Genomic DNA, 55,255 nt, shown 5'->3' with positions numbered 1-55,255 from the left:
GGGAACATCCTCGGGGCGGTAGCCGGCGTCCTCCAACGCCTGCCACGCGTGCTGCAACAGCAAGCGCGCCTGTGGGTCCATGAACTCGGCGTCGCGGGGGGAGATGTCGAAGAACGCCGCGTCGAACTCCGCCCTGCCGTCCACGACCGACCGCTGCGGCACGTATCCGGGCCGGGTGATCATCTCCTCCGGCACTCCGAGCGTACGCAGTTCCTCGACCGACCATGACGTACCGCCGCTGTGTCCTTCCACGAGCGCGGACCAGAACGCGCGGTGGTCCATGGCTCCCGGGAACCGGCAGGAGATGCCGATCACCGCGATCGCATCACCGAGCGAGGTGTCGTCGGCCGTCGGAATGGCAGGGCGTGGACCAGGGTGCTGCTCGGGCTCGACCGGCTGCGCCGCAGGTGTCCGCCCGGCAGGTGCCTGCCCAGCGGGCAGCAGCCCCGTCAGGTGTCGAGCCATCGCCGCGACGGACGGGTGGGCGAAAACGCTGGTGGGTCGCAACGAGCTGCCGAACTCGCGGTTGATCTGCTCCACCGCTTCGATGGCCGCGAACGAGTCTCCCCCGATGTCGAAGAAGCCTGCGGCACGATCGATGTCACGCGAGCCGAGCACCCCTTCGAAGATCCCGCGCACGGTCCGCTCGATGTCGAGCGCGGCCACCGGGCTGTCGGCGGCCGGGAGCGGCACCGTCCCGGCGGCCTCGGTCAGCTTCGCCCGGTCGACCTTGCCGTGCGCCGTGAGCGGGAAGGCGTCCAGGGCGACGAATGCGGCGGGCAGCATGTAGGCGGGCAGGGTCTTGGCGAGTTCCGCGCGCAGCAGCGCGGCGTCGACCGGCGCGTCCCCGTTCCCGGTGTAGTAGGCCGTGAGCCTGTCCGACAGTCCGGCATGCTCAAGCAGGACGACGCTTCGGCCGACCTCCGGGCGGGCTTCGAGCACCGCCTCGATCTCACCGGGTTCGATGCGATGGCCGCGCAGTTTGACCTGGTTGTCCATCCGGCCCAGGACGACGATCTCGCCATTGGGCAGTCGGCGCGCGCGGTCGCCGGTCCGGTACAGCCGTCCGGGCGCGAACGGGTTGTCCAGGAAGCGCTCGGCCGTCAACTCCGGCTTCCGGTGGTAGCCCAGGGCGACCCCGTCGCCCGCGATGTGAAGCTCGCCGGTTACGCCGACGGGCAGGGGACTCAGGTTCTGGTCGAGGACGTACAGCTGGGTGTTCGCGATGGGGCTGCCGATGGTCACCGGCTCCTCACGGCGCAGCCGCTTGGCCGCTGACCAGATGGTCGTCTCCGTGGGCCCGTACAGGTTCCAGGCCTCGCCGCGCGCCACCAGTTGGTCCTTCAGTCCCTCGGGCAGCGCCTCGCCGCCGCACAACACCTTGACGCCCTCGGTGTTCTGCCACCCGACGCGCACCAGCATGGCCCAGGTCGCCGGAGTGGCCTGCATGATGGTGGGCCGCCAGTCGGCGACCTTCTCGGCCAGCAACGTGGCATCGGCGGCCGTGGCCGATTCACCGATGCAGACCTGCCCGCCGGTGATCAGCGGGAGGTAGAGCTCCAGGGCGGCGATGTCGAAGCTGTGCGTGGTGAGGGCCAGCAGCCGATCGTTGGACGCCACTCCCAGCGTGTGCGCCATGGCCAGCAGGAAATTGGTCAGCGCCGCGTGCGGAACTACGACGCCCTTGGGCTTCCCCGTGCTGCCGGAGGTGTAGATGACGTAGGCGGCTCGCGGTGTCGAGTCCGGAGCATCGGCGGTCGTCTCCCCCGCCGTTGCCCATGCCTGGTGGACCTGGCCATCCTGGCGGTCTGTCGGGTACAGCCTCGTCTTCGGCGTCGCCACGGCGGCCAGCCTGTCCATCACCGCCGTATGGCAGATGACGAGTTGGGCGCCGCTGTCCTCGACCATGTAGGAGAGGCGTTCGGCCGGCAGCCGGTCGTCCAGGGGCAGGTACACCGCGCCGAGCCTCATGACGGCGAGGAGGGCCGCGACGAGGTCGAGTGACCGTTCGTAGCAGACCCCTACGACGTCCCCGGGGCCGACGCCTTGACGCGTCAGCGCCTGTGCCAGCGCCGAGCTGCGGTCCGCGAGTTCGCGATAGGTGAGAGTCCGCTCCCCGCAGGTGGCCGCCGGGGCATCCGGGTTCGCCTCTGCCTGCTCCGCGAAGAGATCCCAGCACGTCCGATGCGCGGGGAAGTCGACCTCGGTCCGGTTCCATTCCTCGATGACGAGGCGCCGTTCCTCGTCGCCGAGCAGGTTCAACCTGCCTATCGGCGACTGCCCGTCCGAGTCGAGGATGCTGTCCACCAGGGTGGCGAAGTGTTCTGCCATGCCCGCGACGGCGTCGGCCGAGAAGGCGTCGGGGTGGTATTTCCAGTTCACCAGGAACCCGTCACCGGGGGCCACGTCCACCGTGAGGTCGTACTCACCCAGCTGGTACAGCCCGTCGACGAGCTCGAAGTCCGTCTCGCCGGTGGCGCGGGCCCGCTCGCCCAGGTATCCGGAGAGAGCGGAATCCTGATAGTTGTACACGATCTGATAGAGAGGCGACCGTGGATTCGCGCCCCGAGCACCGAGATCGCCCACGATCCGGTGGAACGGGTAGGTCCCGTGCTCAAGTACGTCGAGCACCGTGGACTGCACGCGCCGGGCGAACGACGCGAACTCCTCGGAGGCGTCCGGCCTGCTCCGGACGGGTAACGTGTTGACGAAGCAGCCGACGATCGGGTCGAAGTGTTCCGCCGGGCGCCCGGCCACCGGCATCCCGATGACGAGGTCCTCGCTTCCGGTGTACCGGTGCAGCAGAGTCAGGAAGGCCGCCAGGAAGAAGGTCCCCGGGCTGATCTCATGTGAAGCGGTGAAGGCCGCGATGGCGGCGGCCTGCTCTTCCGGCAGCCGACGGGTGTGCACCTCGCCCACATGAGGCGCGTCCGGCAGCAGAGCCACCTGCGAGGGTAACCCTGTGAGGACGTCCGCGCCGGCGAGCTCGCGCACCCAGAACTCGCGGTCCTCCTCAGCGCCTTCGCCGGTGAGTGCGTCCCGCTCCCACGCGACGAACTCACCGAACGAGGCGGAGCCCACCTCGATCGGCACGTCCCGCCCCTCGACCCGCGCCCGGTACGAACTGAACAGCGTGTCGATGACGAGACGCCCCGAAACTCCATCGATCACGAGGTGATGAACGACCAGCAGAACGTACGCCTCGGACGCGGATCGACGCAGGACAGCCAGCCTGGTCAAGGGATCACCTGCCAGGTCGAACGGCCGCCTCGCCCTTTCCTTCAAAAAGTCCGGCACTCCACCGGACGGCACATCGGAGATGTCCACATAATCGACTGAGAAACCGTCCGCATCTCCGTGGGACAGACGCGGCCCGTCTTCCGTCTCACGCACCACGGCGGAGAGAAGCGGATGCCGGGACAGCGTGTCGCGGAATGCGGCCTGAAGCGCCGCAATATCCACGTCCGCACACGAGAAGCACACGGGAACGTTGTACGCGTACGTCTCCGGCTCCATCTTGGCGAGTGCCCACAGGCCGCGCTGTCCCTCGGACAAGGGAATGTCCGCGTGTCTGTCGAGCTCGGCCAGTACCCCTGTCGTCGATATCTCGCCGTCGGCATACATGCGGGCGATCGCGCGAAGGCTCATGACGGACTCCTTCCTGCCACGCCACCCAGGCATGACGCTGCGGCAGAAGATCGCGAGCGAGCGGAAGGACTCTGGCCGGGCCCGCGCGGAGCGGGCTTCCCGTTGTCCTCCCGCCCCCACTCGCGTACCCCGCCGACTACGACCGTTCCCTGGTCGTGGTCGGACATCGCTCCCCTGTGCCAGGCCACGTCCCGGAGCGGCTCCCGTGGAGGCACCGGCTCCGGACTCCACGTGCCGAAGATCGATTGGTGTGGTGATTCGACATACAGCACCTCGGCCTGATCCCACGCGTAGGTGTCGAACGACTCGGGACGGTCTGACCGCTTCGGCACGTTCACCAGCGCGTCGGCCAGGTCGTGGGACCAGCCGTGGTGGGTACAGGTGCGATTGCGGATCGAGCCAAATCCGGCGCGGCACACCAGGGTGCCGCGGTGAGGGCACAAGCAGCGGGCGCCCACGGATGTGCCGTCGGTGTCATGGCAGTCAGTATGTCCCGCAGACCGTTGCGCGTTCACACGTTTGTTCCACTGTGGGGTACATCACTTATATGTTTCGGCCAGCGTGGAGTACGTGATGCGTGCCGCCGCCGTCAGTCACCGCCTGACCGATCCACCTCGACAAGGTCACACGGCTCTCGCAGGGCTCATCGCCATGGCTTGCCGGACCGAACTCCGCGAGCCGGATTCAGGAGCCACCTGCAACCGCGGCTCTTCAGGAGAGCTTGAGCTCTTCAAGGACAGCGGTGCCAAACGTCAGGAGGCCCGGGACGCCAGGGAGGTCTCTTCTTCCTTGCCGGCCTTCTCGGTATCGGCGAGGAACGCGCCCAGCGAGGCCAGGACGCCGGGTGCGGGGCGGTAGTACACCCAGGTGCCGCGCCGCTCGGAGGTGAGCAGGCCCGCTTCCCGGAGCTTCTTCAGATGGTGGCTGACCGTGGGCTGGGAGACGCCCACGTCGGCTATGTCGCAGACACATGCCTCACCGTTGGGGTGTGAGGCCACTCTGGACAGGAGGCGGAGCCGGACGGGGTCGGCCAGCGCCTTGAACATCGCCGCCATGATCTCCGCGTCCCCTTCGGACAGCGCGGCGGTCACGATCGGCGGGCAGCAGGCAGTGGCGGCCGCACCGGATACGTGCGGGGTCGACTCAATCACGGGGCCGGTCCTCACGTCGAGGCCGCGGGACGACCCATGACGGCGTCGGCAGCACTGGGGAAGCAAGCCACGCAGGCCACGTTGATGGAGTAGAGCATCGAGGTCCCCTGGCGCTCGCGCAGGACGAACCGCACGTCCGCGAGCAGCTTCAGGTGGTGGGACACCGTCGACTGCCCGACGCCCATCCGGTCCACGATCTCTCCGACACTCATCGGCCCGGTCGCCAGCGCGAGGAGATTGAGGATCTGCACGCGGGTGGGGTCGGAGAGGGCCTTGAACCAGGTTGCGTAGGACTCGGCCGTGCTTCGGTCGATCAGCTGGGCATTCATCGCACCGCTCATGATTCATCGATGTTATTCGATGACCACCCGCGACGGCAAGGTTCATTCCGCACAGAGGGGACCCGTGGAGGCTCGTCGGCGCCTCATGCACGCCGGAAACCGCTGGCACGAGCGACTGTACAGACACCACACGGAAGGTGGCCGCATCGGTGCAACCTGGAAACAAGCTCCGCTCCCCGGCTGCCGCCACCGAAAGTGCGAGACGGACCCCTTCGGCACGACGAGGGGCATCGGATCCTCGCTGCCGGACATCTCTTTAATCGTCTATCATCGATCTTAGATAAAGGGAATGCGGATCGCGCCTCCCCGCGCGGCTCGCCACGTCCCCCGTATCCACCTTCACGGCGCCGCTCTCCTCATGTGTCTCCGTCTCAGAGAGGTTCACCCGTGGACGAATTGCGGGCCCTTGGCCTGTTCATCCTGTTCGAGGCGCTGCACTATCTCCCGTGGTTCCTGGTCGCCATCGTCCTGGGAATCGCCGTCCAGCGTCTGTCGATCGACGTCGTCGCGCGCCGCAGCTTCGCGCACGGGCGCAAGGGCGTCCTGGGCATCGCCGTCGTCACGGCCGTCGGAGCGTTCAGCCCGTTCTGCTCCTTCACCGTGATCCCGCTGATCCGTCGCTTCCTGATAGCCGGCGTCCCGCTCTCGGCCGTGATGGCGTTCTGGATCGCCTCTCCCTCCATGGACCCGGAGATCTACGCGCTCTCCGCCGCCCAGCTCGGGTTCCCCATCGCCACCACGCGTCTCATCGGCGCCCTGGTGCTGAGCTTCGGCGCGGGTCTCATCGTTCTCGCGCTCGAACGGCGCGGACGGTTCGCGGACCCGCTGATCGCCTCCGCCGAGGAGAAGGCACCCGCGAAGAGCTGCTCTCAGGAGGCGGTGACCGTGCCGGAGGGCGCGTGCTCGGCGGCGAAGGCGACCGTGCCCGAGACGGTGGCCGTCGGAGGCGGAAGCGGCGGCAGCGGTGGCAGTGCTGCTGGTGGGTACGGCGGTGCCGCTCAGGAGACCGAGCCCGCTCCTGCGGCCGGCGGCTGCTCCACCGCCGCGCGGAACGACGCGGACGACGACGGCACCCCGTGGCGCGTACTCGTGCGGCGCGACATCAAGAACCTCCACGCCGGCGAGATCCTGAAGGAGATCGTCAGCGACTCGTTGATCCTGGGCAAGTGGCTGCTCCTGGCGATCGTCCTTGAGGCCCTGATCGTCCGATACGTACCGACGGATGTCGTCTCGGGCATCCTCGGCACGGACGGCGCCCTCTCCGTGCTGGTCGCCGGACTCATCAGCGTTCCCCTCTACCTCAACGGCGTCGGTGCCATCCCGGTCGTCGAGGGCCTCCTGGACCAGGGGATGGTCGCGGCGGCCGGCGTCACCTTCGTCCTCGGCGGTGCCATCACGACGATCCCGGCCATGGTGGCCGTCAAGAGCGTCGTCAAGACGAAGGTCTTCGCCTTCTACCTCGGCGTGGGCCTCCTCGGAAGCATGGGTACCGGCCTCGTCGCGCTGCCCCTGCTCTGACCCAGTACTCCTCCCCCGCGCACGCTCCTGCGGCGGCCCCCGACGCCGCAGGAGCGTCGCCGTACCCGCTGGCGAACACCGTGCGTACCCTGTCCGGCGGGAGCGCACCGAGGCAAGGAGCACGCATGACCACACCCCCGCGCCCGGACGTCACCCTGGTCCCGATGACGGACGACCACGCGCCGGCCGTCATGGCGATCTACCAGCAGGGCATCGACGAGGGCAACGCCACGTTCGAGACCACCGCGCCGCCGTGGAGCGCGTTCGACACCGCCAAGCTCGCGGCGCACCGGCTCGTGGCGCTGGGTCAGCGGGGGCGGGTGGTGGGCTGGACAGCGGTGTCGCATGTCTCGACCCGGCCCGCGTACGCGGGGGTCGTCGAGCACTCCGTGTACGTCAGTCCCACGGCGCGCGGAACCGGCGTGGGGCGCACGCTTCTGGAGGCGTTGATCGTCTCTACGGAGAAGGCGGGGATCTGGACGATCCAGGCGGGCGTCTTTCCCGAGAACAGCGCGAGCCTCGCCCTGCACGAGTCCACCGGGTTCCGTGTCCTCGGTCGTCGGGAACGCGTGGCCCGCCATCACGGAGTCTGGCGCGACGTCCTGCTGGTGGAGCGCCGTAGCCCGGTCGTGGAATGACGATGCCGGTCACCGTGGTGACCGGCATCGGGCCGCAGGTTCGTGGTCGGTGCGGACCGTGCCCGCGCCGACCGCGGTGTCAGGGCAGCTCGAAGGGCAGATCCATGCCGTCGAGCGCCGCCGCACATCCGCAGCGCCTCTCCCGGTCCAGGACGGAGACCGTATGCAGGACCAGGTCCTTCAGACGTTCCACGTTCGCGCCGAAGACCCGGAAGACCTCGCCCTGGGAGACGCCCTCCCCTCGCCCCACGCCGGCGTCGTAGTCGGTGACGAGTGCGATGGAGGTGTAGCAGAGGGCGAGTTCGCGCGCGAGGACGGCTTCCGGGTGTCCGGTCATGTTGATCAATGACCAGCCGGCCGACGCGTACCACTGGGACTCCGCCCGGGTGGAGAACCGGGGCCCCTCGACGACCACCGTCACGCCGCCGTCGTGGACGTCGGCTCCGGCCTCACCCGCGGCCTTGAGCACGGCCGATCGCCTGCCGGCGCAGTACGGGTCGGCGAAGGAGACGTGCGCCGCGCCGTGGTCGACGTAGGTCTGGACACGGCCCGCGGTGCGGTCGACGAGCTGGTCGGGAAGGATGACGCTGCCAGGACCGAGGGAGCGGCGCAGCGAGCCGACGGCGCAGGGCGCGAGGACCTGCCGTACCCCCAGCGAGCGCAGGGCCCACATGTTGGCGCGGTAGTTGATGCGGTGCGGGGGGAGTTCGTGGTGGCTGGCAAGGGGTTCGGCGAGTCCGGCGGCGGCGCACTTGAGGGCGCCGACCTCGCCACGAGCGATCGGCTCTCGACGACGCGGGCCCGGCATCTCGTTCGAGGACGTCACCGTGAACCGCGCGTACTTCGAGGAATTCCGCACTTGCGAGGGAGCCACATGCCAACTCTATTACCAGGGTTCTTAGTTGGCCTCAGCTTGCCAAGCCATCGCGCGACCCCGTCGCAGTGGGCAGCCATGCCTCGTACCGACAGGTGGTGGAGCCTATGGCGGAGTCGAAGGTCAGTGCGCTGCCGGTACTCGCGGGCGAAGGACGTGTCGTCGGAGTGGTCTCGGAAGCGGATCTGCTTCCCAAGGAAACGTTTCGCGAGGGTGGTCCGCCTGCCGCCGCGCAACTCGACGAAGCTTTCCAGGCCGCTGCGGTGCTGGTGGAGGACCTCATGTCCGGCCCGGCCGTCACCGTGCATTCGGACCCGCCTATCGCCGAGGCAGCCCGCATCATGGCGCGCAAGCGCGTCAAACGTCTCCCCGTGGTCAACTCCGAAGGCCTGCTGGAAGGAGTTGTCAGCCGAGGCGATTGGCTCAAGGTCTTCCTCAGACCGGATGAGGACCTCCTCGCCGAGATCAGAAGTGAGGCACTCGAACCGATCTCACCACCGTCGGCTCTCGACGCCACGGTGAAGGAAGGCGTGGTCACTCCGAGGGGCTCTCTGGCGGACCGTTCCATGGTGCCGATCCTGGCCAACGCCGTTCGGGCGGTCGAAGGAGTGGTGGACGTACGCATGGATCTTGGGTAGCCGCATTCCCCGCTCGGCTGTATGACCTCGAAGGGCCGGTCCACCACATGCACCCGGACCGACACTCCTGGGACAATGCCCAGGAGGGGCGCAGCAGACGCATCCGATAGCAAGGACCGCAGATGGGCGATACACCGACTGCCACCGACACCGCCGTGACGCGCATTTTTCTGCTGGACGACCACGAGGTCGTTCGCCGCGGGATACGGGACCTGCTGGAGGCCGAGCAGGATCTCGTCGTCGTCGGCGAGGCATCGACGGCTGATCAAGCCCTGGCCCGCGGGCCGGCGCTGCGACCCGACGTAGCGGTGCTCGACGTCAGGCTGCCCGACGGGAACGGCATCACTGTCTGCCGGGAACTGCGGTCACGCATGCCCGACCTCGCGTGCCTGATACTCACCTCGTTCGACGACGAGGACGCCCTTCTCGACGCCATCATGGCGGGCGCGGCCGGATACGTGCTCAAGCAGATCAACGGTTCGGACCTGGTATCGGCCGTACGTACCGTGGCATCGGGTCGGTCGATGCTCGACCCGTCGACCACGGCCAGGCTCATGCGGTCCCTGCGCGAGGCCGAGGCAGATTCGCCGCCGGAGGACGAGAGCCTCGCCGTCCTCTCCGAGCGCGAGCGTTCCGTTCTCGATCTCATCGGCGAGGGACTGACCAACCGGCAGATCGCCAAGCGGCTCTATCTGTCGGAGAAGACAGTAAAGAACCACATTTCCCGCCTGCTCGGGAAACTCGGGGTCGAACGCCGGGTGCAGGCAGCCGTCATTGCGGCCGAGGTCCGGGAGCATCAGCAGCACGAGCGGTGAGTGCGCTCACTTCGAAATCCGGTCAGGTGCGGCCGGGGCAACAGGTACCCGCCATTCCAGCACTGTGCCTCTGCGCGGATGCGGCTTCGCGCGGAGGGACAGAGTGCCTCCCAGCCGCTCGGCCCGTTCTGTGAGGTTGCGCATGCCGCCGCGCCTACCGCCTTCGGACGCACGCAGACCGACCCCGTCATCGCTCGTCGTCACGGTGAGAACGCCGTCGTCGGCGATGACCGAGACCTCGGCCCGACAGGCCCGTGCGTGTCGGGCGACATTACTGAGAGCCTCGCCGACAACCGCGACCGCGTGATCGGCCACCACCCGGGGGACATCGGTGTCGATCAACCCCTCCATGCGGAGGGCGGGCGTGAATCCGAGCGCGGGCGTGGCAGCGTCCACCGCCTGGACTACTCGGGAACGGAGTTTCGGCCCCTGGCTCGGTGTCTCGTGCTCCCTGAGGCCGAAAATGGTGGTACGGATGATCTTGATGGTGGTGTCCAGATCGTCGATGGCACGGCCCAGCCGCTCGGCCGCTTCCGGGTGCTCCACCAAGGGACGGGCGCTCCGCAGCGTCATTCCGGTGGCGAACAGCCGTTGAATGGCCAAGTCGTGCAGATCTCGGGCGATCCGCTCACGATCGGCCAGCAGGCTCATCCGCTCGGAGTCGCTGCGGTGGTCGGCCAGTTCGAGCGCCAGGGCTGCCTGCCCGGCGAATCCGGGCAACGCAGTGATCTCCGCGCTCACGAACGCCGCCCTGTTCCGGACACGCGCGAGGATCATGACTCCGCTCAGCCGTTCCTTGGTCCCCAGCGTGACAGCCACTGCGGGTCCGAAACCCTCCCACCGCTCACGTTGCACCTGCACCCGTGGGTCGCTGCTGACATCCGCCACCGTGACCAGGCCGTCCTCAGCGAGCGCTACCGCGGCAAGCGTGCCCCGACTGCTCGCGAGGACCACGCCCCGATGGCACTCGGCCCTCTCCCCGAGAGCCAGCGAGCCTGTCATCTTCCCGTCCGTGCCAATGAGGTAGAAGACCCCAAGGTCCGCCCCCGCTATGTCGACAGCCTGTTCCAGCATGTCTTCGAGAACTTCCGACTCGGCCTCACCGGAGAGCAAGGCACGGGTGAGGTCGGAACTGGCGGCGAGCCATCGCTCTCTGATCCGTCTCTCTTCGTAGAGGCGGGCGTTCTCGATGGCTATTCCGGCTGCGACGGCCAGGGTCGAGACCACGGCTTCGTCCTCCGCGTCGAAATCATCCGCCCCACGCTTCTCCGTGAGATAAAGGTTGCCGAACACTTCGTCGCGCACGCGGACAGGCACTCCCAGGAAGGAGTGCATCGGCGGATGGTGGGGTGGGAATCCCGCCGAGGCCGGATGGTCGGAGAGCTCGGGCAATCTCAGAGGTTCCGGGTGTCTCATCAGCTCGCCCAGGAGCCCGTGTCCTGTGGGGAGGCCGCCGATCTGTTGCCGCGTCCCCTCGTCGATGCCGATCGGAAGGAACTCGGCGAGTTTCTGGTCGCTCCCCACCACTCCGAGGGCTCCGTATTCGGCGTCGACGAGGCAGACCGCGGATTCGACGATGTCGCGCAACACCTGGGGCAGAGCGAGTTCCCGCCCCACCGACATGACAGCATCGAGCAGGCCGTTCAACCGGTCCCTGGCCCCCCGGACCTGGTCGACGTGCACCTGAGGCTCGTCGAGCCTCAGCCGCGGAAGCCGGTGATCGTCGTTGCCGACACCGCCCATGAAGCACCTCCGACGGCCGCGAGAGCGACTCACGCGCGTGAACCCGGTGCGGTTCCAATCCAACGCCCGGACTCGATCGCCTCATGTCGGGCATGGTCGGCTCCGCGCTCGTGGAGGTGACGGGGATTCCCGGAACGGAAGGTGGCACGTGCGAGCCTGGCCGCAAGGAATCCGGCCGGGGCGCAGGCAGTGGCCAGGCCGGCGGCTCTCCACCCCAAGGGCTCGGTGTCCAGTACGGCGCCCAGGGGCGGGAAGTAGAGAGCAGCCGCCGCCAGCAGGGCGGAGGCCAGGACGGAGGCCAGGAGGAAAGGGTTGTCCAACGTCATCGGCCGGTCCCGGAGGCCGATGACCACTCCCAGCTGGGCGGCGAGAAGGGCCAGGAAGAGCACGCTCTGCCACGGCAGGTCCCATGCCTGAGCTGTCAGTGCGGCACTGAGACTGACCACGGTGACGACAGCTGCTGTCAGCAGCAACTGTTGCCAGGCGCCCCCTCCAAGAATGTGCTGGTCCGCGCGACGCGGGGGGGCGATGCATCACACCTGGGGAGGCCGGCTCCGCTCCCATGGCCACGCCGGTCAGCCCGTGGGTCAGGAGGTTGATCCAGAGGATCTGTCCGGCGCGCAGGGGCAGGGGGAGGCCCAGGAGCGGGCCGATCAGCATGACGAGAATCTCCGCCGCACCGCCCGCCATACCGTAGACGAGGAAGCGCCGGATGTTGTCGAAGACCCTGCGTCCCTCTTCGATCGCGGCAACCACGGTCGACAGTTCGTCGTCCGTGAGCACCAGGTCCGCCGCTTGGCGGGCGACTTCGGTGCCCCGGCCGCCCATGGCTATGCCGATGTCGGCTTGGTGGAGGGCCGGACCGTCGTTCACGCCGTCGCCGGTCATCGCGGTGATAGCGCCGCGGGCGCGCCAGGCGGCTACGATGTCGAGCTTCTGTTGCGGATCAGTCCTGGCGAACACCCGCACCGCCGTGAGGTCGGGAACGCGGCCCGCGGCCACGTCCTTTCCGGTGACGACGTGGTCGGCGGTCGCGTTCGGTCCGAGCAGTTCGACGCGGTCGGCCACGGCGCTCGCTGTGGCGGGATGGTCACCGGTGACGAGTATCGGTGTGATGCCCGCGGCCCTGCACGAAGCCAGCGTGGCAGCCGCGTGTGGTTTCGGTGGGTCACTCAATGCCACGAGGCCCAGCAGCCTCAGGCCTGACTCACCGGCTGCGGCCGGCCGGGGCGTCTCCTGACGCAGGCCCGATGCGACAGCCAGCACGCGATAGCCACCCGCCGCGAACCGTGCCGCTTCCGCACGAGCGAGACGTAGCGTCTCCGGGGAGTCGGTGAGGACCGTCGCGGCAAGGACGGCCTCGGGAGCGCCCTTCAGGCATACCAGAACGCCGCCGGAAGGCACCGCGTGGATGGTGGTCATCCTCCTGCGGTGGCTGTCGAACGGTGCTTCCGCGATTCTGGGGTGGGTGGATGCCAGCTCCGTGAGGCCCGGGCACCCCACCTTGATGGCTGCCGTGAGGAGAGCGCCCTCCATGGGGTCGCCGATGGCCTCCCAGCGGCTGTCGGGGGACGCAGAAGACGGGGGCCGTAGGGCGGCGTCGTTGCACAGGGCCGCCGCTGTGAGCACTTCCTTTACCGCATGCCGTGCCGCGGGACCCACAGGCCGACCTTCGGTCAGGACGTCCCCCTCCGGTTCGTAGCCGACCCCGTGGAGTTCGACGGTGGTCAGGGGTGTCCAGACGTGCTGCACGACCATGCGCCCCTCGGTCAGCGTGCCGGTCTTGTCGGTGGCGAGCACGGAGACCGAGCCGAGCGTCTCCACCGCGGGCAGCCGACGCACCAGCGCATGGCGGGCTGCCATACGCCGGGCACCGAGAGCCAGGGCGAGGGTGACGACGGCGGGGAGTGATTCCGGCACCGCGGCGACAGCGAGACTGATGGCGGTCACCGCCATGGTTCCCAGGGGCAGCCCCCGTACGAGTCCCTGTGCGAGAACCAGGGCACACAGGACCAGCGTCACAGCCGCGAGCACACGTCCCAGGGAGGCGAGCCTCAGCTGAAGAGGCGTGGGCCGACGACGGTCGTCGAGAAGGGCGGCGATGCGGCCGAGGGCGGCGGCTCTTCCGGTGGCGGTGACGGTCGCGACCCCCCTGCCACGGACGACGACCGTTCCGGCGTGCAGCGACGCGGCCGCGTCCTTGTCCACGGGTACGGACTCTCCGGTGAGCATGGATTCGTCGACGAGCAGCGCTGCCGCTTCGTCGGTCGCGGCGTCGGCAGCGATGATGTCCCCCTCTGCCAGCAGGAGAACGTCTCCGGGCACGACGGTGGCGGCCGGGACGTCACGGTCCGCATCTTCTCTGCGGACCCGGGCGTGTGGCGCGGAGAGCGCCGACAGGGCCGCCACGGCGTTGTCGGCTCTTATCTCCTGAGCCACACCCACGGTGGTGTTGACCACGATGACGAGTCCGATGACCACGGAATCGACGTGATCACCGATCGCCAGCGTGAGGGCGACGGCTGCGACCAGCACCGTCATCAGCGGGTCCCGGAGCTGTGCGAGCACTCTCGTGTACAGCGGGCGCGTCTTCCGGACGGCGACTTCGTTCCGTCCCACCTCGGCGAGTCGACGGGCAGCCTCGTCCTGGGTGAGTCCCGGCATCCGACGGCGAGGCCCGGTGCCTGTCTCACCCTCCGCAGGAAGCGTCACGGTCGGCTCACAGGGCGGGGACCGTGGTGACGGGGCAGTGGGCCCGGTGCAGGTGCGGGGCGTCATCGACGTGCTGGGTGCCGTGCCGGGGAGGCACCGAGGGGGCGAGGCGAAGGTGAAGTCCACGGAGGCGAGCCTCGTCGGCACGCCGGGCGACGGCCGGATGCCGGTCACCGCGAGGGTCGACACCCACCACGATCTCCTGACGGATCTCTGCGCTGTGCATAGCGTGCTCCGATGCTCGTCTCCGTGGCAATGGGCGCCGCCTGGAGCCTCCCCGGAGGGTGCTCTGCGCACCGAATGCGGTGGCGCTGTTCCAGGTTGCCACTCGGTCTTCTTCTCGAAAGGGGCCGCAGGGGGCAAGCCGGGGCCCGAAGGGCCCATACCCGCGGTCGCCCGCAGCGGAGGAAGCGCGCAGGTGGATCCGATCGGCCTCTGGACGGGACCGTTCGGCCCCTGCGCCTGGTACGGGCGATGTCGGAAGGTGGTATCGGAAGCGCTTTGCACAGTGGGGAGAAGTGGAGGCGCAGCAGGATGCGGCATCTCCGGACAGGTGACCTGATGACGGACGAAGTGGTCACGGTCGAGTGCTCGACGCCATCAGCGGAGGCCGCCGGGCTGCTCGCCCGGCATGCCATCAACGGCGTCCCGGTGGTGGGTGAGGACGACCACGTCGTGGGGATGGTCTCGTCGAGTGATTTGCTCAGTCGTCGGGCCCCCACGGTCGGCGGAGTCATGTCGTCTCCGGCTGTCACCGTCTACGCCGAGCAGACAGTGGCAGAGGCAGCCCGGCTCATGGCCCGGCAAGGCTGCGAGCGGCTCCCCGTCATCGATGACGAGGAGCGCTTGGTCGGCATGGTGACCAGACGTGACCTCCTGGGCTTCTTCCTCCGTCCTGACGCCGAGGTGGAGCTCCGGATCCGGGACGACGTACTCAGCGGTGTCCTGCGCCTTCAGGCCGATGCCGTCCAGGTCCACGTGCTCGACGGTGTTGTGGTCCTGGCCGGCCGACTGCCGCATCGGGGCCTGATCCGTACCGCCCTCGCCCTCACCTCTCGAACGGAAGGAGTCGTCGCCGTCGTGAACCGCATCTCGGTACAGCCCGACGACACGTCTTCGCCGCAGAAGCCGGACGCTGCTTCCTGGCCCACCTGAAATGTGCTCCGGCGCAGGCTTCTCCGAGCACGTGCCCATGAAGGCGATGACCGACAGGAGACAGGAAGACCATGCTGACGATCGAGCAACGCATCACCTCAGTCGTCCCTTCGCTCGTCGAGGAGGCCGTGACCGCGCCGTCCATGCACAACGCGCAACCCTGGAAATTCGCCCACCGCTCCGGAACGCGCCTCCTCTCGCTGTTCGGCGATCCGGATCGTGCGCTGCCCGTCGGCGACCCGGACAACCGTGGTCTGCACATCGGATGCGGGGCGGCGCTGCTGAACCTACGAGTGGCTGCCGCACACCGTGGCTGGACCACCGTTGCCCATCTCCTGCCCGACCGTCGCGACCCGTGGCGTCTCGCCGACATCATGCTGGAGGAGTCCGAAACCACGGATCATCTGCTGGCGGACCTGCACCCTGCCGTGCGGCTCCGGCACACCAGCCGCTGTCCGTTCTCGGACGAGCCGATTCCTCGCGAGATCCTGGACGAGTTGAGCGCGGCCGCACTCCTGGAAGGGGCGCGGCTGATCATTCCCGGAGCCTGGCACGCAGGCGCCGTCCTGGACCTGGTGCACGACGCGGAACTCTACGAATCCGCCAACGCCGCCATGAGGGCCGAAATCGTCACCTGGTCCCGCACGGGCAAGGCCGGGGAGGGCCCGAATACCGAGGGCGTCCCCTCGTACGCTTTCGGCCCGCGCCAGCACGGAGTGACGGCCCCTGTGCGGGACTTCGACGTGCCCCTGGGCTCACAGGACCGGGCGTCCGCCACTTTCGAGGAGCGGTCGCAGATCGCCTTGCTGGGGACGGAGGCAGATCTTGCCGAGGACTGGCTCAGGGCGGGACAGGCCATGGAGCGCGTGCTCCTTCAGGCCACGCTCGACGGACTCGCGACCTCCGTGATCTCGCAGCCGCTGGAATGGCCTGAGCTTCGGCACCTCACACGTGACCCGAACTCCAGGATGGGCTTCGTACAAATGATCCTTCGGTTCGGATACGGTCCGTCGGGCTCGGTCACGCCCAGACGACCGGTCACGGAGGTCCTGGACATCGCCTGACACCGAGCACGCAGCCCCGCTGGTCCAGCGGGGCTGTGTGCTCACTTCCTGGATTTCTGCGGAGGCAGACGAAACCAGTGCTCCCTCCCCGGCGGCACAGCCACTTTTCTGCCCTTTGGAAGCAGCACCACGAGTGCGCCCTGCGGCGAGGGCGGCACAGTGATGCCGATGCGTCCCGGGAGCAGCCGGAGCCGCACCCCGCTGTGGCCCCGGAAGCACAGAGTGAAGGAGAAACGAGGTATTTCTCTGAGTGCCACGGGATCGATGCGCAGGCCCTGCTCCCCGGGTTCCAGCCCGGTGATGCCTCTCTCGACCAGATCAAGTGTTCCCGCCATGGCACCCAGGTGGATGCCCTCACCGGTCGTGCCGCCCTGGATGTCGGTCACATCGCTGAGGAGTGCCTCCGCCACGTACTTCCAGGCGTCCGGGCCCTTCTGACGTGCGAGCACCCAGCCGTGCACCAGGCTGCTGAGTGTCGATCCGTGACTGGTGCGCGGAAGGTAGTAGGCGACAGTCCGGCTCCAGATCTCGTCGTCGATCCGGTAGCCGAGACGGTCGAAGAGAGCGGTCAGTTCGGCGGGACGGAAGAGATGGCCGAGCATGAGAGCATCGGCTTGCTTGGACGCCTGGTAGTTGTTGACCGAGTCGCCCTCCGCCTCCAGGATCCGGTCCAGCCTGCGGATGTCGGGGTAAAGGTGGCGATAGCGCTCCCAGTCGAGTTCCTCCAGATCCCCGTAACCCTCGAACTGGCTCAGCACGCCGTGATGAAAGGGCACGTACAAGCGGCGGGAGACGTCGTCCCAGCGCGCGTGCTCCTCCGTGTCGATCGCCAGTCGCTCCGCGAGCTCCTCGCGCCGGGCATCGGGCAGTACGTCGAAGACCTCCAGGGCCCGGGTAAGGACCCATGCGGCCACCGCGTTGGTGTAGGCGTTGTCGTCGATGCCCGGCCGGTCCGCGCCCGGATACGCGTCGTGGTACTCGTCGGGACCGACGACCCCCCGCAGCCGGTAGCGGCCGCGGCCGGGGTCGAAGGCCGCCGCGCTCGCCCAGTACCGGGCCACCTCCAGCAGGATGTCCGCCCCGGCCGAGTGAAGGAACCCCGGATCACCCGCTGCCTGTGCGTACCGCCAGGCATTGAGTGCCACTGCGGATCCCACATGGCGCTGGAGGTGGGAATGGTCCGGCAGCCACCGGCCGGAAGCGGGGTTGAGGTGCATCGCCTGGGTCTCCTCGCGGCCGGAACCGGCACTCTGCCACGGGTACATGGCTCCACGCGCCCCGGTACGCCGGGCGGCAGCTCGGGCTGCGGGCAGTCGCCGATGCCGGTACATCAGCATCGCTCGGGCCACTTCGGGGAAATGGAGAGTGAGATACGGCAGTACGAAGAGTTCGTCCCAGAACACATGGCCCCGGTACGCCTCTCCGTGCAGCCCACGGGCCGGCACCCCGACGTCGAGCTCCGCCGTATGCGGCGACAGGGTCTGCAGCAGATGGAACAGGTGCAGGCGCAGTATGTGGCCGCTCTGCCCGGGCACGTCCAGCTCAGCCTGGTTCCACATGCGTTGCCAGGCAGACCTGTGCGAGCGGAGCAGTCGGCCGAAGACCGGGGCGTGGGCGAGGCTCTCCAGGGCTGCGGCGAGCGGGTCACCGGCGGGGCGGTCGAGGGAGGTGTGCAGGGCGACCGTCTTGGTGACCGTCACCGAGTTTCCGGGGGAAACCGGGAGAACGAACCGCTGCACGGCAGCCCGCGCGGCGTGGACGTATTCGGCAGGTCGTACTGGGCTGGAGGTCGTGCGGACGGCGAGAGCGAGGTGGACCGCCGATTGGACGGTCCGGCAGGTGAGCCAGGCGACTCCCCCGGGCTCCGCTCCTTTGCGATGCTCGGTGAGATGCTGTCCGTCGAGGTCACCGTATCGCTCCACTCCGGCATTGGTGACGGTGCCGTCGAGAATCGACTCGACCTCGATTCGGCCGCTCCAGCCGTAGGCTCTGAACGCGCTGCGTTGAGCGGCGAGCCAGGGGTTTCCCATATGGACGAACCTCTGGTGGGTGACGCGCAGACCGCGTCCTGCTGCGTCTCGGTAGAGCAGGCGGCGGGTGAGGACTCCGGCTCGTAGGTCCAGATGGGTGGTGGAGCGTCTCAGATCGGCGGAGTCGGGCGTGAGCCATTCCCCGGGTGGTCCGTCTTCGGACAGACAGCGGTAGCGCAGCAGGGTCCAGTTCGGGAGGTTGACCAGGTCTTCGTTCTCGACCGTCCGCCCGGCGACGGTGGATGTGAGGCGGTCGTAGCAGCCGGCCAGGTAGGTGCCCGGGTAGTGCGCGTCGTCGGCCGCGCACTCCGGAGCGCTGCCGCGCGTGGCGAACCTGCCGTTGCCGACGGTACAGAGGGACTCGACCAGCCGTTCCGTGTGCGGATCGTAGGCTGAGTAGTTCCAGCTCCAGGCGTCGTTCACGGCCTTTCCGCCCATGCCTTCACCTCGTCGAGGAGAGCGGTGAGGTCGGGCGTCACGAGGTCCGCGCCCCTGGTACGCAACGCGGCCGACCTGTCGGCGTCCGCCGTCCGGTCCAGCCCGACGACGAGCCCGAAGCCTCCACGACGGGCCGCCGCGACCCCGGCCTCCGCGTCCTCGACGACCGCGGCTTGCGACGGGCGCAGTCCCAGCCGGGAAGCGGCCTCCAGGAACAGTGCGGGGTTCGGCTTGCTGGGAAGCCTGAGCCGTGCGACGTCCCTGCCGTCGACCACGGTGTCGAAGAAGGCGAGAATTCCTGCCGCTTCCAGCAGGGCACCGGCATGCCGTGACGCGGAGGCTGCGGCGCACCGAACTCCCCCGGCGCGAAGGGACCGCAGTACGGGGGCCGCATCGTCGAACACGGGAACGGCCCGGGTCGAGAGCATGTGGGTGAAGGCCTCTTCCTTGCCGGTGGCGACCGCCCAGATGCTGGTGCAGCCGGGTGGGTCGTCCGGTGCGCCCAGTGGCAGCACGATGCCGCGGTCCTCCAGGAAGGCGCGGGCTCCGTCAAGCCGTGCTTTGCCGTCCACGAGGCGTCGGTACTCCGCGTTCGCGTCGAAGGGAGGCTGCCGCGGGTCGCCGGGCCTCAGCTTCCCGATGCAGCGGTCGAACGCGACTTTCCAGGCAGCGGCGTGAAGGGACGCGGAATCGAGCAGTACACCGTCGGTGTCGAAGACGACGCCGTGTGTGCCGGGCGCGACACCGGATCCGGCCCCTGTGCCCGCCTGCCCGGAGGGAGACGCCGGGACGTCAGGAACCGGTGGGTCACCGCGGGGCATGGAGTGCGACCTTCAGGGCTCCGGTGTCCTGCCGCCCGGGAGAACACGTCGTACGCCTCCTCCATCTCCCCCAGTTCGAAACGGTGCGTGACCAACTCGGCCGACGGCAGCCTTCCGTTCGCCAGCATCCGCAGCAGCATGGGAGTCGACGAGGTGTCCACCAGGCCCGTGGTGATGGTGACGTCCTTGATCCAGAGATCTTCCAGATGGAGGGTGGCAGGTTTGCCGTGCACGCCGATGTTGGCGACCCTGCCGCCGGGCCGGACCATCCGGGTGCACGTCTCGAAGGTCTCCGGTACGCCGACCGCTTCCATGACCACGTCGGCCCCCAGGCCGTCCGTCAGATCCGCGACGAGTTGCTGCGGCTCCTCGTCGGCACGGACGGTGGCTTCGGCACCGAGGGACCGGGCCGCGTCCAGCCGGGCGTCGGCGAGGTCGACGGCGATGACCCGCTCCGGCGAATAGAGGCGGGAGGTGGCGACGGCGGCCAGGCCGATCGGCCCCGCGCCGACCACGACGACGGTGTCACCCGGGCTGACGCCGCCGTTGCGGACGCCGACCTCGTAAGCGGTCGGAAAGATGTCCGCCAGAAGGACGGCGTCGACGCTGTCGACGGCATTGGGCAGCGGATGGACCGAGAGGTCGGCGAACGGCACGCGCACGTATTCCGCCTGGGTTCCGTCGATGGTGTGCCCGAGCACCCAGCCACCTCCGCCCCGGCACTGTCCGTAGCGGGCCTCCCGGCAGAAGCGGCACCTCCCGCAGGCGGAGATGCAGGAGACCAGCACCCGGTCCCCCGGCCGTACGGTGCGCACGTCACCGCCGGCCTCCACCACCGTGCCCACCGCTTCGTGGCCCAGTACCCGCCCCGGGGTCACCTCGGGTACATCACCCTTGACTATGTGCAGGTCGGTGCCGCAGATGGTGACCGCGTCGACGCGCACGATGACATCTGCGGCGTCCTCGATGCCCGGGTCGGGAACATCCCGCCATGTGGTGCGGCCTGGCTCCTGGAAGACGAGCGCCTTCATGACATGGCCTTTTTCCTGTCCGTAGTCCCGCGAGATTCGCCACCAGACTGACTCCACGGACCAGTGCTCCGCATGGGCCGGTCGGTCCCCATGAGGGCCCCCGGCGGGCCCCTGCCGATCGGGGGAACCGGTGGGAAAGTGGGAGTGCGCCCGCATCAACGGCAAGGGGGTACTTCATGTCCCGGCCGACACCGCCGCCGGTCCTCCCGGCCTCCCGTGCGGCTCTGCTCACGTTCCTCGGCGCCACGGGGACCGTGACCGGCAGCAAGTTCCTGGTCGAGAGCGACCACACCCGCATCCTGGTGGACTGCGGCCTCTTCCAGGGTTTCGCCGATCTGCGGCGCCGCAACTGGGAGAAGTTCGCCAGGCCCCCCACCGACCTCCACGCCGTCGTGGTCACCCACGCGCACGTGGATCACTGCGGGTATCTCCCCCGCCTGGTCCGGCAGGGCTTCCGCGGCCCGATCCTCATGAGCGCCGACACGGCGCGGCTCGCCGAGATCGTCCTACGGGACAGTGCACGGCTCCAGATGGAATCGGCCCAGCACGCGAACACCCACGGCTGGTCCAAGCACCGCCCCGCCAAGCCGCTGTACGACGACGCCGACGTGGAGAAGACGCTGAGCTTCTTCGACCCCGTGCCGGTCGGCAGCGAGGTCGAGATCATGGCGGGCACCCGGCTGACACTGCGTCGCGCAGGCCACATCCTTGGCTCCGCCTGGGCCCGTCTCACCCTGGAGGACGGTCACACACTGGCGGTGTCCGGCGACCTGGGTCGCCCGGGTCACCCGCTGCTGCTTCCCCCGGAACCGTTCTCGGGTGCCGACGTACTGCTGGTGGAAAGCACCTACGGCGACCGTCGCCACGCCCCGGCCGAGAGCCGCGCCGCCTTCGCCTCCACGATCGGACGCACCCTCGCGCGAGGCGGCACCGTGGTCATCCCGGCCTTCGCCATCGACCGGACCGAGGTCGTCCTCCACGAACTGGTCGAGCTGCGCGTCGCCGGCGTCCTGCCCGCATCGGTACCCGTGTACGTCGACAGCCCCATGGCCCTCGCAGCCCTGGACGTCTACCGGCAAGCGGTGCGTGACCGGTCACCGGAGCTCAGGCCGGACATCCTGGACCAGGGCGCGGGAGCCCTGAGTCCCGACCCGTTCCTGGCGGCCCGGACGGTCCAGGAGTCCATCGCGATCAACAGTACGCACGGGCCGTGCGTCATCGTCTCCTCAGCCGGGATGGCCACCGGCGGCCGGGTCCTGCACCACCTGCGCCGGCTGCTGCCCGACCCGCGGAACACCGTCGTCGTCGTCGGCTTCGCCGCGGCCGGAACTCGCGCCAGAGACCTTGTGGACGGTGCCCCCGCTCTCAAGATGTTCGGTGAGTACATCCCCGTCCGCGCTGAGGTGGCCGATGTTCCACACTTCTCGGCGCACGCCGACGGGAGTCAGATCCTCGACTGGCTGCGCGGCGCCCCGCCCCCGCACACGACGTACGTGGTGCACGGCGAGCCGTCGGCGGCTGCGACGCTACGCACCCGCATCTCCGACGAGCTCGGCTGGACGGCCGTCGTCCCACGCTCGGGAGAAGCCGTGCTGGTCCGATGACCGGTTCCGAGAAACGGCCCCGGCCTCACGCATGCACGCCGCCGACCCGCTGCCGAAGGAGGAGTTCCACGAGCGGCGTCCCGGCCTCGTGGAGCAGATGCGCCGTCCGGACGCGACGGCCAAGGCAGCGTCCTTGTCCGCCGAGGACCTGATGGCCCGGCCGGCCCTGACCATCGGCCCGGACGCACCGCTGCCGCAGGCCGCCCGACTGATGGCGACCCGCGGAGTGAAGCGCCTGCCGGTCGTCGAGGGGGGCGTCCTCAAAGGCGTCGTCAGCAGGTCGGACCTGCTCAAAGTCTTCCTCAGGCCTGATGCCGAGCTCGCCGAGGAGGTACGGGAGCAGGTGGTCGCGCGGCTCTTCCCTGTGTCTCGGGAGAAAGTGACCGTTCAGGTCGATACGGGCGTTGTGACGATGTCGGGTGTGGTGAGGGAAGCAGGCCTGCTCCCGGTGGCAACCCGTCTGGCACGGGCTGTCGAAGGAGTGGTCGACGTACGGTGCGAGCTGACCGCTTCCGAAACCGGATAACCGGCACCCGAGCCGCCGTGCACGCCGCTCGTGGACGGCGCATGCTCGAAGTATGTCCCGGGTGACCACGACAGATCTGTACGAGGTCACGATGGCACTGTCCTATGTGCGTGAAGGCATGCGGGCACCTGCCACGTTCAGCCTCTTCGCGAGACGTCTGCCCCCCGGACGGGGATTCCTCGTCGCGGCGGGACTCGAACCCACACTCGACTACCTCTCCGGGTGGCGGGTCGAGAAGTCGGACACGGATGAGTTCGCTCAGGTACTGCACCTGCCGCCCGAGGATCTCGCACCGCTGCGAGGACTGGCTTTCGACGGCCAGGTCCGTGCTGTTCCCGAGGGGCGGCTGGTCTTCGCCGGAGAGCCCTTGCTGGAGGTCACAGCCCCGCTGCCCCAGGCCCAGTTGGTGGAGACGTACCTCTTGTCGTTGATCTGCCATCAGACAGCGGTCGCTGCCAAGGCCGGACGGTGCGTCCTCGCGGCAGCGGGGCGTCCACTCGTCGATTTCTCCCTGCGCCGGTGCCACGGCCCGGAAGCGGGCTCCCAGGCCGCCCGGCTGTGCGCCGTGGTGGGCTTCGCGGGTACGAGCAACGTCGCCACCGCGGCCCGGTACGGCATCGACGCGTCCGGCACGATGGCCCACTCGTACATTGAGTGCTTCCCTTCCGAGGAACAGGCCTTCCAGGCCTTCGCCCGGACGCACCGAGGGCCCCTGACGTTCCTGGTCGACACGTACGACACCGACCGGGGAGTCGCCATTGCCGCCCAGGTGCTTTCCGACCTGGCGCGCGGCCCGGGGTGCGGCATCCGGCTGGACAGCGGCGATCTCGGGCTCCTGGCCTACCGGGCCCGCGAGACGCTCGACGCGGCCGGGCTGCGTGACGTGCGGATCATCGCGAGCGGAGGGCTGGACGAGTACGCGGTCGACGCCCTGGTGCGCGACGGAGCGCCCATCGACGTCTTCGCCCTGGGCACACGCGTCGGCGTCGCCGCCGACGCGCCCTATCTCGATGCGGCGTACAAGCTGGTCGAGTACGACGGCACACCGGTCATGAAGCTCTCCTCGGCCAAGGTCACCGCTCCCGCGCCCAAGCAGGTCTTCCGTGGACCGGGAGTCCGGGACGTGATCGGCCTGGAAACCGAAGAACCACCCGAGGGAACGGAGCCACTGCTGCGGACGGTCATGCGTGATGGGTTGCGGACCGGCCCGCCCGATGATCTCGGCACGGCTCGTGCACGGTTCGAAGCGGACCTCGGTGAACTGCCGCCGGACGCCCGGCGCATCGAGGGGCCCGTGCCGCCGACCCCCCGGCATTCGGCACGGCTGGAGAAGGTCACCGCACAGGTGCGGGAGCGGCTGGCATCACGGGGGTCTCATGGCCGACCGGAGGAGCGGACCGGGCCGACCCGCTCTGCCGATCCCGCGTCCGGCTGACTGTGACGCCTACGTGCACCTCGCGTCTCGTCCGTTCCCCAGACGAGCATGGGGAAGGTGGCCACGAGCGCAACGACGTCCCACGGCAGCGCAGCCGTGCCGAACAGGTCCTGTAGCGGCGGTGGCACCGTTGTCGCCGGCCACGAGGAGCACCCGGATACCGGCGTCGCGGCAACGGCACACGGCCTCGGCAACCTCCGTACGCAGCGGATCGTGGAGCCCGACCGGTCCAGACGAGTAGTTCCGATGTGTTCAGTGGTCGCATGCGGTCAGCGACCGCAGGACCGAGGCGCCGCTCTTGTGGTTGTGTCAGATGGCCGCGGCCAAGGCGAGGATGCGCTGGGCGACGCGGACGGCGACGCCCTCGAAGGTACGCCCGCCGCGCGGTTCCCGGTCGAGTCGGCCTTTCAGTGTGTCGTTGACCGACTCGATCAGCTGCCGCGCCGACCTCAGCGGGGACTCGCCCTTGCGGCGTCTCTCCCGCTTGAACGGGAGGCGGAGCAACTCCGCTCCTTGGAGAACGCGATCGGCTTCGAACTCCCCGGAGTCGAAGCCCTTGTCCGCGATCAGCCGTAGACCGGGCCTCTCGGCCGCCGGATCGGGCTCGCGGTCCGGCCTTGCGGCCCGTACTTCGCGCTCGTCGATCTTCGGATCGGCCAGGGCCCGGTTTCCAGGCGAACTGCCGGGTCCGGTGCCGTCGAGCCGTTTTGATCACACGGATCGGCTGTGCCGGGAATCCACCGGCCACGATGTGCGCGAGGGGCTGCCGTGCGGTGACGTAACGTGTCCGGCATGTCTGTTGTCGCCACCGTCGCCGTTGTTGCGCTCGCCCTCCTGCACGTCTACATCCTGGTTCTGGAAATGTTCCTGTGGACCGGCCCCCGTGCCAGGGCCGCTTTCGGCACGACAGAGGAGTTCGCGACCTCAACCAAGGCGATGGCCGCCAACCAGGGCCTGTACAACGGATTCCTGGCAGCCGGACTCCTGTGGGGCGCTTTCGCCTCCGACCCCGTCGGCTTCCCGGTACGGATCTTCTTCCTGGCCTGCGTCGCTGTCGCCGGTCTGTACGGCGCCGCGACAGCATCCCGCAAGATCCTCTTCGTGCAGACCGTGCCCGCCCTTGCTGTACTCACCCTGGTACTCCTGTCGCGCTGAGACACATGCCGCCCGCCTCCTTGCTCGCGACAGCCCTGGCACTCGACCGGTCAGGAGGACGAGGCGAGTTGGGATGCGATGTGGTGGGCCCACCGGTGGATGCGTTCCGGGTTCCGGAAGTCACCGCCCGTCCCGTGCCGGACCAGACTGTGGGCGATCCGGCCCGGAGTCTCCGCCGTGAGAGCTCCGCCGAACGTGATGTGCTCCCGTGCACCGAGACGCTGCATCCAGCGGGCAACCCCGCGTACCGGCGCGATGTCCCGCCGTTCAGCCGAATCGTCGACCGGCCCACTGCTGAAGAGCCAGACGGGCAGCTGCCTCAGCTGCCCCGCATGACGTCGGGCGCACCGGCGGGCATCGAGGTGCCAGCGTCCTGCGTAGACAGCGCCACCGAGAATCACGGCGTCATAGCCGCTCATGTCGTCGACACGGTCGGCGGCCATGACTACCGCGTCGAAGCCGTCGGAGCCTAGCGCCTCTGCCAACTCCTCGGCGATCCCCTGTGTGGCTCCGTGCTTGCTTCCGTAGGCGATCAGCACACGTGTGTTGTGCATGTCATTCACCTTGCTCCTGGGTGGACATCCCCGTCTCTCCGAAGGCCCTCGGCGCGCGCCACATGTCCCTTCACCGCGGCGAAGCTGTCCGGAGCCACAGAGATCGAGTCGATGCCGGCCCTCACGAGGAACTCGGTGAAGGCGGGATCGTCACTGGGCCGCTGACCGCACAGACCGACAGAGCGTCCGGCCTCATGGGCTCCGGCCACCAAACGCTGGATGCTGCGCGTGACCGCCGGGTCGTTCTCGTCAAACAGATGGGCGAGTGCTTCCGAGTCCCGGTCGACGCCGAGCGTCAGCTGGGTCAGGTCGTTGCTTCCGATGGAGAAGCCGTCGAACCGTTCGCCGAACTCCCGGACAAGGATGATGTTGGAGGGTATCTCCGCCATGACGTAGACCTCCAGCCCGTTCTGTCCGCGCCTGAGGCCCTGCTCGCCCATCACATCAAGCACCAGGTCGGCCTCGCCGGGCGTCCGGCAGAACGGAATCATGACGACGACGTTGGTGAGACCCAGGTCGTCGCGGACCCGGCGAAGGGCACGGCACTCCAAGGCGAATCCCTCACGGTAGCCATCGCTGTAATAGCGGCTGGCGCCTCGCCAGCCGATCATCGGGTTCGTCTCGTCGGGCTCGAAGGCGCGGCCCCCCCAGCAGCCGCGCGTACTCGTTGGTCTTGAAGTCGCTGGTACGCACCACTACGGGGTCGGGCCAGCGTGATACGGCAATCCGGGCGATACCTTGGGAAAGCCGGTCGACGAAGAACGCCCCCCGATCCGGGTATCCCTCGGTGAGTCGCTCGATGCCGCGGCGGTCATCCGCGTCGAGCTTCTCCGGGTGAAGCAGCGCCATGGGGTGGGCCTTCACCTGATGGGCAACGATGAACTCCAGCCGGGCGAGCCCTACGCCGTCGGCCGGCAGGCGCCACCACCGCAGGGCGGCGGACGGGTCGGCGAGATTGAGCATGATGCGCGTACGCGTCTTCGGGACGGTCGAGAGATCGGTTTCGCGCTCCTCGTAGGGGAGCAGGCCGTCGTAGACGCGTCCGCGATCTCCTTCCGCGCAGGACACCGTGACGTCCCTTGCCTGTCGCAGGACGCGCGTCGCGCTGCCTGTGCCGATGACGGCGGGGACTCCGAGCTCCCGGCTGACGATGGCCGCATGGGACGTGCGTCCGCCGTGATCGGTGATGATCGCCGAGGCGCGCTTCATCACGGGCTCCCAGTCCGGGTCGGTGAGGCCGGTGACCAGGACGCCGCCCTCGGGAAAGGCCGCCCGGGCGACCGGGGCGGTCAGCGGTACGACCGGACCCTGTCCGATCGCCTCACCGACGGCTGTCCCTTCGATCAGTGGCCGCCCGGGGTTCTCCGTCAGTCGGCATTCCCGGATCGCGGTAATGCGTCGGCGGGACTGAACGGTCTCGGGGCGGGCCTGGACGATCGCGAGCTCCCCGGTAACCCCGTCCTTGGCCCATTCCAGGTCCATCGGGCAGCCGTAGTGCTCCTCGACAGCTCCGGCCCAGCCGGCGAGGGTACGGACGTCGTCGTCGCCGAGCACCCGCCGTACGCGTTCGCCCGGGAGCGTGTCCACGGTGCGGGTGAGTCCGGTCTCCGCGTACACGGTCTTGCGCTGTTTGGCGCCCACCCGCACATCGATCAGCGGGTTCAGGGAGGAATCCCCGAGGCTGGGCTTGAAGACGGTGTACTCGTCGGGGTCCACCTGTCCGCTCACCACCGTCTCGCCGAGTCCCCATGCCGCGCTGACCACGATCACGTCGGGGAACCCGGTCTCGGGGTCCAAGGTGAAGATCACTCCCGCGCCGGCCCGATCCGCGCGGACCATGACCTGCACACCCACCGACAGCGCGACGGACAAGTGGTCGAAGCCCATGCGTTCCCGGTAGTCGATGGCCCGGTCGGTGAAGAGCGAGGCGAAACAGCGATGGCAGGATTCGAGCAGTTGTTCAGGTCCACGCACATTGAGGTACGTGTCCTGCTGACCGGCGAAACTGGCCTCGGGCAGGTCCTCGGCGGTGGCACTGCTGCGCACGGCGACGGGGGGATTCTCGCCACCCGTGCGGCGAGCGAGATCCTCGTAGGCGGTGACGATTTCGCCCGGGAGCGATGTGGGCAGTGGTTCGCGGAGTATCAGCACGCGGATGGCCCGACCCACTTTCTCCAGCGGGGCGCCGCCGTGCAGACGCGCGATCTGATCCTCGATGGAGGCACGCAAGCCGTGCGCGGCCAGTAGTTCCTCGTACGCCTGAGCAGTCGTGGCGAATCCCGGTGGGATGCGCACACCTGCGGCGCCGAGGTGTGCGGTCAGCTCACCGAGCGAGGCGTTCTTCCCGCCCACGCTCCCGATGTCCTGTCGGCCGAGCTCTGTGAACGGAATGACGTGGCGCCGAGATGCCATGGCGGTCTCCGTAGGTTCGCGTAAGCGGTCAGCGAGGCGAAAGCGCCCGAAGGGGGCGTGCGCGGGCTCTGGGCCTGCCCCGCAGGTGCAGATTCACTCTTGATTGCCCGTGCCCCGTACTCAGGGGGACGGTCTCGACGGGGCAGTGCCCGTGATGCAGAACGGTATGACTGACCCGGCCGAGCGCCGGTCCGAGTCCGAGCAGGTGTCGTCGGCTGCCCGGAACCATGAGATCTGTGTGCTTCGAGGACTCCCGGGACGCTGGTCCCCGTCTCGACGTGGTGGGTGACCGTGAGGTCGGGATAGACCTCCCGAATCCGCACGGCCATCGCCGACACCTCGTGCACCTGCTGCCCGGCAACTTCGCCGAGGCTGTCGGGCATGGTGGTGCCGCGCCGACCTGAGCCAGCACGTTGCGGGCGCTCAGCAGCCGAAGCGAGGCCTTGCGGATCCGCGCCTCGGCGGCTGCCGGCATCGGCCAGTCGAGGTCGGACGCGCCGTGCACCGCCGCCGTGATCACACCGGTCACGGGCCGGTCGGGCTCGCCCCTCACGACGATCTCGCGTATCGCCTGGACAGCTTCCACACCCACGTAGAGCATCCGGTGATCGGTGCCAGCGGCATGGACGACGTGGAGGGGCCGACCGCGACGATCCGCTTGCCCCGCAGCCCACAGCGCCGCCGAGCGCGCCGGGGCCGACGCGTCCACACCGGCAACGACGGCACCGAGTCCGGCAGGGTCGGGAGTGGTGCCGGTCATGGCTCCTCCTCGGGGCGGTCCAGAGACTCGCACAAGCCACGGTTCCACCGCCGCGCGCGGTCGGCATGGGCCGTTCGGTCCCGATCGAGACCTGTCGGCCCTCCCCTCGCCTCCATGGCGGCGGGACGCTGGATGCAGGGTTCCGCCCCAGGAGCCCCGCACACCGAGGAGGCGCTGTGTCATGACGCGTCACGTCACTGTCGGCCTGGACGAGTCCCCCGAAGGCCTCGCGGCAGTCCGGTGGGCCGCGCCCGAGGCCGCACTGCGCGGTGTCCCGTTGCGCCTCGTGCACGTGGAGGAGTGGCCGGTCACTCCGGAGATCCCGCAGCCCTTCACGCAGTCACTCGTCGAACGGTACGAAGCTCTGCTGCGGGACACCGCGGACCGGGCCCGCCGGGATCACCCCGGCCTGGAGGTGACCACGGAACTGGTTCAGGGCCGGGCCATCGACGAGTTGACGCGCGCCGCGAACGAGGCCGAGGTCACCGCTCTCGGTTCACGGGGACTCGGAAGACTCCTCGGCTTCCTCATCGGCTCGGTGTCACTGGGCGTCGTAGCCAAGACGCGGAGCCCGGTGGTTCTCGTGCGTCCCCAGGAGAGCGACGCCACTGCCTCTACCTCCGAGGAACCCTCGGACGGCCGACCCGGGATCGTCCTGGGCCTTGATGTATCCCACCCCTGCGACCCTCTGCTCGCCTTCGCCTTCGAACAAGCGGCCCGCACAAGCGCGGCTCTGCAGGTCGTACACAGCTGGTCGCTTCCCGCGACCTACACGTATGCGGCGATCCTCGACCCCGACGTCGGCAGTGGACTCGGTCAGCACGCCCCCCCAAGCACTCACCGACATGCTGCGCCCCTGGCGGGCCGGATTCCCTCAGGTCGACGTCACGGAGACGGCAGTCATGACCCCGCCGGCCAGCGAGCTCGTCCAGGCGTCCCAGGGAGCCGATCTCGTCGTCGTAGGGCGACGCAGCAGCAGACCTGTGGGGCCCCATGTCGGCCACGTCACCCACGCCGTGATTCACCACAGCTCCGCACCGGTCGCCGTAGTCCCCTACGAGTGACGTCAGCCGTAGGGGAACCTTCGTAACTGCGGGCCTGGTGCTGCGCCCCTCGTTGAGGGCACAGCACCAGGCCCTCACAAGCCGCATCAGCCAGCGTCGTCCGGGGCGTCGGGAACAACAATCTTCCGCCCGGTGACTCGCCGGGCCCTGAGGAGCATGACGTGCTCACGCTCCTCACCTGCCCAGGGAGTCGAGTAAGCCATTTCCCTGAGCCGCCGGGCGGCCTCTTCGTCCGCCACCGAACACACGGTTCCGACGATCAACACGCTCCAGCCTTTACTGAAGGCGTCATCGATGTGGTCGGCCTCGAAGGCGATCTCCGTGTCGGCAGCAGCGGCGAGCGGGGAAGCGCTTCCCGTACTGAACATGACCTCGCCGTCCAGCACCTGGTAGTTGACCGGCAGCACGACCGGTCCGTCCCCCAGCGTCAGGGCGACCCGTCCTACGCCGTGGTCTCCCAGCAGCGTCCAGCACGTTGCCTGGTCGAGTTCGACCATCCGGGCCCTACGGGCTCCGCGGCCGAAGCCGGGCGGCAGGTCACTCGTACTTCCCGACAGTTCCTGAACCGTGGTCTCCAGCGCGTCGGCCAGCCGGAGCAGGAAGCCGATGCCCGGTGTGGCGGGCTGTTCCTCGACGTATTCGATGTAGCCGGGCGCGGCTCCTGCCCGCAGCGCTACGTCCTGCCGGGACAGTCCGAGCTGCAGGCGGCGTGCCGCAATGCGTCGGCCCAGGTCGCCTTTGGCCGGAGGCGGTGCTGAAGACATCGCTGGCTCCTTGCTCATCGTCTTCTCCCACCGGGGCGGGTCATGCGGTCACGCCAGCCAGAACCGGGAGCAGACGCAGCGCGGGTGCCGCCCCGGTGCCGGGACTCAGACATCGCTCGCCGCAGCATCCTTGACGCGCTGAGGCACGATGACGACGGGGCACGCGGCGTGGTGCAGCGCTCGGTGGGCCACCCTGCCGAGCTCCAGGCCGATGAAGCTCCCGTGGCGTCGTGCTCCGACGACCAGCAGGTCGGCGGCGGCCGACCGCTCGACCAGGATCTTGGCAGCCGCCCCCTCCGGGGTGGCCCTGCTCACCCGGACATCCGGGTACTCCCGGGCCGGTCCTTCGAGTGCCTTGTCGAGAAGCGCGGCGGCACGCGCCTCCGCCGAGTGTGCCGGATCGCCCGTGATGAGCGGGTGTTCGGCGGGCCTCGGGGTCGGTTGGCGCCAGGCGCTGAGAGCGCTGAGGGCGCAGCCGCGAGCGGCGGCCTCACGGAAGGCGAAGCGCACCGCAGGAGCCTCGACGTCCCTGCCGCCCACCCCCAGGAGGATGCGTTGGTGCCGGTAGGTGAGCGCTACGTCATCCCCACGTACCACGACCACGGGGCACACACTGCGGGCCGCCACGACGAGGCTCACCGAGCCCAGGAGCACGGACGCCAACCGCCCGCGCCCCCGTGATCCCACGACGACCGCCGAGGCCGAGGCACCCTCTCTCAGTAGGGCGCTGGTCGCGTCCTCGGCGAGTACTTCGGTGGAGACGGCAAGATCGGGCACGCGAAGCCGTGCACGCTCGGCAGCGGCGCCGAGGATGTTCTCGGCGAGGATCCGACCCGCCGGCCGCTCCAGCCCGCCCGGCGGTACCGTTCCCTCGTACCGCTCCCAGAGCGAGGCGTACACCAGCCTCAGCGGGGTCGCATGACGCGCGGCCTCGTCAGCGGCCCAGTCCACTGCTTGGAGACTGGATTCAGAGCCGTCGACCCCGACAACCACCGGCGCTTGCATCATGCCCACCACCCTTCTTCGAAGGATCGACTGCCCCCAGGCTGGCACCGGCCACGATGCCGGGCCAGGGCCGGTCGGTCCCCACCTCTCTCCGACCGACCCACGAGCGGTACGGCGGGCGTGCTGTGGGCTGATGAGAGAAGGGGCGCCACTCCTCGGCAGACACTCCTCGGCAGACGGGACTGAACCGACATGACAAGGCCGGCCCACGTGCTGTCCCTCTTCGACTCATTCATTTCCAGGAACCGTCGGCTCCTGGACATGTCTTCCGCGCACCGGACAGTCCAGGCCGCCGTTCTGCACAGCATCTCCTCGCCCGGACAGCCGACGAGCTCCGCAGGACATTTCCCGCCCTGGACATCAGCATCCGTTCAGTGGACGGCAGACCGATCGACGTACTGTCCGAGTCCGCTGCGGTCTCGGACATGATCGTCCTTGGTTCCCGTGCGCTCGGGCCGGTCATGGGCTTCGTCCTCGGCTCCGTGAGCATGGCGGTCATCGGCGCCGCGAACTGCCCGGTTGTGTCGGTGCGGGCCAGGAACGACTCCCCGTCCGGTCGGTGAGACGACCCATACGGCGACCTGGTAATGGGCGTCGACGTACGCCAACCGTGTGAGGCGACGCCCCGAGCAAGCATGCCGCTCCCTTCGCGTCGTGCTCGGTCAGCGCCTGCGCAGTGCCGCGAGAGTGTTGTCGAGGTCGGCCGCGCCGGGGCGGTTGCGGGGGAGCTTGGCGAGCATCGCGGCCATGCCGCAGGTGTTGGTGAGGGCGGAGAAGACCAGTCCGGCGGAGATGCCTGCCGAGAGGATCTGGAACGCGGGGTGGATGAGGAGACCGAGGAGCAGGCCGAGGAGGACGACGGTTCCGGCGGTGAGGCGGACCTGCCGCTCCATGCCCCAGGTCGCGGGGGTCCCTTGGGGACGGTGCAGGTCGTGACCGTCGGCCGTCCAGGCGCTGGTGCCGCCACTGAGGGTGGCGGCGGTGATGTTGTTCTCGGCGAGGATGCGACAGGCGTTCTCCGAGCGGGCCCCGGACGCGCAGACGATCAGAACGTCACCACGGTCGGCGGCGTGTCGAATGTCGGCGAGTGCCCGCTGAATCCGGTCCAGGGGGATGTTGAGGGAACCGGGGAGATGGCCGCCGCCGTACTCACCGGGGGTACGGACGTCGATGACGATCAGCTCGTGGAGGCGGTCGCGAGTCTCGTGGATGGTGAGGGAGGCGGGCGTGGGCATGGCGGGTGTCATCCTTTTCTGGCTGTGGGGTCCCCACCAAGGGGGAGTACATTACCCCTGGGGGTATCTCATGAGGAGTGATGATGGAACTTGATCTGGCGGGAGCGGAGCTCAAGGCGGTCCTGAACCGGCTGCGCCGGGCACAGGGGCAGATCGCCGGGGTGATCCGGATGATCGAGGAGGGGCGGGACTGCGAGGAGGTCGTGACACAGCTGGCGGCGGCGTCGCGAGCGCTGGACCGGGCCGGGTTCGCGATCATCGCCACCGGGCTCCAGCAGTGCCTCACCGAGATGGAGGACGGCCGGCGTTCCGGTGAGTCCCGGGACGAGATGCGCGCCCGGCTGGAGAAGCTCTTCCTCTCGCTCGCCTGACGCCGGTGGCGGCCCTCGTGTTCAGGCGATCACGTCGATGGCCATGAAAGCCGCCACCGCGAGAAGCGTGAACGCGAAGATTCGCTGCAGAGCGGCACCGGCGACCTTCGCCGCCAGCCGTTTGCCGTCCCAGGCCCCGAGGATCGCCGCTCCCGCGAACGGGGCGATCACCTCCCATCGCAGGTCGCCACCGGTTCCCGAGCGGGCGCCGAGGGCGGCGAGGGAATTGACGGTGATGACAAGGAGGCTGGTGCCCACGGCCCGGCTCATCTGCAGACCGAGGACTCCGACGAGGGCGGGCACGGCAAGGAATCCACCCCCCACACCGAGGAATCCCGTCACGGCGCCGAGCCCGGCACCGGCTCCGGCCGCCTTCGCGGGCCGCACCCCCTCCGTCGACTCGGCGGCGGAGGGCCGTAGCATCCGCAGCGCCGCCAGGGCGGCGATCACCGCGAACGCCGCGGTAAGAGCCGTTCCGGGCACATGGCCGGCGATCGCTCCGGCGAGGAAGGCCGGCACAACTCCCGCCGCCGCGAACAATGTCCCGGCCTTCCAGGCGACATGACCGTCTCTCGCGTGTGCGTAGAGGGCAGTGGCCGATGTGGCGGTGACGATGATCAGACTGGCCGTGGTGGCCGAGGCCGCCGAGAAGCCGAGCAGGTAGATCAGTGCCGGAACCGCCAGAACGCTGCCACCGCCGCCGAGCGCACCGAGCGCCAGCCCGATCAGGGTGCCGGCGGCCAGGGCGAGAACCAAGGTGCTCACGCTATCGAGCCGCCCTCACCGCGCTCATCGATCACCGGCAACCCTGCGGCGGCCCACGCGATCATGCCGCCCTTGACGTCCACCGCGTCCGCTCCCCGCTCGGCCAGGAGCTTCACAGCCTGCTGCGAGCGGTGCCCGCTGCGACAGATCACCACCAAGGGCCGTCTCCGCGCTGCCACCGGAATCGTCGCACCTGCGGCCAGGTCGGTGAGAGGCGCGTGCACCGCACCGGGAGCATGGCCGGTTCGCCACTCGGGCTCTTCCCGGACATCCAGCAGAACACCATCGGGGCAGCTCCCCGCAGTACGGGACCGCGCCTCGTTGACGGACAGGCGCTGTCCACTTCCACCGTGGAGGAACATCGACGACGTCGCCTTTCTTGTTGCTTGTCCTAGCTGATCAAGTTCACTTCGACCGGGCCTTCGCCGGTTCAGCCGGTGACGATGGTCAGCCCGGCCTCGGCGGCGGCGGCGAAGCCGTCGTCCACGGCGACCACGTCCCGCCCGGCCGCGTCCAGCAGCGACGCGGCGATGCCCGCGCGCATGCCGCCGGCGCAGTGCACCCAGACCGTGCCGTCGGGCACGTCGTCGATCCGGCGGTGGATCTGGTGGATGGGGATGTGGACCGAGCCCTCGATCCAGCCCTCCGCACGTTCGGATGAGCGGCGTACGTCCAGCACGACGATCCGGCCCCTTCCCTGACCGGCCAGTTCGGCGAACGTGGCACGGGGAAAGGACGCGGCGCTCTCGCCGGCGCGAAGCCAGTCCGCGGGACCGCCGGTCGCGGCGGAGGCCGGCCGGTCGATGCCGACGCGCACCAGCTCCCGCTGGGCCGCTGCGAGCTGCTCGGCCGACTCGGCGAGCAGGGTCACCGGCTTGCCCCAGGGGATCAGCCAGGCGAGGTACGTGGCGAGCTTGCCGTCCGCCTCGAAGTTGAACGACCCCGCGACATGCCCCTCGGCGAAAGCGATGCGGTTGCGTAGATCCACCACCCACTCCCCCGCCGTGAGTCGCCCGGCGATGTCGTCGGGATCGGCGAAGGCCGGAGGGGTCAGGTCCACCGGGGCCGGGCCGGCCGCGTTGGCAGGCCCCATGTGCGCGTAGTAGGCGGGTACGTCCTCCAGTCCCGCCAGCAACTCGGCGACGAAGGTGTCCACATCGATGGTGAGGGCAGGGTTGGCGGTCTTCTCCTTTCCGATCGTGGTCGATTCCCCGTCGGCCTGAGCGGATGAGCAGAAGCTGCCGAATCCGTGGGTGGGCAGCACCTCGGTCTCGTCGGGCAGTGCGTCCGCGAGGCGGCGGGCGGAGGCGTGCTGCGCGCGGGCCAGTCGCTCGGTGAGGCGCGGCTCCACGAGATCGGGCCGTCCCACGGTACCGATGAGGAGGGAGCCACCGGTGAACGCGGCAACGGGCCGACCCGCCTCACTCAGCACGTACGACGTGTGGTGCGGCGTGTGCCCGGGCGTCGCTACCGCCGTCAGAGTCAGTTCCGCGTCGATGATGACGGTGTCGCCGTCGGACACGGCGGTCCGGGCGAATGACACGTGCGCGTCGGCCGGAACGAGGTAGGCGGCCCCGGTGATGCGGGCCAGCTCAAGACCGCCGGTCACGTAGTCATTGTGGATGTGCGTCTCGACCACATGGGTAATCGCCACACCCCGCCGGGCAGCAGCCGCCAGCACCCGATCGATGTCACGGGGCGGATCCACGACAACCGCCGTCCGACGGCCGCCGGCGAGGTAGCTGCGGTTGCCCAAACCCTCCAGCTCGATGGCTTCAACGAAGAACACGGAAAGTCTCCTTCCGACGGAAAAAAATTACCCCGGGGGGTATGCCATTCACCGTAGCACTCTTACCCCCGGGGGTATATTTCGAAGTGTGGCGACCGCCACGCGCGAACCGCGCCCGTCGGGCATTCCGATGACGTGAGAACGAGGTGGAGATCCATGACCTACGACCGCACCGTGAGCGTCGACGGCACGTTCGAAGAAACCGTGCAGGCTGTCCGTCAGGCCCTGGCCGACCAGGGCTTCGGCATCCTCACGGAGATCGACGTACAAGCCACGCTCAAGGCCAAGCTCGGACACGACATGGAGCCGTACCTGATCCTGGGCGCCTGCAACCCCTCCCTGGCGCACCGGGCGCTGGAGCTGGACCGGACGATCGGGCTTCTCCTGCCCTGCAACATCGTGGTCCGGAAGGACGGCGGCCGAGTACTCGTGCAGGCGATCGACCCGGCGACCCTGGTCTCTCTCACGAGGATCGAGGACATGGGCCCCGTGGCCGACGAAGTCGCCCTGCGCTTGGACGCGGCCCTCGCTTCCGTCACGACATCACGCTCATGACCGAGTCACCGGAACGCCGACCGGTCACACGCCCGCCCGGGTCCGCAGTCGATGCGGCCTCCGAAGGATCACCCGCCGGGGCACGACGAACCCCGTCCACGCCGACTGCGTGACGTCCGCTCGCCGCTTCGGCACACAGCCAGGCATGCAGCTGGCCGCTCTTGCTCCCCGTCCTGGCCGCGCGTCCCGGCCGTCACGAAGTCGTACACACCCATCATCCCGACAGCGTCGATCATGGGCAGGGCCTGGCTACGGTCCTCGCCGCCCGGCCTGCGGCCTGGATCGTGAAACTGGCCGCGGCATGACCGGAGTCACGCCTCGTGCCCCGTTGGGTCCGAGCCGGCCCTGCCGCACCCCGACCAGGCCGATCATGACGAGGGAGGACTCGCCGCGTGCGATGAGTGCGGTACCGCCCCTCAGCCGACCCCGGCGCCCCGCACCCTCCCGTCGTGCGGCGGAGATGCGCGCGGCCTCGACGAGCGCTGCGACGATCAGTCTCATGCCGAGTACCCGTAGCAGCAGTTGCTCGGCGTCCGGACGCAGATGCAGCAGCAGCCGTCCGAGATGGTGTCCCCACCAGTACGACACGGCGAGCGCGGCCAGGACCACGCCGAGGGCGAGCAGGACTCCCAGTAGTGCCTGCCGCCAGGTACCGCCGGCGGCGACGACCGCGAGCAGCGGGAGGAAGGCGGCCATCGCGAAGTCTTCCAGCACCAGCACCGACAGCACGGCCGGCGTTTCCCGGTTGCCCAACGATTTCAGCCGGTGCCGACCAGCCCGCTTCTGCGCCGGCCGAAGAGCCTCGTCGCCCGCGCTCACCGCCGTACGCGCGGCATCCCCAACCCGATCCAGGAGATGATCTCGCGCTGGATCTCGTTGTTGCCGCCGCCGAAGGTGAAGATCACCGCTGACCGGTAGCCCCGTTCCAGCTCCCCGTGGAGGACCGCTCCGGCGGAGCCCTCCTTCAGGGGGCCCGCCGAGCCGACGATCTCCATCAGCCAGGCGTAGGCGTCGCGGCGGGCCTCGGAGCCGTAGACCTTGACGGCGGAGGCGTCCTGGGGGGTGAGGGTGGCGTCCTGGAGGGCGGTGACCATCTGCCAGTTGAGCAGCTTCATCGCGTCCAGGCGGGTGTGGGTGCGGGCGAGGAGGGCGCGCACCCAGCCGAGGTCGATGACCCGGCGGCCGTCGGCGAGCTTGGTGTCGGCGGCCCAGCGCTGGACGTTGCGCAGGGCGCGGACCGCCATCGTGCCGTGGGCGGCCAGGGTGACGCGTTCGTGGTTGAGCTGGTTGGTGATGAGCCGCCAGCCCTTGTTCTCCTCGCCGACGCGGTGGGTGAGGGGGACGCGTACGTTCTCGTAGTAGCTGGCCGTCGTGTCGTGCGAGGCGAGGGTGTTGATCAGGGTGCAGGAGTAGCCGGGGTCGCTCGTGGGGACCAGGAGCATGGTGATGCCCTTGTGGGGCGGGGCGGCGGGGTCGGTGCGGACGGCTAGCCAGACCCAGTCGGCGGTGTCGCCGTTGGTGGTCCAGATCTTCTGGCCGTTGACGAGGTAGGTGTCGCCCTCGCGGACCGCGCGGGTCTTGAGGGCGGCGAGGTCGGTGCCCGCGTCCGGTTCGCTGTAGCCGATCGCGAAGTCGATCTCCCCGGCGAGTATCCCGGGCAGGAAGCGGGCCTTCTGCTCGTCGGTGCCGAACTGCATGATCGTGGGGCCGACGGTGTTCAGGGCCATCAGCGGCAGCGGGACGCCGGCCTGGGCGGCCTCGTCGAAGAAGATGAACTGTTCCATCGGGGTCAGTCCCCGGCCCCCGTACTCCTTCGGCCAGCCGACCCCCAGCCAGCCGTCGGCTCCCAGCCTGCGGACGGTCTCGCGGTAGAAGCGTTTCTGGGCCTCGGGTTCCGCATAGCGTGCGTAGGCGTTGTCGGGCACCAGGGTCGCGAAGTACGTACGCAGTTCGGCACGCAACTGCTGCTGCTCAAGCGTGTATTCGAGGTGCACGGCCCCTCCGGAGTCTCGCTTCCGCGTCGCGCGTGTACGGCGGCGCACACAGTAGAACGTGTTGCAAGAATCCGGAAGGGGCCGGGACGCGGGGGTTCGGCGTCAGCGCTTGACGGCGCGCAGGACCACGAACTTCGGGTCGCCCGCGACCGTGGTGCAGTTGCCGAAGATCCGGCGCAGGTGGGTGTGGTACGAGAGGTGCCGGTTGCCGACGACCCAGAGCTCGCCGCCCTGCCGCAGCGCGGTGCGCGCGCCGGCGAACATCGTGCGGGCCGTGGCGTCGGTGGTCGCCAGGTGGGAGTGGAACGGCGGGTTGTTCAGCACCAGGTCCACGCTGCCCGGGGCGAGCCCGTCGAGCCCGTCGCCGACCAGGAAGTCGGCCTTCGCGCCGTCCGGGGCACCCGCCCGGAAGGTCTCCTCGGCGGAGGCCACGGCCCCGTAGGACTCGTCGACGAAGGTGACGTGCGCCTCGGGGTTGGCGATCGCGGCGGAGAGCCCGAGGACGCCGTTGCCGCAGCCCAGGTCGGCGACCCGGACGGGCCCGTTGCGGGTGGGCAGGTGCTTCAGGAAGAAGCGCGTGCCGATGTCGAGGCGCTCGGCGCAGAAGATCCCGGCGTGGTTGACGGCGGTCCGGCCGGAGGCGGGGCCCACGTCGGCGGGCAGCTCGTAGCGGTACGGCCAGGGGCTCGGCGTACGCGGCAGCCCGGCGTCCGGCGTGCAGAAGATGAGCCGCGCCTTGCGCACCGCGAGGGAGGTGCGGGTCGGGCCGATGATCCGCTCGAAGAGCTTGAGCGTGGAGGTGTGGATCTCCTTGACCATGCCGGTGCCGATGACCACGGTGCCGGGGTGGACGGCGGGGGCGATCCGGTGGAGCTGGTCCTCCAGGAACGCCAGTGACTTGGGTACCCGGATCAGCAGGACGTCGATCCGGTCCGGCGGAGTGTCACGCGAGGACAGCAGCTGTACGGCGTCGGCGTCCAGGCCGTTGCGCGCGAGGTTGGCGAGAGTGGCGCGCCGGGCCAGGTACGAGTCGCTGATCTGGACGGGCCGGTGCGCGGCCAGCGCGGTGGCGAGCGCTCCCCACCGGTCCCCCACGACGGCGACCGTGCCCGAGAGGTCGACCGGGCCCGCCTCGGGATCCGTCAGCTGCCGGAGCAGGTATTCGTCGGCAGCGTCCCACGCCCGGAAGGGATCGCGCGGGTGCTCGGGGAAGCGGGCGAGCTCGAAAGCGCCCTGTGAGGTCGTCAAACGGTTCATATGTGACTCAGGCTAGCCGAGGGAACCGGGGGCGCCCCACACGCTCCCCGGCTCACCGGCCGCGCCCGCCTTCTGCGTACGGCCCACGGCACGCGGTCCCGCACCGGTCGGCCCGGTCAGGGCAGCTGTTTGTCGAGGGCCGAGCGGCCCTCGACCGCCAGCTTGCGCCGCGCCCATTCCAGCGTCCGGGGTGTCAGGTCCCGCCCCGAGGCGAGCACCAGGTCCTCGGCGCTCGGCCGGTCGCTCGCGCCGGTGTGCAGAAGCCGGTCGGGCGTGACGCGCTGCGCCTCGGCCATGGCTGCGGATATGGATTCGGGCTCTTCGCTCATGCCGCCTCCTCGTCCTTTCGGTCATTCTCGCCCCGTGGACACCCGGCCGCATCCGAGAGGAACGGGCGACACGAACCCGATTTTTGACCTGCACATGATAGATACGCCGTGTTCACGCCTACGGCACGGTGCGTGTGCGACGCTCCCCGCTGACCACCTACCGCACGGCCGCCGCGTCAGCACCCCCACCCAGGGTTCTCGTCGCGGCGCCAGTGTTTCGGAGAGGACACCCCACATGTCCCGTCGTCACTCGCTCTACGCGCGTCCGCTGCCGGCCGCGGTGGCCGCTGTCGCCATGCTCGGCGGCACCGCGGCCGCGGCCCCGGCGGACCCCGCCGCCCCGGCGCCCGGACCGTACACCGCCGCCTCCGCCACCACCGCCACCCTTGATGACACCTACTACCAGGACGCCCTCGGCAAGACCGGCGCCGAGCTGAAGACCGCCCTGCACACGATCATCAGCCACCAGACCAAGCTCTCCTACAGCCAGGTGTGGAACGCCCTCAAGGCCACGGACGAGGACCCCGCGAACCCCTCTGCCGTCGTCCTGCTCTACACCGGGCGCTCCCGGTCCAAGAACGACAACGGCGGCAACCCGGGCCAGTGGAACCGGGAGCACGTCTGGGCCAAGTCCCACGGCGGCTTCGGCACCGCGAAGGGCCCGGGCACCGACATCCACCATCTGCGCCCCGAGGACGTCCAGGTCAACTCCATCCGCGGGAACAAGGACTTCGACAACGGCGGCAGCGAACTGGGCTCCGCGCCGGGGAACTTCACCGACGGCGACTCCTTCGAGCCGCGCGACGCGGTCAAGGGCGACGTCGCGCGCATGATCCTCTACATGGCCGTGCGCTACGAGGGCAACGACGCCTTCGCCGACCTCGAACCCAACGACCGGGTGAACAACGGTTCCACGCCGTGGATGGGCAAGCTGTCCGTCCTGAAGCGGTGGAGCCAGGAGGACCCGCCGGACGCCTTCGAGAAGCGCCGCAACGACGTCATATTCGAGCGGTTCCAGCACAACCGCAACCCGTTCGTCGATCACCCCGAGTGGGTCGGAGCCATCTGGTAGTCCCGGGTTCAGTCCTCCCCGGCCAGGGCCCGCGCGCACCCTTCGACCGCCTCCACGCGGGTGGCGTAGCGGGGCAGGTCCTGGCCGGTCCCCTGCCGTACGACCTCCGGCGGGCCCAGCAGGTCGCGCGGGTCGACGACCGCCGCGCGGCGCCCGTCGGAGGCGAGGCGGGCGAGGCCGGTGTGCAGCATCGCCAGGGCCACCGAGTCGACGGAGGTGACGTCGTGCAGGTCGAGCACCACCGAGCCGCCGTCCGGCCCCGACTCGTCCAGGGCGTACAGCACGCGTTCGGCGGCCGTGAAGTCGATGGACCCCTGGGCGGCGACGACGCCGACCTGTTCGTGCAGGACCCGTTCATGCTCGGCCGAGGGTGCGGAGGGGAGGTCGTCCGCGGTCGTCACGAGGGTGACGGTGGAACCGGGGAGCGCGGGGTTGAGCATGAGGTGGAGCCCGTAGCGTTCCGACATCGCCTCCAGTGCGGCGTGACCGCGCACCGAACTGCCGGTGGTGTCCAGCGGTGGGCTGTACGTCGCCACCCCGAATCGGGCCGGGCCCACCGCGATGAGGCCGCCGGACACCCCGCTCTTGGCCGGCAGCCCGACGCGAAGCAGCCAGTCGCCGGAGCCGTCGTACATGCCGCAGGTCGCCATGACGGCGAGGACCCGGGCCGCGACCTCGTCGGAGACGACCCTCGTCCGGGTGACCGGGTTCACCCCGCCGTAGGCGAGCGTCGCGGCCATCGTGGCGAGGTCGAGGGCGGTCACGCGGATGGCGCACTGCCGGAAGTAGCGGTCCACCGCCAGCACCGGGTCTACGGGCATGGTGCCGGTGGAACGGATCAGATACGCCAGCGCCCGGTTGCGGTCACCGGTCATGGACTCGGAGGTGAACACCTCTTCGTCCACGTCCAGTTCACGTCCGGCGAAGCGGCCGAGGCAGTGCAGGATCCGGTCGAAGGCGGGGGCGTCGGGAGCGTCGGGGATCAGGGCGGTGGTGACGATGGCCCCGGCGTTGACCATGGCGTTGGCGGGCCTGCCCGTGCCGGGTTCCAGACTGATGGCGTTGAACGCCTCACCGCTCGGCTCGGCGCCCACCCACCGGCTCACCTCGTCGAGGCCGAGGAGGGACAGGGCGAGAGCGTAGATGAACGGCTTGGAGACGGACTGGAGGGTGAAAGGAGTCTCGGCCTCGCCCGCGCTGTAGCGGTGCCCGTCCATGCTGACCAGGGCCAGTCCGAAGGCGTCCGGGTCGGCGAGGGTCAGCTGGGGGATGTAGTCGGCCGGTTTCCCGTCCCGTACGGCCACGAATTCGGCGTGCAGGCGCTGGAGCGAGTCGGTCACCGCGTCGGCGGCGCTCATCTTCGTCGCCCCCTCAGCCGCGCTCGGACCGGGCGACGACGGTGTCGAGGACCTGCGCCTCGGGTGGCTCGGGCATGAGGGTGCGGACGCCTCGGTCGGTGCCTTCGCTGCTGGTGCCCAAGTCGCACGCCGCCGCACCGGCGACGGCCACGGCGGGGGTGGGGGTGCGCGCGGGGAGGTTCGCTTTCACGGACGGTCCGTCCAATCGAAGGTAGGAGGGAAGATCGGGAACGTGTCGGGCCGGCGGCGGTCGAGCGCGTACGGCTCACGCCGTCTCGTCGCCCACGATGTCGCGGAACTCCGCCTCGCGCTCGGTGTCGAGGTACTGGGGAGCAGTTCGGCGCTGCCACCTGGCAGCTGGGCCGATCCGGTCCGGTACCTCGTCCATGGTGAGCAGGCACAACGCCGGCGTTCCGGTGGCCGCCTTCTCCTTGAACACCGTGAACGAGGCCATCGGGCGCACCTCCGCAACCAATGATCACCAACTCGCCCATATTAGGATCAAAAGGTATGAATTGACTCGTCGAAGCATCCGCTTCATACGGGAGCGGGTCGAGCCCTGGGAGGGAACGATGGATACGGACGCCCTGACCGCCGACCTGTTGCGGGAGCTGCGGGCGACCCGGCCCTATCCGGCCCTGTCCCTGACCATGCCGACCCACCGCAAGGCCCCGGACAACGCCCAGGACCCCGTGCGTCTGCGCAACCTGGTGGCGGAGGCGGGCCACCGCCTGGAGGCCGACCCGGAGGTCAGCCGCGAGGTCCGGGCCGCGCTCCAGGCCCAGCTGGAGCGGGCCGCGGCCGAGGTGGATCCGCGCGGGGCGCTGGACTCCCTGGTCATCCTGGCCACCACCGAGGAGTACCGGATCTGGCAGCTCCCGCGCGTCGCGCCCGAACGGGTGGTGCTCAGCGACACCTTCCTCACCCGCAATCTCGTCGCGGCCAAGGCCCAGACCCGGCCGTTCCGGGTGCTCACGCTCGCCGCCGACCACGCCACGCTGTGGATCGGCACGGGCGACGGCATCCGGCCGGAGGAGACGGGCGGCTTCCCGCTGACCGCCCCGAAGGAGCCGCCCAACCCGCAGCGCGAGGAGCGGATCGGCGACACCCCGAGCACCTTCACCGACGAGGAGACGCGGAACTTCTTCCGTACGGTCGACGAGAAGCTGCGCGCGGTGCTCGCCGACGATCCGCGGCCGCTGTATCTGATGGGCCTGGCACCGGCCCTCGCCCTCCTGGACGAGGTCGGTGCGGCCTCCGGCTCGGCCGTCGGCCGGGTGGCGAAGGGCGCACCGGCCGACCTGCCGCCCGCCGAGGTGCTCAGAGAGCTGCGGCCCGCCCTCGCGGAGGGCGCCCGGCAGACGGCCGCGCAGGTCGACACCCGCCTCGACCAGGCCCGCAGCGCCCATACCTTCGCGGGCGGGCTCGACGAGGTGTGGGCCGCCGTCCGGGAGGGCCGGGCTGGTCTGGTGGCGGTCGAGGAGCACTTCGAGGCCACCGCCCGGGTGACCGACGAGCACCTGGAGCCGGTGCCCGAGGGGACGGCGCAGAGCGCGGACGGGCAGGTCCGTGAGGACATCGTCGACGAACTGGTCGAATCCGCGCTGGACGGCGGCGCCGATGTGGTGTTCGTCGAGGACGGCTCACTGGGCGGCCACGGCCGGATCGCGGCGGCGCTGCGCTACTGAGGACGCCCCCTGCGCGACAGGCCCTACGGGAGGCGGCGGACCGGCTTGCCGTCGAGGAACGCCCGGATGTCCTCCACGGCCTGGCCGTAGTAGAGCTCGTAGTTCGCGCGGGAGACATAGCCCAGGTGCGGGGTGGCCAGCAGGCGCGGGGCCGTGCGCATCGGGTGGTCGGCCGGGAGGGGTTCGATGTCGAACACGTCGACCCCGGCCCCGGCGATGGCGCCCGCGTGCAGGGCCGCGAGCAGGGCGTCCTGGTCGACGATGGCCGCCCTGGAGGTGTTGATCAGATAGGCGCCGCGGCGCATCAGCGCGAGTTCGGGCGCACCGATCAGGCCCCGGGTCCGGTCGCTCAGGGCCAGGTGGACGGAGACGAAGTCGCTGGATTCCAGCAGTTCTTCCTTGGAGGCGGCGAGGGTGGCTCCGGCCTCCTCGGCCCGCTCCTTGGTGAGGTTCTGGCTCCAGGCCAGCACGTCCATGCCGAAGGCCCGGCCCACCTGCGCCATCCGGCCGCCGATCTTCCCCAGTCCGAGCAGTCCGAGCCGCCGGCCGTGCAGATCGGCGCCCAGGGTGGACTGCCAGGGGCCGCCCGTGCGGACGGCCTCGCTCTCGGGGACGATCCCTCGGGCCAGGCCGAGGAGCAGGGCCCAGGTGAGTTCGAGCGGCGAGGTGGAGGAGCTGGCCGTGCCGCAGACGACCACGCCGTGCCGTTCGGCGGCCGCGTAGTCGATGACGGTGTTGCGCATGCCGGAGGCGACCAGCAGCCGGAGCCGGGGCAGCCGGGCGAACAGCTCCGCCGGGAACGGCACCCTCTCGCGCAGCGTGACCACGATGTCGAAGTCCGCGAGGGCCGCGGCCTGTTCGTCCTCCGTGGCGAGATGCCCGGTGAAGGTCACCACCTCCACATCGGTGGTGACGGGCGACCAGTCGACGACCGTGGTCGCCACGGACTGGAAGTCTTCTATCACGGCACAGCGCAGCTTCATGGCAGGCTCTCTCCGTCGGGGCGGGTGTCGCCGTCCATGATCGCGCATCGGACCGAGCCGGGGGTCAGCCGCCGTCCCACCGCCACTCCACGACCTCGGGAAGGTCCGTGCCGTGCTCGCGGATCCAGGCGTGGTGGCGGGTGCGGAAGTCCGCCATCGCCTGGCGTACGGCGACGGCGCGGACGCCCAGTCCCGGCACGCGGTCGATGACGTCCATGACCAGCCGGTAGCGGTCGAGATCGTTGCGTACGACCATGTCGAACGGAGTGGTCGTGGTGCCTTCCTCCTTGTAGCCGCGCACATGCAGGTGGGGGTGGCCCGCCCGGCGGTAGGCAAGCCGGTGGATCAGCCAGGGGTAGCCGTGGTACGCGAAGATCACCGGCTTCTCTCGGGTGAACAGGGCGTCGTACTCGGCGTCCGGCATGCCGTGCGGATGCTCCTCGTGCGGCATCATCCGGGCGATGTCGACCACGTTGACCACCCGTACGGCCAGTTCCGGCAGATGACGGCGGAGCAGGCCTGCCGCGGCCAGTGTCTCCTGGGTGGGCGCGTCTCCCGCACAGGCGAGGACGACGTCCGGCTCCCGCCCGCCGTCCTCGGTCCCGGCCCACTCCCAGGCCCCAGCCCCCCGGGCGCAGTGGGCGCGGGCCTCCTCCAGGGTCAGCCAGTCGAACGTGGGCTGCTTCCCGGCCACGACGACGTTGACGTAGTCCCGGCTGCGCAGGACGTGGTCGGCGACGGAGAGCAGGGTGTTGGTGTCCGGCGGGAGGTAGACGCGGACGACCTCGGAGCTCTTGTTGAGGATGTGGTCGACGAAGCCGGGGTCCTGGTGCGAGAAGCCGTTGTGGTCCTGGCGCCAGACGTGCGAGGTCAGCAGGTAGTTGAGGGAGGCGATGGGCCTGCGCCAGGGCAGTCGGCGCGAGGTGCGCAGCCATTTGATGTGCTGGTTGACCATGGAGTCGACGATGTGGGCGAACGCCTCGTAGCTGGAGAAGAGACCGTGCCGTCCGGTGAGCAGATAGCCCTCCAGCCAGCCCTGGCAGAGGTGTTCGGACAGCACCTCCATCACCCGGCCGTCGCGGGCGAGGTGTTCGTCGGTGGGCAGGGTGGACGCCTGCCAGGCCTTGCCGGTCGCCCGGTAGAGGGCGTCCAGCCGGTTGGAGGCGGTCTCGTCGGGGCCGACGACCCGGAAGTCCCTGCGCCCCTCGGTGGCGGCCATGACGCTCTCCAGGAGACCGCCGAGCACCTTGGTGGGCTCGTGGAGCACGGTGCCGGGTTTGTCGACGCGTACGGCGTGGTCCTCCAGGGCGGGCAGCGGGAGGTCCCGCAGGAGGAGGCCGCCGTTGGCGTACGGCGTCGAGCCGAGCCGGGCGTCTCCCTCGGGCACACAGGCCAGGACCTGTTCGGTGGGGCGCCCGTCGGCGTCGAAGAGCTCCTGGGGCCGGTAGGAGCGCAGCCAGGCCTCCAACTGCCGCAGGTGCTCGGGGTTGTCGCGGACGCCGGGGAGCGGGACCTGGTGGGAGCGCCAGGTGTTCTCGACGGGGAGGCCGTCGACCTCCTCGGGGCCGGTCCAGCCCTTGGGGGTACGCAGGACGATCATGGGCCAGCGGGGTCGCCCGGTGGTCCCGTCCTCGCGGGCGGACCGCTGGTACGCGGCGATGCGGTCGAGGGCGGTGTCCATCGCGGCGGCGAGCGCCCGGTGCACGGCGTCCGGTTCGTCGCCGGTGACGTACAGCGGATCGTGCCCGTAGCCGCGCAGCAGTTGGTCCAGCTCCTGTTCGGGCAGCCGGGCCAGAACCGTCGGATTGGCGATCTTGTAGCCGTTGAGGTGCAGGACCGGCAGGACCGCGCCGTCGTGGACGGGGTCGAGGAACTTGTTCGCGTGCCAGGACCCGGCGAGCGGCCCGGTCTCGGCCTCGCCGTCGCCGACCACGCACACGGCCAGCAGGTCCGGGTGGTCGAGGGCGGCCCCGTAGGCATGGGCGAGTGCGTAGCCCAGTTCGCCGCCCTCGTGGATGGAGCCGGGGGTCTCGGGCGCGACATGACTGGGCACACCGCCGGGGAAGGAGAACTGCCTGAACAGCAGTCCCATACCCTCGGCGTCCCGGCCGACGTCCGGGTAGGTCGCGGAGTAGCTGCCCTCCAGCCAGGCGTTGGCGAGGACGGCCGGTCCGCCGTGTCCGGGTCCCCAGACGCACAGGGCGCTCAGGTCGCGGGCCTTGACGACGCGGTTGAGGTGGGTGTGGACGAGGTTGAGCCCCGGTGAGGTGCCCCAGTGGCCGAGCAGCCGGGGTTTGGTGTCCTCGGGGACGAGCGGCCGGGTCAGCAGGGGGTTGGCCATCAGGTAGATCTGGCCGACGGCGAGGTAGTTGGCGGCGCGCCAGTGCGCGTCGAGGGCGGCGAGCTCCTCGGCGGGGAGCCCGGGGGGTGCGGACGGGGCGGAGGTGTCGCTCACGGGGCAGGTCTCCTCGTCGGGTGACGGCACACGGCACAGGGGCGGGTGCCGCGTCAGGGCGTCTCGGGGCCGTACCAGAGCGTGGTGGCGTTGCAGAACTCGCGGATGCCGTGTCCGGCGAGCTCCCGGCCGTAGCCGGAGCGCTTGACGCCGCCGAAGGGCAGGGCGGGGTGCGAGGCGGTCATCCCGTTGAAGAAGACGCCGCCGGCCTCCAGATCGCGGGCGCAGCGCTCGGTCTCGGCCGGGTCGCGGGTCCAGACGTTGGAGCTGAGGCCGAAGGGCGTGTCGTTGGCCAGGTGGATGGCCTCGTCGAGGTCGGCGACCCGGTAGAGCGTGGCGACCGGCCCGAAGGTCTCCTCGCGGTGGATGCGCATCGCGGTGGTGATACCCGCGAGCACGGTGGCCTCGTAGAACCAGCCGTTCTCCAGGCCGCCGCCGAGCTTCTCCGGACGGCGTCCGCCGCACAGCGCCTCGGCACCCCGCCCGACGGCGTCGTCGACGAGTTCCTCCAGGTCGGTGCGGCCCTGTTCGGTGGAGAGCGGACCGATGTCGGTGGCCTCCTCCAGCGGGTCGCCGACGGTCAGGGCGAGCATGCCCGCGGTGAAGTGCTCGGCGAAGGTGTCGTAGACGTCGGCGTGCACGATGAACCGCTTGGCGGCGATGCAGGACTGGCCGTTGTTCTGGACGCGTGCGGTGACGGCGGTGGCGGCGGCCTTCGCCACGTCCGCGGAGGGCAGGACGAGGTAGGGGTCGCTGCCGCCCAGCTCCAGCACGGTCTTCTTCACCTCGTCGCCCGCGACGGCGGCGACGGAGCGGCCCGCCGGTTCGCTTCCGGTGAGGGTGGCGGCGGCGACCCGGGGGTCGCGCAGCACGGCCTCGACGGCGCCCGAGCCGATCAGCAGGGTACGGAAGCAGCCCGCGGGGAATCCGGCCCGGTGAAAGAGGTCCTCCAGGTACAGGGCGGTCTGGGGGACGTTCGAGGCGTGCTTGAGGAGGCCGACGTTGCCCGCCATCAGTGCGGGGGCGGCGAACCGCACCACCTGCCACAGCGGGAAGTTCCACGGCATCACGGCGAGGACCACGCCGAGGGGACGGTAGCGGACCAGCGCCCGGGAGGCACCGGAGTCGTGTACGTCGTCGGGGTCGGGGTGCTCGTCGGCGAGCAGGGCCTCGGCGTGGGCGGCGTACCAGCGCATCACCTTCGCGCACTTGGCGGCCTCCGCGCGGGCCGCCTTGACCGGCTTGCCCATCTCGACGGTCATGGTGCGGGCGATGGTGTCGCGGTCCTCGTCGAGCAGGTCGGCGGCCCGGTTCAGCCAGGCGGCCCGCTGCGCGAAGGGGGTGGTGCGGTACTGGCGGAAGGTGTCGGCGGCCGCGGCGATCCGCCGTTCGGTCTCCTCCTCGCCGAGGGCGTCGTAGGACTTGATCAGTTCGCCGTTCGCGGGGTTGACCGTCGCGATGGGCATGGCAGTGGCCTCCTTGCGTGGTGCCTCGGTACTTCGACCGTGCCGCGCCGCACCGGTGCGCGCAACGCGGCCCTCCCCTGCCCCCCACGTACCCGGCCGACGCGGATCATGCGTGCCGGAGGGCACGTTCCGCGTCGGCCGGGGTGCGGGCCGCCCTTGCCGGACGGGTTACACGAGCGCCGCGAGAGGGGTGCGGCGGGAGGTGCGGACACCGGGCAGCGGAGCCCGCGGGACCAGTCCCGCGGCGCGCGGAGCCTCGGCGTAGCGGGTGAACCAGACCACTTTGCCGTCCGTGGTCCGGCAGGTGCCCCAGCTGTCGCTGAGGGCCATCACCCGGCTCAGCCCGCCGCCGGCCGGCAGCAGCCGGGGCATCCGCGCGCTGTTGTCCGCGACGGACGCGGTGACGTGCCGTCCGGTCCAGCGGAGTTCGACGACGCAGCTGTTGCCGTCGCCGACATGCCGGTGGACGTTGGTCAGGAGTTCGTCCAGGGCCCGGCACACGGGCCGGACGTGCAGATCGAGACTCCAGTGACGAAGGTGTGCGGCGACGATCCGCCGCAGCTGGGAAACGCGCTCTGCCGACACCTGCAGTTCGACCGAGTAGTGCCGGTCGAGGGGAACGGTCATCGTCGGGGCTCCTCACCACGAGGCCCACATGCTTCACCCCGTCGTACTTCACCCCGTCGTACGAACGACCCCCGAACACGAAGCGTGAGCACTTATCACTTCTGGGTCACTCATTAGGGTGCGCCGGGGACGCCGGTCGCGCAACAGGGGGACCGTCCGTGCTGGTGGGGCGGGGGGCGGTCACAGCAGATAGGGCAGCAACCGGTCCGGGGTGAGGGGAAGTTCGCGCAGCCGGGCGCCGGTGGCGTGGCGGACGGCGTTGCCGATGGCGGCGGCGGTGCCGACGATCCCGATCTCGCCGATGCCCTTGCTGCCCATCGGGTTCAGATGGCGGTCGTCCTCCTCGATCCAGTGCGCCCGGATGTCAGCCGTGTCGGCGCAGACGGGCACGTGGTAGGAGGCGAGGTCCTTGGCGGTGAAGTCGCCGAAGGCCGGGTCGATGCCGGAGCCCTCGGTGAGCGCCATGCCGATGCCCATCACCATGCCACCGGTGAACTGGGAGCGTGCGGTGCGCGCGTTGAGGATGCGCCCGGCGGCGTACACGCCCAGCAGACGGCGTACGCGCACCTCCCCGGTGACGGCGTCGACGGCCGTCTCGGCGAAGTGGGCGCCGAAGGCATGCCGGGCGTACGGGGACTCGGCGGCGGTCTCCTCTTCGGTGTCGGCGGTCGCGGTGAGCCCCTCGGCGGGCAGCGGGCCGGAGCGCGCGGCGAGCCGGTCGGCCAGCTCCGTGGCGGCCTTGTGCACCGCCCAGCCCCAGGACGCGGTGCCGGAGGAACCGCCGGCCAGCGGGGCGGTGGGCAGCTCGGTGGAGCCGATGGCGACGGCGACGGCGTCCGGGTCCGTACCGAGGGCGTCGGCGGCGATCTGGGCGAGGACCGTGCGGGCCCCGGTGCCGATGTCGGTGGCGTTCACCTCGACGCGGTACGTGCCGTCCACCGCCGCGTGGGCGCTCGCGGTGGAGCGGGAGACGAGCACCGGGTACGTCGCGGAGGCCACGCCCGTGCCGAGGAGCCAGCGGCCCTCCTGGCGGGCGGCGGGGCGGGGGTCGCGGTCGTGCCAGCCGAACCGCGCCGCGCCCTCGCGCAGGCAGGCGGCCAGGCCGTGGCTGCTGAAGGGGCGGCCGCTGTCCGGCTCGGTGTCCGGCTCGTTGCGCAGCCGCAGCTCCACGGGGTCGAGCCCGAGCGCGGAGGCGAGTTCGTCCATCGCGGACTCCAGGGCGTACATCCCGGAGGCCTCCCCCGGTGCGCGCATCCAGGAGGGGCTGGGCACGTCGAGGACGGCGACCCGGTGGGCGGTGCGGCTGTGCGGTGAGGCGTACACGACCCGGGCGGGCACGGCGGCCTGCTCGACGAACTCCTTCACCGTGGAGGTGTGGGTGACGGCCTCGTGGCAGACGGCGGTGAGCGTCCCGTCGAGTTCCGCGCCGAGCCGGACCCGCTGGACGGTGGGCGCCCGGTGGCCGACGACCTCCGCCAGCTGGCCTCGGGGGAAGGCCAGCGTGACCGGCCGTCCGGTGTGCAGGGCGGCCATCGCGGCCAGGACGGCCTGGGGCCGCGTGGTGCCCTTCGAGCCGAAGCCGCCGCCCACGTGCTCGGAGACGACGGTGATCCGGTCCGGGTCGAGGCCGAAGACCCGGGCGAGGCTGGTGCGCACGGTGGCGGACCCCTGGCTGGAGTCGTGGACGGTCAGGTGCCCCTCGCTCCACACGGCCGTGGCGGCGTGCGGCTCCATCGGATGGTTGTGCAGCGCGCCCGTCCGGTAGGTCGCGTCGATCTGTACCGGGGCCGAGGCCAGGGCCTTGTCCACGTCGCCGCGTTCCCGCACGGCGGGGTGACCGCCGTTGGCCTCCTCGGGGGTGTACAGGCCCGGATGGTCCTCCGAGAGGGTCACGTCGTGCGGGTCGCGTTCATAGGCGACCAGCAGCTCCCCGGCCCCGGTCCTGGCCGCTTCGGGGCTTTCGGCGATCACCAGGGCGATGGGCCAGCCGTGGTGCGGGACGCGGCCGTTCTGGAGCACCGAGAGGATCGGGTCGTCGGGCTCTTCGAGCGTCGGCGCGTTGTCGTGGGTCAGGACGGTGTGGACCCCCGGGACGGCGAGGGCATCGACGGCCCGCACGGCGGCGACCCGCCCGGCCGCGATGGTGGCCGGGACCGGCCAGGCGTGGAGGCAGCCGGGCGGAGTGGCGTCGGCCGCGTAGCGGGCGGTACCGGTGACCTTGTCCCGGGCCTCTCTGCGGACGAGGGGCGCACCGGGGAACTGCGGGGCGTGGGTCATGGGGCGGGTCCTCGGGTCGGGGGGCTTGGGGGCCTCGGGGGCAGGTCCTCGGGGCAGAGGCCTCGGGGGACGGGAGCCGGGGCGCACCGGGCGGCGGCAAGCGGCTCAGGCAGTGCGCGCGGGGGCTGGTTCAGCCGGTCCGGGCGGATCTGGTTGGGCCGGCGCGGACAGTCCGGCAGGGCGGGCGGCAGTCCGCCAGGTCGGCAGGTCGGCAGGTCGGCAGGTCGGGCTGACAGTCCGGCAGGCCGGTTCAGCCCGTCCGGGCCGGCCGCTGTCTGCCGGTCAGTTCGCCGAGCACGTCCACGGCGAGGCGGCGGGCGAGGTCCACCTTGAAGGCGTTGTCGCGCAGCGGCCGGGCCCCCGCCAGCTCCGCGTCCACGGCGCGTTCGAAGGAGGCCGGGGTGGCCGGCGCCCCACGCAGCTCGGCCTCGGCCCGCCGGGCCCGCCAGGGCCGGTGCGCGAGGCCGCCGAAAGCGAGGGCGGCGTGCGTGACGTACCCGTCCTCCACCCGGACGCTCGCGGCGGCGGAGGCCAGCGCGAAGGCGTACGAGGCCCGGTCGCGGGCCTTGCGGTAGCGGGAGAGGGCGCCCGGCGGCGGAGGCGGCAGTATCACCTCGGTGATCAGTTCGCCGGGTCTGATCACGGTGTCCTGGTCCGGATTGCGGCCCGGGAGGCGGTGGAAGTCGGTGAGGTGGACCGTGCGTTCGCCCTCGGGGCCGAGCAGCAGCACGGTGGCGTCGAGCGCCGCGAGGGCCACGGCCATGTCGGAGGGGTTGGTGGCCACGCACTCCTCGGAGTGGCCGAGAACGGCGAGGTCGCGGTGGGTTCCCTCGCGGGCCGGGCAGCCGGAGCCCGGGAGCCGTTTGTTGCAGGGTTTGGAGACGTCCTGGAAGTAGCGGCACCGGGTGCGCTGGAGCAGGTTGCCGCCGGTGGTGGCGGTGTTGCGGAGCTGCCCGGAGGCCCCGGCCAGCAGCGCCTGGGAGAGCGCCGGGTAGCGCTCCCGTACCTCGGGGTGGGCGGCGAGATCGCTGTTGCGGACGGTGGCGCCGATGGCCAGGCCGCCGTCCGCCGTCCGGGTCACCCGGTCCAGGGGCAGCGCCGCGACGTCGATGAGGACGCGGGGCGCCTCCACGCCGAGCTTCATCAGGTCCACCAGGTTGGTGCCACCGCCCAGGAACCGGGCTCCGGGCCTGGCCGCGCAGAGACGTACGGCCTCGGCGGTGGAGGCGGGGCGTACATAGCCGAAGGGCCTCACGGGATCACGTCCTCGATGGCTTCGACGATCCGGGGGTAGGCCCCGCACCGGCACAGGTTGCCGCTCATGCGTTCGCGGATCTCGTCGGGGCCGAGGTCCGCCGGTCCGCCGGAGGGCGCATCCGGTTCGGTGACGTGGGAGGGGAAGCCGTCGGCGGCCTCGCCCAGCATGCCGACGGCGGAGCAGATCTGGCCGGGGGTGCAGAACCCGCACTGGAGGGCGTCCCGTTCGACGAACGCCCGCTGCACGGGGTGCAGTGCCCCGCCGTCGGCGAGCCCTTCCACGGTGGTGATCGCGGCGCCGTCCTGGGTGACGGCGAGCAGCAGGCAGCTGGTGACCCGCCGCCCGTCGACCAGGACCGTGCAGGCTCCGCACTGGCCGTGGTCGCAGCCCTTCTTGGCACCGGTGAGACCGAGTCGGTCACGCAGGGTCTCCAGGACCGTGCTGCGGTGGTCGATCGTCAGCGTCGTCGCGGTGCCGTTGACGTACAGAGTCACGGTGGAGCGTTCGTCGACGACCGGTTCCGGTTCGAGGTCCGCTCCCGGAGCGAGGGAATCCATGCGCCCGCCTTTCACGCTTGCTGTCCTCCACGGGGACCGTTCAGGCCTTCAGCGGCTCTCCAGCCGCAGCCGGACCTCCAGCTCCTGGTCCCCGGCGGCCGTGCCGACGACGCTCACGGCGAAGGCGCCGCCGAGGTGGTCACGCAGCCGGTCGACCGCCCAGTAGCCGCCCTGGGCGTCCACCGTGACCGGTGCGGAGAGGCGGGCGGGGGCGGTCGTGGGCCGGGGTTCGGACACGTCGACGGTGGTGACCCAGGCGGTCGGGCGGTGCCCCTGGGTCTCTCCGGGGGTCTCGCCCGCCCGCCGGTCGCACGCGAAGGCGTCGGCGAGGACGTCGAAGACGGTCCGGACGTCCAGGGCTTCGCCCCGGCTGAGCGAGACCACCACCTCCCGGCCCGCCGGGTGATCCGCGCCGCTCTGCTCGGGTGTGCTGTTCACCGTGGTTCCTTTCGCTGGGGTGCCGGCCTTCGGGGACCCACTCCAGGCTGACCCCGCATCCGTCCGACGGCGACACGGGAGGGCGGCTTCGCCACGAAACGCTTTTCCGATGAGATACCCATAAAACATGAATTGCTACGAATAGCGGACTGACCCTGGCCCCGCGGGGTATGCGGACTGTATGGACGTTCTGAACGGAGTAGAACTTTCGGCCCCGGCCACCCTCGCCGACGGCGCGGGGGCCCTCGGGATCCTCATGGGCGTCGCGGCCCTGGCCGTCGTGGGCATGCTGATCGGCGGCTTCATCCTCGGAAAGCGCAAGCGTGACGCCGAGCCGCCGCCGCCCCACCCGCATGAGCAGCCGCAGAAGCCGGACCACCGCACCCACATCGACCAGCACGACACACACTCCTCCGACCGGTTCCCCGAGGACGGCCACGCCCTGTCTCCGTACGAGCTCAAGGACCACGGCAACGGGCCTCTGCCCCCCGACACCGAGCCCCCGCGCAGCTGATCGGCCCCCTTCCCCCCCGGGGGCGGTGCGCCGGCCCCCGCTGGCCAGGAGATCGTGATGGCCGGCACGCCTGCCGGCCGACGCACCCGCTTCACCGTCCTCGTCCCGCCGGCGGCCAATCCGGTGATCGCCGCCGCCAGGACCGTGGGCGGTCCGGTCTCCGGATCGCCCGCATGGGGCTGCGTCCGGCCACCGGTGGCCCTCCAGGCCGACCACGTCTTCCTCGACATCACGAACGCGCCGCCGAGCACCGGACTGTGAGGGCGTGGCCGCGTTGCGGGACCGGGCGGGCCGTTCGAGGCTGGTTGCTGGACCGCGGCGGCGGAACAGGGGCCGCCGCCCGAAGAAGGCAGTGGACATGACCGGAAGCG

At 70.1% G+C, this 55,255-nt stretch carries 52 protein-coding genes and 4 pseudogenes (2 of these 56 cut by a window edge); 20 read left to right on the top strand and 36 right to left on the bottom strand.

The features are described 5' to 3' along the window. The 3 genes from ACZ5WC_RS23855 to ACZ5WC_RS23845 all read right to left on the bottom strand — a co-directional run. Positions 1-3,624 carry the beginning of an amino acid adenylation domain-containing protein gene (locus tag ACZ5WC_RS23855; RefSeq protein ID WP_468542717.1) on the bottom strand. 7,032 nt of this gene lie to the left of the window's left edge, so the window shows 3,624 of its 10,656 coding nt (coding positions 1-3,624); it begins with the start codon at positions 3,622-3,624; the stop codon falls past the left edge of the window. Between the two features lie 776 nt (positions 3,625-4,400). Next, the gene (locus ACZ5WC_RS23850; protein WP_468542693.1) at positions 4,401-4,799 is read right to left on the bottom strand and encodes an ArsR/SmtB family transcription factor; all 399 of its coding nucleotides are present in this window, start codon (positions 4,797-4,799) and stop codon (positions 4,401-4,403) included. A gap of 11 nt (positions 4,800-4,810) precedes the next feature. Next, the gene (locus ACZ5WC_RS23845) at positions 4,811-5,140 is read right to left on the bottom strand and encodes an ArsR/SmtB family transcription factor (RefSeq protein ID WP_468542692.1); all 330 of its coding nucleotides are present in this window, start codon (positions 5,138-5,140) and stop codon (positions 4,811-4,813) included. Between the two features lie 387 nt (positions 5,141-5,527). On the opposite strand from ACZ5WC_RS23845, the gene ACZ5WC_RS23840 reads away from it, so the two are divergent. Together ACZ5WC_RS23840 and ACZ5WC_RS23835 are read left to right on the top strand one after the other, a co-directional pair. Next, entirely contained in the window at positions 5,528-6,658 is a 1,131-nt protein-coding gene (locus ACZ5WC_RS23840; protein ID WP_468542691.1) for a permease, read from the top strand. 125 nt (positions 6,659-6,783) lie between these two features. After that, entirely contained in the window at positions 6,784-7,296 is a 513-nt protein-coding gene (locus ACZ5WC_RS23835; RefSeq protein ID WP_468542690.1) for a GNAT family N-acetyltransferase, read from the top strand. 79 nt (positions 7,297-7,375) lie between these two features. Here the strand turns inward: ACZ5WC_RS23835 and ACZ5WC_RS23830 are convergent, their stop codons facing one another. Continuing rightward, entirely contained in the window at positions 7,376-8,170 is a 795-nt protein-coding gene (locus tag ACZ5WC_RS23830) for an S-methyl-5'-thioadenosine phosphorylase (RefSeq protein ID WP_468542689.1), read from the bottom strand. 11 nt (positions 8,171-8,181) lie between these two features. Between ACZ5WC_RS23830 and ACZ5WC_RS23825 the strand changes: the two genes are divergently transcribed. Further along, positions 8,182-8,808 carry a CBS domain-containing protein gene (locus ACZ5WC_RS23825; protein WP_468542716.1) on the top strand — a complete coding sequence of 209 codons (627 nt, stop codon included), beginning with the start codon at positions 8,182-8,184 and terminating at the stop codon, positions 8,806-8,808. Between the two features lie 122 nt (positions 8,809-8,930). Beyond that, positions 8,931-9,623, top strand: a complete 693-nt coding sequence (locus ACZ5WC_RS23820; protein WP_468542688.1) for a response regulator — start codon at positions 8,931-8,933, stop codon at positions 9,621-9,623. Between the two features lie 6 nt (positions 9,624-9,629). Here ACZ5WC_RS23820 and ACZ5WC_RS23815 read toward each other — a convergent pair whose 3' ends face one another. The 4 genes and pseudogenes from ACZ5WC_RS23815 to ACZ5WC_RS23800 form a co-directional block, all read right to left on the bottom strand. Continuing rightward, positions 9,630-11,366: a sensor histidine kinase gene (locus ACZ5WC_RS23815; protein ID WP_468542687.1), complete on the bottom strand. Its 1,737-nt coding sequence runs from the start codon at positions 11,364-11,366 to the stop codon at positions 9,630-9,632. Between the two features lie 29 nt (positions 11,367-11,395). Beyond that, positions 11,396-11,839, bottom strand: a complete 444-nt coding sequence (locus ACZ5WC_RS23810; protein WP_468542715.1) for a cation transporting ATPase C-terminal domain-containing protein — start codon at positions 11,837-11,839, stop codon at positions 11,396-11,398. Positions 11,840-11,942: 103 nt separating this feature from the next. Further along, positions 11,943-14,030, bottom strand: a pseudogene (locus ACZ5WC_RS23805) (cation-translocating P-type ATPase); the annotation flags it as partial. Positions 14,031-14,085: 55 nt separating this feature from the next. Beyond that, positions 14,086-14,304 (bottom strand): hypothetical protein, encoded by a 219-nt coding sequence (locus ACZ5WC_RS23800; protein WP_468542686.1) that lies wholly within the window; start codon positions 14,302-14,304, stop codon positions 14,086-14,088. Positions 14,305-14,639: 335 nt separating this feature from the next. Here ACZ5WC_RS23800 and ACZ5WC_RS23795 point away from each other — a divergent pair, with 335 nt between their 5' ends. Both ACZ5WC_RS23795 and ACZ5WC_RS23790 read left to right on the top strand, forming a co-directional pair. Beyond that, entirely contained in the window at positions 14,640-15,233 is a 594-nt protein-coding gene (locus tag ACZ5WC_RS23795) for a CBS domain-containing protein (protein WP_468542685.1), read from the top strand. 71 nt (positions 15,234-15,304) lie between these two features. Beyond that, on the top strand, positions 15,305-16,297 hold the full coding sequence (locus ACZ5WC_RS23790; RefSeq protein WP_468542684.1) for an Acg family FMN-binding oxidoreductase: 993 nt from the start codon (positions 15,305-15,307) through the stop codon (positions 16,295-16,297). Between the two features lie 41 nt (positions 16,298-16,338). Here ACZ5WC_RS23790 and ACZ5WC_RS23785 read toward each other — a convergent pair whose 3' ends face one another. The 3 genes and pseudogenes from ACZ5WC_RS23785 to ACZ5WC_RS23775 all read right to left on the bottom strand — a co-directional run bounded on the left by ACZ5WC_RS23785 (position 16,339) and on the right by ACZ5WC_RS23775 (position 20,617). Next, positions 16,339-18,765, bottom strand: a complete 2,427-nt coding sequence (locus ACZ5WC_RS23785) for a glycoside hydrolase family 65 protein (protein ID WP_468542683.1) — start codon at positions 18,763-18,765, stop codon at positions 16,339-16,341. Beyond that, on the bottom strand, positions 18,747-19,586 hold the full coding sequence (locus tag ACZ5WC_RS23780) for an HAD family hydrolase (RefSeq protein ID WP_468542682.1): 840 nt from the start codon (positions 19,584-19,586) through the stop codon (positions 18,747-18,749). The genes ACZ5WC_RS23785 and ACZ5WC_RS23780 overlap by 19 nt, the downstream gene beginning before the upstream one ends. After that, positions 19,573-20,617 (bottom strand): annotated as a pseudogene (locus tag ACZ5WC_RS23775) (zinc-dependent alcohol dehydrogenase family protein). Before ACZ5WC_RS23775 ends, ACZ5WC_RS23780 begins: the two are co-directional and overlap by 14 nt. 176 nt (positions 20,618-20,793) lie before the next feature. On the opposite strand from ACZ5WC_RS23775, the gene ACZ5WC_RS23770 reads away from it, so the two are divergent. The 3 genes from ACZ5WC_RS23770 to ACZ5WC_RS23760 are packed head-to-tail and all read left to right on the top strand — an operon-like array spanning position 20,794 to position 24,182. Next, complete coding sequence (locus ACZ5WC_RS23770) at positions 20,794-22,221, top strand: MBL fold metallo-hydrolase RNA specificity domain-containing protein (protein ID WP_468542681.1); 1,428 nt, start codon at positions 20,794-20,796, stop codon at positions 22,219-22,221. 31 nt (positions 22,222-22,252) lie between these two features. Continuing rightward, positions 22,253-22,747: a CBS domain-containing protein gene (locus tag ACZ5WC_RS23765; RefSeq protein ID WP_468542680.1), complete on the top strand. Its 495-nt coding sequence runs from the start codon at positions 22,253-22,255 to the stop codon at positions 22,745-22,747. A 52-nt stretch (positions 22,748-22,799) separates the two neighbouring features. Beyond that, positions 22,800-24,182: a nicotinate phosphoribosyltransferase gene (locus ACZ5WC_RS23760; RefSeq protein ID WP_468542679.1), complete on the top strand. Its 1,383-nt coding sequence runs from the start codon at positions 22,800-22,802 to the stop codon at positions 24,180-24,182. A gap of 309 nt (positions 24,183-24,491) precedes the next feature. On the opposite strand, the pseudogene ACZ5WC_RS23755 reads toward ACZ5WC_RS23760, so the two are convergent. Then, a pseudogene (locus ACZ5WC_RS23755) lies at positions 24,492-24,851 on the bottom strand (transposase family protein); the annotation flags it as partial. Between the two features lie 123 nt (positions 24,852-24,974). Here ACZ5WC_RS23755 and ACZ5WC_RS23750 point away from each other — a divergent pair. Beyond that, positions 24,975-25,337 carry a DUF1304 domain-containing protein gene (locus ACZ5WC_RS23750; RefSeq protein WP_468542678.1) on the top strand — a complete coding sequence of 121 codons (363 nt, stop codon included), beginning with the start codon at positions 24,975-24,977 and terminating at the stop codon, positions 25,335-25,337. Positions 25,338-25,387: 50 nt separating this feature from the next. On the opposite strand, the gene ACZ5WC_RS23745 is transcribed toward ACZ5WC_RS23750, so the two are convergent. The 3 genes from ACZ5WC_RS23745 to ppsA are packed head-to-tail and all read right to left on the bottom strand — an operon-like array spanning position 25,388 to position 28,303. Beyond that, positions 25,388-25,891 (bottom strand): flavodoxin domain-containing protein, encoded by a 504-nt coding sequence (locus tag ACZ5WC_RS23745; protein ID WP_468542677.1) that lies wholly within the window; start codon positions 25,889-25,891, stop codon positions 25,388-25,390. 5 nt (positions 25,892-25,896) lie between these two features. Next, positions 25,897-26,502: a putative PEP-binding protein gene (locus tag ACZ5WC_RS23740; RefSeq protein ID WP_468542676.1), complete on the bottom strand. Its 606-nt coding sequence runs from the start codon at positions 26,500-26,502 to the stop codon at positions 25,897-25,899. After that, positions 26,453-28,303: a phosphoenolpyruvate synthase gene (gene ppsA / locus ACZ5WC_RS23735; protein ID WP_468542675.1), complete on the bottom strand. Its 1,851-nt coding sequence runs from the start codon at positions 28,301-28,303 to the stop codon at positions 26,453-26,455. The genes ACZ5WC_RS23740 and ppsA overlap by 50 nt, the downstream gene beginning before the upstream one ends. A gap of 758 nt (positions 28,304-29,061) precedes the next feature. Here ppsA and ACZ5WC_RS23730 point away from each other — a divergent pair. Both ACZ5WC_RS23730 and ACZ5WC_RS23725 read left to right on the top strand, forming a co-directional pair. Then, positions 29,062-29,592 (top strand): annotated as a pseudogene (locus tag ACZ5WC_RS23730) (universal stress protein); the annotation flags it as partial. A 373-nt stretch (positions 29,593-29,965) separates the two neighbouring features. Further along, the gene (locus ACZ5WC_RS23725) at positions 29,966-30,127 is read left to right on the top strand and encodes a universal stress protein (protein ID WP_468542674.1); all 162 of its coding nucleotides are present in this window, start codon (positions 29,966-29,968) and stop codon (positions 30,125-30,127) included. An 86-nt stretch (positions 30,128-30,213) separates the two neighbouring features. Here ACZ5WC_RS23725 and ACZ5WC_RS23720 read toward each other — a convergent pair whose 3' ends face one another. Together ACZ5WC_RS23720 and ACZ5WC_RS23715 are read right to left on the bottom strand one after the other, a co-directional pair. Beyond that, entirely contained in the window at positions 30,214-30,891 is a 678-nt protein-coding gene (locus ACZ5WC_RS23720; RefSeq protein ID WP_468542673.1) for a helix-turn-helix domain-containing protein, read from the bottom strand. A gap of 105 nt (positions 30,892-30,996) precedes the next feature. Further along, the gene (locus ACZ5WC_RS23715; RefSeq protein WP_468542714.1) at positions 30,997-31,896 is read right to left on the bottom strand and encodes a universal stress protein; all 900 of its coding nucleotides are present in this window, start codon (positions 31,894-31,896) and stop codon (positions 30,997-30,999) included. 182 nt (positions 31,897-32,078) lie between these two features. On the opposite strand from ACZ5WC_RS23715, the gene ACZ5WC_RS23710 reads away from it, so the two are divergent. Beyond that, positions 32,079-32,459 (top strand): universal stress protein, encoded by a 381-nt coding sequence (locus ACZ5WC_RS23710; RefSeq protein WP_468542713.1) that lies wholly within the window; start codon positions 32,079-32,081, stop codon positions 32,457-32,459. 99 nt (positions 32,460-32,558) lie between these two features. On the opposite strand, the gene ACZ5WC_RS23705 is transcribed toward ACZ5WC_RS23710, so the two are convergent. Then, positions 32,559-33,131, bottom strand: a complete 573-nt coding sequence (locus ACZ5WC_RS23705) for a rhodanese-like domain-containing protein (protein WP_468542672.1) — start codon at positions 33,129-33,131, stop codon at positions 32,559-32,561. A gap of 83 nt (positions 33,132-33,214) precedes the next feature. Between ACZ5WC_RS23705 and ACZ5WC_RS23700 the strand changes: the two genes are divergently transcribed. After that, positions 33,215-33,502, top strand: a complete 288-nt coding sequence (locus ACZ5WC_RS23700; RefSeq protein WP_311122776.1) for a metal-sensitive transcriptional regulator — start codon at positions 33,215-33,217, stop codon at positions 33,500-33,502. A 21-nt stretch (positions 33,503-33,523) separates the two neighbouring features. On the opposite strand, the gene ACZ5WC_RS23695 is transcribed toward ACZ5WC_RS23700, so the two are convergent. The 3 genes from ACZ5WC_RS23695 to ACZ5WC_RS23685 all read right to left on the bottom strand — a co-directional run bounded on the left by ACZ5WC_RS23695 (position 33,524) and on the right by ACZ5WC_RS23685 (position 36,056). After that, positions 33,524-34,267 (bottom strand): sulfite exporter TauE/SafE family protein, encoded by a 744-nt coding sequence (locus tag ACZ5WC_RS23695; RefSeq protein WP_468542671.1) that lies wholly within the window; start codon positions 34,265-34,267, stop codon positions 33,524-33,526. Next, on the bottom strand, positions 34,264-34,629 hold the full coding sequence (locus ACZ5WC_RS23690) for a rhodanese-like domain-containing protein (protein WP_468542670.1): 366 nt from the start codon (positions 34,627-34,629) through the stop codon (positions 34,264-34,266). Before ACZ5WC_RS23690 ends, ACZ5WC_RS23695 begins: the two co-directional genes overlap by 4 nt. A 68-nt stretch (positions 34,630-34,697) precedes the next feature. Then, positions 34,698-36,056 carry an MBL fold metallo-hydrolase gene (locus ACZ5WC_RS23685; protein WP_468542669.1) on the bottom strand — a complete coding sequence of 453 codons (1,359 nt, stop codon included), beginning with the start codon at positions 36,054-36,056 and terminating at the stop codon, positions 34,698-34,700. Between the two features lie 156 nt (positions 36,057-36,212). On the opposite strand from ACZ5WC_RS23685, the gene ACZ5WC_RS23680 reads away from it, so the two are divergent. Then, positions 36,213-36,611, top strand: a complete 399-nt coding sequence (locus ACZ5WC_RS23680) for a DUF302 domain-containing protein (protein WP_468542668.1) — start codon at positions 36,213-36,215, stop codon at positions 36,609-36,611. 249 nt (positions 36,612-36,860) lie between these two features. Here the strand turns inward: ACZ5WC_RS23680 and ACZ5WC_RS23675 are convergent, their stop codons facing one another. The 4 genes from ACZ5WC_RS23675 to ACZ5WC_RS23660 all read right to left on the bottom strand — a co-directional run bounded on the left by ACZ5WC_RS23675 (position 36,861) and on the right by ACZ5WC_RS23660 (position 40,191). Then, positions 36,861-37,364 (bottom strand): hypothetical protein, encoded by a 504-nt coding sequence (locus tag ACZ5WC_RS23675; protein ID WP_468542667.1) that lies wholly within the window; start codon positions 37,362-37,364, stop codon positions 36,861-36,863. Between the two features lie 62 nt (positions 37,365-37,426). Then, positions 37,427-38,605 carry an acyl-CoA dehydrogenase family protein gene (locus tag ACZ5WC_RS23670; RefSeq protein WP_468542666.1) on the bottom strand — a complete coding sequence of 393 codons (1,179 nt, stop codon included), beginning with the start codon at positions 38,603-38,605 and terminating at the stop codon, positions 37,427-37,429. 102 nt (positions 38,606-38,707) lie between these two features. Further along, on the bottom strand, positions 38,708-39,862 hold the full coding sequence (locus ACZ5WC_RS23665; protein ID WP_468542665.1) for a methyltransferase: 1,155 nt from the start codon (positions 39,860-39,862) through the stop codon (positions 38,708-38,710). A gap of 116 nt (positions 39,863-39,978) precedes the next feature. Then, positions 39,979-40,191, bottom strand: a complete 213-nt coding sequence (locus tag ACZ5WC_RS23660; protein WP_468542664.1) for a hypothetical protein — start codon at positions 40,189-40,191, stop codon at positions 39,979-39,981. A 235-nt stretch (positions 40,192-40,426) separates the two neighbouring features. Here ACZ5WC_RS23660 and ACZ5WC_RS23655 point away from each other — a divergent pair, with 235 nt between their 5' ends. Further along, complete coding sequence (locus ACZ5WC_RS23655) at positions 40,427-41,263, top strand: endonuclease I family protein (RefSeq protein WP_468542663.1); 837 nt, start codon at positions 40,427-40,429, stop codon at positions 41,261-41,263. A gap of 8 nt (positions 41,264-41,271) precedes the next feature. On the opposite strand, the gene glsA is transcribed toward ACZ5WC_RS23655, so the two are convergent. The 3 genes from glsA to ACZ5WC_RS23640 form a co-directional block, all read right to left on the bottom strand. Continuing rightward, positions 41,272-42,621, bottom strand: coding sequence for a glutaminase A (gene glsA / locus ACZ5WC_RS23650; RefSeq protein ID WP_468542662.1), 1,350 nt, complete (start codon positions 42,619-42,621; stop codon positions 41,272-41,274). A gap of 13 nt (positions 42,622-42,634) precedes the next feature. Continuing rightward, on the bottom strand, positions 42,635-42,811 hold the full coding sequence (locus ACZ5WC_RS23645) for a hypothetical protein (protein ID WP_468542661.1): 177 nt from the start codon (positions 42,809-42,811) through the stop codon (positions 42,635-42,637). Positions 42,812-42,886: 75 nt separating this feature from the next. Then, entirely contained in the window at positions 42,887-43,075 is a 189-nt protein-coding gene (locus tag ACZ5WC_RS23640; RefSeq protein ID WP_468542660.1) for a hypothetical protein, read from the bottom strand. Between the two features lie 118 nt (positions 43,076-43,193). Between ACZ5WC_RS23640 and ACZ5WC_RS23635 the strand changes: the two genes are divergently transcribed. Next, positions 43,194-44,309 (top strand): baeRF3 domain-containing protein, encoded by a 1,116-nt coding sequence (locus tag ACZ5WC_RS23635; RefSeq protein ID WP_468542659.1) that lies wholly within the window; start codon positions 43,194-43,196, stop codon positions 44,307-44,309. A gap of 23 nt (positions 44,310-44,332) precedes the next feature. On the opposite strand, the gene ACZ5WC_RS23630 is transcribed toward ACZ5WC_RS23635, so the two are convergent. The 8 genes from ACZ5WC_RS23630 to ACZ5WC_RS23595 form a co-directional block, all read right to left on the bottom strand. Next, positions 44,333-45,292 (bottom strand): D-2-hydroxyacid dehydrogenase family protein, encoded by a 960-nt coding sequence (locus ACZ5WC_RS23630; protein WP_468542658.1) that lies wholly within the window; start codon positions 45,290-45,292, stop codon positions 44,333-44,335. Between the two features lie 64 nt (positions 45,293-45,356). Then, positions 45,357-47,747, bottom strand: a complete 2,391-nt coding sequence (locus ACZ5WC_RS23625; RefSeq protein ID WP_468542657.1) for a phosphoketolase family protein — start codon at positions 47,745-47,747, stop codon at positions 45,357-45,359. 53 nt (positions 47,748-47,800) lie between these two features. After that, a complete protein-coding gene (locus ACZ5WC_RS23620; protein WP_468542656.1) occupies positions 47,801-49,213 on the bottom strand; it encodes an NADP-dependent succinic semialdehyde dehydrogenase in 1,413 nt (470 codons plus the stop codon). A gap of 168 nt (positions 49,214-49,381) precedes the next feature. Beyond that, entirely contained in the window at positions 49,382-49,840 is a 459-nt protein-coding gene (locus ACZ5WC_RS23615) for an ATP-binding protein (protein ID WP_468542655.1), read from the bottom strand. A 180-nt stretch (positions 49,841-50,020) separates the two neighbouring features. After that, on the bottom strand, positions 50,021-52,117 hold the full coding sequence (locus tag ACZ5WC_RS23610) for a xanthine dehydrogenase family protein molybdopterin-binding subunit (RefSeq protein ID WP_468542654.1): 2,097 nt from the start codon (positions 52,115-52,117) through the stop codon (positions 50,021-50,023). A gap of 250 nt (positions 52,118-52,367) precedes the next feature. After that, positions 52,368-53,372, bottom strand: a complete 1,005-nt coding sequence (locus ACZ5WC_RS23605) for an FAD binding domain-containing protein (protein WP_468542653.1) — start codon at positions 53,370-53,372, stop codon at positions 52,368-52,370. Next, positions 53,369-53,932 carry a 2Fe-2S iron-sulfur cluster-binding protein gene (locus ACZ5WC_RS23600; RefSeq protein ID WP_468542652.1) on the bottom strand — a complete coding sequence of 188 codons (564 nt, stop codon included), beginning with the start codon at positions 53,930-53,932 and terminating at the stop codon, positions 53,369-53,371. Before ACZ5WC_RS23600 ends, ACZ5WC_RS23605 begins: the two co-directional genes overlap by 4 nt. Positions 53,933-53,980: 48 nt before the next feature. Beyond that, entirely contained in the window at positions 53,981-54,370 is a 390-nt protein-coding gene (locus ACZ5WC_RS23595) for a hypothetical protein (protein WP_468542651.1), read from the bottom strand. A gap of 181 nt (positions 54,371-54,551) precedes the next feature. On the opposite strand from ACZ5WC_RS23595, the gene ACZ5WC_RS23590 reads away from it, so the two are divergent. The 3 genes from ACZ5WC_RS23590 to ACZ5WC_RS23580 all read left to right on the top strand — a co-directional run. Next, positions 54,552-54,884 (top strand): DUF6479 family protein, encoded by a 333-nt coding sequence (locus ACZ5WC_RS23590; protein ID WP_468542650.1) that lies wholly within the window; start codon positions 54,552-54,554, stop codon positions 54,882-54,884. Between the two features lie 57 nt (positions 54,885-54,941). Further along, positions 54,942-55,145 carry a hypothetical protein gene (locus ACZ5WC_RS23585; RefSeq protein ID WP_468542649.1) on the top strand — a complete coding sequence of 68 codons (204 nt, stop codon included), beginning with the start codon at positions 54,942-54,944 and terminating at the stop codon, positions 55,143-55,145. Between the two features lie 97 nt (positions 55,146-55,242). Beyond that, positions 55,243-55,255 carry the start of a VOC family protein gene (locus ACZ5WC_RS23580; protein WP_468542648.1) on the top strand. 815 nt of this gene lie beyond the right edge of the window, so only the first 13 of its 828 coding nucleotides appear in the window; the start codon lies at positions 55,243-55,245; its stop codon lies beyond the right edge, outside the window.

The organism is Streptomyces sp. NPDC033165, assembly GCF_055577965.1.
This window is presented reverse-complemented; position numbering and strand designations above follow the sequence as displayed.

Excerpts from the sequence above, each read along its gene's own strand:
- ACZ5WC_RS23630 (WP_468542658.1), bottom strand. The coding sequence starts at position 45,292 with ATGAAGCTGCGCTGTGCCGTGATAGAAGACTTCCAGTCCGTGGCGACC.
- ACZ5WC_RS23615 (WP_468542655.1), bottom strand. The coding sequence starts at position 49,840 with ATGACCGTTCCCCTCGACCGGCACTACTCGGTCGAACTGCAGGTGTCG.
- ACZ5WC_RS23785 (WP_468542683.1), bottom strand. The coding sequence starts at position 18,765 with ATGGGCGGAAAGGCCGTGAACGACGCCTGGAGCTGGAACTACTCAGCC.
- glsA (WP_468542662.1), bottom strand. The coding sequence starts at position 42,621 with ATGAGCGCCGCCGACGCGGTGACCGACTCGCTCCAGCGCCTGCACGCC.
- ACZ5WC_RS23660 (WP_468542664.1), bottom strand. The coding sequence starts at position 40,191 with ATGAGCGAAGAGCCCGAATCCATATCCGCAGCCATGGCCGAGGCGCAG.
- ACZ5WC_RS23715 (WP_468542714.1), bottom strand. The coding sequence starts at position 31,896 with ATGCAAGCGCCGGTGGTTGTCGGGGTCGACGGCTCTGAATCCAGTCTC.
- ACZ5WC_RS23740 (WP_468542676.1), bottom strand. The coding sequence starts at position 26,502 with ATGATCGGCTGGCGAGGCGCCAGCCGCTATTACAGCGATGGCTACCGT.
- ACZ5WC_RS23610 (WP_468542654.1), bottom strand. The coding sequence starts at position 52,117 with ATGACCCACGCCCCGCAGTTCCCCGGTGCGCCCCTCGTCCGCAGAGAG.
- ACZ5WC_RS23690 (WP_468542670.1), bottom strand. The coding sequence starts at position 34,629 with ATGTTCCTCCACGGTGGAAGTGGACAGCGCCTGTCCGTCAACGAGGCG.
- ACZ5WC_RS23815 (WP_468542687.1), bottom strand. The coding sequence starts at position 11,366 with ATGGGCGGTGTCGGCAACGACGATCACCGGCTTCCGCGGCTGAGGCTC.
- ACZ5WC_RS23760 (WP_468542679.1), top strand. The coding sequence starts at position 22,800 with ATGTCCCGGGTGACCACGACAGATCTGTACGAGGTCACGATGGCACTG.
- ACZ5WC_RS23620 (WP_468542656.1), bottom strand. The coding sequence starts at position 49,213 with ATGCCCATCGCGACGGTCAACCCCGCGAACGGCGAACTGATCAAGTCC.
- ACZ5WC_RS23600 (WP_468542652.1), bottom strand. The coding sequence starts at position 53,932 with ATGGATTCCCTCGCTCCGGGAGCGGACCTCGAACCGGAACCGGTCGTC.
- ACZ5WC_RS23655 (WP_468542663.1), top strand. The coding sequence starts at position 40,427 with ATGTCCCGTCGTCACTCGCTCTACGCGCGTCCGCTGCCGGCCGCGGTG.
- ACZ5WC_RS23765 (WP_468542680.1), top strand. The coding sequence starts at position 22,253 with ATGCACGCCGCCGACCCGCTGCCGAAGGAGGAGTTCCACGAGCGGCGT.
- ppsA (WP_468542675.1), bottom strand. The coding sequence starts at position 28,303 with ATGGCATCTCGGCGCCACGTCATTCCGTTCACAGAGCTCGGCCGACAG.
- ACZ5WC_RS23800 (WP_468542686.1), bottom strand. The coding sequence starts at position 14,304 with ATGCACAGCGCAGAGATCCGTCAGGAGATCGTGGTGGGTGTCGACCCT.
- ACZ5WC_RS23585 (WP_468542649.1), top strand. The coding sequence starts at position 54,942 with ATGGCCGGCACGCCTGCCGGCCGACGCACCCGCTTCACCGTCCTCGTC.
- ACZ5WC_RS23700 (WP_311122776.1), top strand. The coding sequence starts at position 33,215 with ATGGAACTTGATCTGGCGGGAGCGGAGCTCAAGGCGGTCCTGAACCGG.
- ACZ5WC_RS23665 (WP_468542665.1), bottom strand. The coding sequence starts at position 39,862 with ATGAACCGTTTGACGACCTCACAGGGCGCTTTCGAGCTCGCCCGCTTC.
- ACZ5WC_RS23720 (WP_468542673.1), bottom strand. The coding sequence starts at position 30,891 with ATGTCTTCAGCACCGCCTCCGGCCAAAGGCGACCTGGGCCGACGCATT.
- ACZ5WC_RS23780 (WP_468542682.1), bottom strand. The coding sequence starts at position 19,586 with ATGCCCCGCGGTGACCCACCGGTTCCTGACGTCCCGGCGTCTCCCTCC.
- ACZ5WC_RS23790 (WP_468542684.1), top strand. The coding sequence starts at position 15,305 with ATGCTGACGATCGAGCAACGCATCACCTCAGTCGTCCCTTCGCTCGTC.
- ACZ5WC_RS23725 (WP_468542674.1), top strand. The coding sequence starts at position 29,966 with ATGACCCCGCCGGCCAGCGAGCTCGTCCAGGCGTCCCAGGGAGCCGAT.
- ACZ5WC_RS23795 (WP_468542685.1), top strand. The coding sequence starts at position 14,640 with ATGACGGACGAAGTGGTCACGGTCGAGTGCTCGACGCCATCAGCGGAG.
- ACZ5WC_RS23750 (WP_468542678.1), top strand. The coding sequence starts at position 24,975 with ATGTCTGTTGTCGCCACCGTCGCCGTTGTTGCGCTCGCCCTCCTGCAC.
- ACZ5WC_RS23820 (WP_468542688.1), top strand. The coding sequence starts at position 8,931 with ATGGGCGATACACCGACTGCCACCGACACCGCCGTGACGCGCATTTTT.
- ACZ5WC_RS23590 (WP_468542650.1), top strand. The coding sequence starts at position 54,552 with ATGGACGTTCTGAACGGAGTAGAACTTTCGGCCCCGGCCACCCTCGCC.
- ACZ5WC_RS23705 (WP_468542672.1), bottom strand. The coding sequence starts at position 33,131 with ATGCCCACGCCCGCCTCCCTCACCATCCACGAGACTCGCGACCGCCTC.
- ACZ5WC_RS23680 (WP_468542668.1), top strand. The coding sequence starts at position 36,213 with ATGACCTACGACCGCACCGTGAGCGTCGACGGCACGTTCGAAGAAACC.
- ACZ5WC_RS23640 (WP_468542660.1), bottom strand. The coding sequence starts at position 43,075 with ATGGCCTCGTTCACGGTGTTCAAGGAGAAGGCGGCCACCGGAACGCCG.
- ACZ5WC_RS23770 (WP_468542681.1), top strand. The coding sequence starts at position 20,794 with ATGTCCCGGCCGACACCGCCGCCGGTCCTCCCGGCCTCCCGTGCGGCT.
- ACZ5WC_RS23745 (WP_468542677.1), bottom strand. The coding sequence starts at position 25,891 with ATGCACAACACACGTGTGCTGATCGCCTACGGAAGCAAGCACGGAGCC.
- ACZ5WC_RS23835 (WP_468542690.1), top strand. The coding sequence starts at position 6,784 with ATGACCACACCCCCGCGCCCGGACGTCACCCTGGTCCCGATGACGGAC.
- ACZ5WC_RS23635 (WP_468542659.1), top strand. The coding sequence starts at position 43,194 with ATGGATACGGACGCCCTGACCGCCGACCTGTTGCGGGAGCTGCGGGCG.
- ACZ5WC_RS23845 (WP_468542692.1), bottom strand. The coding sequence starts at position 5,140 with ATGAGCGGTGCGATGAATGCCCAGCTGATCGACCGAAGCACGGCCGAG.